The organism is Nonomuraea sp. NPDC050643 (genome assembly GCF_040654715.1).
In the GTDB taxonomy this organism is placed as follows: domain Bacteria; phylum Actinomycetota; class Actinomycetes; order Streptosporangiales; family Streptosporangiaceae; genus Nonomuraea.
Genome location: NZ_JBFAIM010000016.1, coordinates 107420 through 160711 on the forward strand (window position 1 = coordinate 107420; position 53292 = coordinate 160711).

A 53292-nucleotide genomic window follows, 5' to 3' on the forward strand; every position below is an offset into this window, starting at 1 on the left:
TACATCCGCCGCCTGGCCGGCCGCCGCTTCGTCGAGGAGCGCACTGCGGAAGGGCTGACCGCGTTCACGTTCGAGCCGGGTCAGCGGTGCTTCCAGCAGCATCAGCAGCCGCTCGAACGGGAGCCGTTCTACTTCGTGCGCGGTGGCGACTGGCGAGGCAACCCCACCCGGGTCGCGCCGTTCAAGCATCGCCGCGGCGATGACTGGGTGGAGGACTTCGCCGGCCATCAGGACCGCCTCGCGCGGCAGATCGAGAGGGGATAAGCCATGGCCAAGGAGAGCGGCCTCGGGTGGGCGACGCTGAGCGTGGATGACAGCAGCGGCACCCCGCGAGCCATCAAGAACGACATCACCAACTTCGAGATGGCGACGCCCAGGGCGGTCCAGGACGTGACGGGCGTCGACAAGAGCGCGATGGAGCGGCTGCTGCTGCTCGCAGACATGAGCGTCACGTTGAACGGCGTCTTCAACGACGCCAGCAACATGAGCCACGACGCCCTCAAGACCGTCCCGTCCACGTCGGTGGCTCGGACGACCACGCTCACCCACTCCGGGCAGACGCTCGCCGGCGAACTGCTCTACACCGACTACGCCCTCACCCGAGCAGCCGATGGATCACTGACGTTCCAGGCGCCCGGCGTCCTCGCCGACGGCACCGTCCCCACCTGGGCCTGAAAGGCGGCTGGCATGGGCTACAAGCGGAAGACCACTGTCAAGCTCACCTGGGCGGACGACACCGAACTCGCCGGATTCGAGGTCCGCGCCAAGCGCATCTCCGTGCGCAAGTTCCTCGCCCTCGCCCCCCTGCTCGAAGCCGACCTCGCCTCCTACTCGAAGGAGGAGGTCGACCAGATGCAGAACCTGTTCCTCAAGTTCGGCCGGGAGCTCGTCTCCTGGAACTTGGAAGACGACGACACGGGCGAGGCGATCCCGTGCACGCCGGACACCTTCCTGGATACAGACCTCCAGCTCGCCATCGAGATCATCACGGCGTATGGCCAGAACATCGTTGGAGTGTCGCCCCCTTTGGACAGTCCGTCGCCCTCTGGCGCGCCGTCCCTGGAGGCGTCACTGCCGATGGAGACATTGTCACCGAGCCCGACGAGCTGACCGAAGCCCGCTGGATCCTCGCGCAGTGCACCCGCTTCGGGTGCCTGCCCAGCCAGCTCATGAAAGAGGACGCCGAGCTCATCAGGCTGCTCAAGCTCGAAGCGCTTGCCGGGCCGGCCGATCAGGGAGAGGGGGTGTAGGGCATGGCCAACGAGGTCGAGATCGTCATCACTGGCCGCAACAAGGCGAAACCCGCCGTGCAGGACGCCAAGAAGGACGCCGACGGGCTCGCCAAGAAATATGAGGAGACGTCGAAGCGGTCGACCTCCGCCCTGTCCCACATCCGTGACGCTCTCCGGTTCGGCCTGCACGACGCCATCGCCGACGTGCACGGCGAAACCAACCGCATCTCGAGAGGCTTCCGGGCTGCGCAGGAGTCGGCCACCGCCTCGTTCGACAAGATCAAGGCGGACGCCCGGGCCAAGCTGCGCAACCTGTTCCAGGCGGAGGACGGCAAGAGCATCGGCCGGAAGATCGCGGGCGGGATCGGCGGCGGCATGCTGGCCGCGCTCAAGGGCGTGCTGAGCACGCCGGTGGTCGGCACGGTCGTCGTCGCCGCGCTCGCGGCGGGCCTGGCCGGTGGCGGCATGACGCTGGGCGCGATCCTGTCCGGCGGCATCGTCGCCGGGTTCGGCGCGGGGCTGGTCGGCCTGGGCGCGGCTGCGCTGCTGCACGTGGAGGAGATCGACGACGAGTGGTCGCAGGCTGAGCAGAAGCGGGCGGCCCGCTTCAACAAGAGCGCGGAGAAGCTGCGGGTCGGCTGGCGTGATCTCAACCGCGACATCATCAGCGGGATCCGGCGGGCGGCTCAGCCGCTGCTGCCGGTGCTGGACGCCGTCCAGTCGACGTTGCGCCGGGTGGGCCGCGAGTTCGAGCCGGTTTTGGCGCAAGGATTCAAGATCGCCAAGGGTCCGCTGAAGCGCTTCATAAAAGATCTAGGTGACGCGTTTCTGCAGCTCAAACCCGCAGTCGCCCCTGTCATGGCCTCCTTCGGCGAACTGCTCGACACGCTCGGCCCCAGCCTGCCCGGCCTATTCGAGAGCATGGCCGAATCGATCATCGAGCTAGCCGGGATCGTCTCCGAAAACCGCGACCTGATCTCCAGCCTCTTCCTCGGCCTGCTCATGTCCATCCCCTTCGTGATCAACCTGGTAGGCGACATGGCCGCCGCCTTCCGCGGCTCCCTGGTGTTCGTCATGGGGCTGATGGACGGCCTGCTCGGCATCATGCAGGGCGTCATGGAGGCCATCGCCAAGATCCCAGGCCCATGGCAGGAGAGCGCCGCGGCGATGGCCGCATCGCTGGCCGTCACCCGCGGCGAGCTCGGCGCGCTCCGCTCCGACGTCGAATCCTTCCCCGAGCAGGTGCGCCTTGAGGGCGAGATCTCCGACCTTGAAGGAAAGATCGCGACGGCGAAGGCGAAGCTGAAGGACCCGAAGCTGACCCGTCCCGAGCGGGCGAAGATCCGCGCGGAGATTTCCGACCTACAGGCGAAGGTGGCCCAGGCCAGAGCAGCGCTGGCCAGCCTCCAAAACAGGACGGTGTTCGTCGACACCATCTACCGGCGCAGCGGCATCGGCGTCGGCACCGTCCTGGCGCCGGGCCACGCCCACGGCGGTGTCATCGGCGGACTGGGCGGCATCCGCAGGTTCGCGCAGGGCGGCGTGTCCGGCAGTGGCTCATCGCTGGCCATGGTGGGCGAGCAGGGGCCCGAACTGGTGCGGCTCCCGGTCGGGTCCAGCATTACCGGCGCCGGCCAGACGCGGGCGATGCAGCAGTCCGGGTTCGGGTCGATCAGCATGGCGTTCCGGTCGGCCGGCCAGCAGGGCGGCTCAGCGCTGGGAGGGCTCGGCGACTCGCTCCGCGAGGTCCTGTCGTTCCGTGAGGCGCTCGACAAACTGACGTCCAGCATCTTCGGCCAGGAGCGTGCCCTCAGCTCCTACGAGGCCGCGTGGGACTCCGCGAAGAAGAGCCTCAAGGACAACAAGAAGACGCTCAACATCAGCACCTCAGCGGGGCGGGAGAACCGCGGCGCGCTGCTGGCCTTGGCGGAGGCGGCGCAGGAGGTGGTGGTCGCGATGCGCGAGCAGGGCCGCTCCTCCACCACCGTCATCGCCAAGATGCGCGAGCAGCGCGCCGAGTTCATCAAGATGGCCCGCTCCATGGGCCTGTCCAAGAGCAAGGCGTCCGCGTTGGCGGACCGGTACGGGCTCACCACCACGGCGGTGAAGACCGCCCTGTCGGGCAAGGCGTCGGGCGGCGTGGCCGGCGGCATGACGCTCGTGGGCGAGCGCGGCCCGGAGCTCGTGAGGCTGCCCTTCGGCAGTCAGGTCACATCCGCCAACCAGACCGCCGCGGCGCTGGCGGCCGGCGGCGGGAGCGGAACGTTGACCGTCGTGCTTGAAGTGCGGGGCGGCCAGTCGGAGTTCGACCGGTTCATGGCCGCATGGATCCGCAGGTTCGTCCGCGTCAAGGGCGGCGGCAGCGTCCAAACAGCGTTCGGGAGAGGATGACATGGCGTTCCCCGAAGACGTGCTCCCCCTCGCCGTCGAACTCTGGCTGGGCGGCTCCTGGGTGGATGTCCCGAGCCACGTCTACCGCCGCGACATGATCAACATCGAGCGGGGCCGTGCGGACGAGGCCGGCCAGGTGGGCGAATCCACCTGCACCCTCACCCTCAACAACCAGTCCGGCGACTACAGCCCGCGCAACCCCCTCGGCCAGTACTACGGGACGCTCGGCAGGAACACGCCGATCAGGGTGGCCGTCGAACGCGGCCCCACCTATCTGGCGCTGCCCGGCACCGCCGGCGACAAGATGACCTGCCCCGACGCCGCCGCGCTGGGCATCACCGGCGACCTCGACGTACGCATCGACTGCACGCTCGACGACTGGCACGCCGGCTCCGACCTGGCCGCGAAGTGGGTGGCCACCGGCAACCAACGCTCGTGGGCGCTGTACATCAACGCCGACGTGCTCGTCCTGGAATGGTCGCCGACCGGCAGCGCCACCACCCTGTCGTCTTGGACCACCGTGGACGTGCCGTTCCCCGCGTCTGGCCGGCAGGCCCTGCGCGCGACCTTGAACGTCAACAACGGCTCATCGGGCCACACCGTGACCTTCTACCGGGCCGACACGATCGACGGCGCGTGGGAGCAGCTCGGCGACCCCGTCGTCACGGCAGGAACCACGTCAGTGTTCGACTCGACGGCCGGCATCGAGGTGGGCGACATCGCCGTCTACGCAGACGCTGCCACGGCGGGCCGCCTGCACGCGTTCGAGCTGCGCAGCGGGATCGGCGGGACGGTGGTCGCGAACCCTGACCTGCGTATCCAGGACCCCGGCGACACGTCGTTCGCGGACACCGCCAGCTCGCCGAACACCTGGACCATCGCGGGCGGAGCGTTCATCAGCAACCGCCGCTACCGCTTCCACGGCGAGGTCAGCTCGTGGCCGCCCCGCTGGGACATCACCGGCGAGGACGCGCACGTCCCGATCGTGGCCTCCGGCGTCCTGCGCCGGATCGGGCGAGACGACACGGTCCTCGGCTCCGCCCTCTACCGCGGCCGCATCTACGACACCGCAGGGCTGGTCGCCTACTGGCCGATGGAAGACCAGCAGGGCGCCACGTCGCTCGCCCCGGCCCTTGACCACGAGCCGCTCGCCATCATCGGCAGCCCGGAGCTCGCGTCCTACGACGGGTTCGTCGCCTCGAACCCCATCCCCGTCCTGGCCGGTGCCGAGCTGCGCGGCTCAGCCCCCGCCTACACGGACAGCGGCAGCACGCAGGTCCGGTTCATCGTCGCCATCCCCGACGCCGGCGCCGAGAACGACCAGGCGCTGCTCACCGTGTACACGACCGGCTCGGTGCGCAGATGGGAAGTGCATTACGGGACGGGCTCCAACGGGACGCTCGGGCTGCGCGGCGCGGACGCCAGCGGCACCACCCTGTTCGACACCGGCGACGTGAATTTCGGCGGACTCAACGGCAAGCAGCTGATGATCGGCATCGAGATGGTGCAGGACGGCGCCGACATCGACTACAACCTGCTCGTGCTGGAGCCGGGCGCGACGACCGGCGATCAGGTACCCGGCACGCTCGCCTCCAACACCGTCGGCCGGGTGGGCGCGATGGTGGTATCGCCGGCGGGCGGCCTGACGGCGGTCGCCATCGGGCACCTGTCCGTGCAGAACGTGATCACCTCCCTGTTCGACCTCGGGGCGCAGTTGGAGGGATGGAAGGGCGAAGTAGCGGGTCGCCGCATCGAACGGCTCTGCGCAGAGGCGGGGCTCGCGTTCCGCGGGATCGGCGACTTGGACGCCACTGCGAGGCTGGGCGTTCAGCAGCCGGCCACGCTGATCGCGCTGTTGCGGGCGGCAGCCGACACCGACGGCGGGATGTTGTTCGAGCCGCGCGACGTGCTCGGCCTCGGGTATCGCACCCGCGAGAGCCTCTACAACCAGACGGCGCGGCTCGGCCTCGACTACGAGCAGCATGAGCTAGCGCAGGCTCTCGCACCGGTGGATGACGATCAGGCAATCGTCAACGACATCACCGCCACGAGGGAGGGCGGCTCCAGCGCGCGGGCGGTGCAGGAGACCGGCGCCTTGTCCGTGCTGCCGCCGCCGGCCGGGGTGGGGCGGTACCCGCAAGAGGTCGCCGTGGCGGTGGAGTACGACCTCGACCTGTTCGAGCAGGCCGGATGGCGGCTGCATTTGGGCACCGTCGATGAGGCGCGTTATCCGCAGCTCGCGCTCAACCTCGCCCATGAGAGCTTCGCTGGCGACGCCGATTTGACGGACGCGGCGCTGCTGCTGGAGGTGGGCGACCGGGTCACCGTTGCGAACCCTCCAGCCCAGATGCCGCCGGAGACGATCGCGCAACTGGTGCAGGGCTACAGCGAGGAGCTCGGCAATTTCGAGCACTCCATCGACCTGAACTGCTCGCCGGCCAGCCCGTACGAGGTGGCCATCTACGACGTGCAGGGCCGGTACGAGTCGTACGGAACCACCACCAACGAGCCGCTCGATACGACGGAGACCGGGGTCGATGTCACCACGCCCGTGGGCCCGCTCTGGTCGACGGCCGCATCCGGGTTCGACATCCTCGTCGGCGGCGAGCGGATGACCGTGACCGCCGTCGGCTCGGCGACCGGCACCGTGCAAACCCTCACCGTGACCCGCAGCGTCAACGGCGTCGTCAAGTCGCACGCCTCTGGCGTGGAGGTCCGCATGTTCGTCCCCGCCATCTACGCCCTATAGGAAGGAAGGCAGCAACCATGGCCTACGTTTGGACACCCAACACGCCGGAGTACCACGACCAGATCGGCCAGTTCACGATCAGCAACGGGAGCATGACCCTCGACGTTGATATCCAGAACGCAGGCGAGGGATGGTCAGAGGCCGGCTACGCCACCATCATGGGCCAGATCGTGGACGCCCTGGAAGGAGCGGGCCTCACTCTCGGTGCCATCCGCCTGATGGGAAGCGCCTCAAAGACGCTGACCGAGGTCTAGTCTCATGCCGAACATCCTGGTCGGTGCGCCCATCGCGGCAGCGGACCGTCCGGCATCGGCCTGGGCGTCCGACACCACGGCCAACACCGACATCAGCTCGACGTCGTTCATCGCGGGCACGCCCACTGTGTCCGTCACCTTCACCGCGCCCACCAGCGGCGCCGTACTGCTCAGCGTGGGCGTCGCAGGAGCCGATAACGGCGGCACCAACCGCATCCACCTCGCCCCTGAGGTGCGCGTCGGCACCGTGGCCGGCGCGGTGGTGCTGGCGGCCGACGTGACCAGCCGGGGTGTGGGTCTGCCTGGCGAGTCGTCCGCCAACGTGCACCGCAGCAGGACGACCCTGCTCACGGGGCTGACCCCGGGCACCACCTACTTCGCGCGGACGATGCACAAGGTGTCCGGCGGCTCAACGGCTGACATCGCGGTCCGGGAGATCACCGTCATCCCCACACCGCTCGGCTCGTCGTTCGCGGGCCGGCCAGTGCGCGCGCTCGACTATCCGCCCGCGGCGTGGGCGCAGGACACGACGCAGATCAACAACCCCAGCAATAGCGGCTACATCACCGGCACACCCGAGGTCAGCTTCACCTTCATCGCGCCCACGAGCGGCCGTGTGCTGATCGTCGTCGGCGGCGGGCTCGGCAACGGCGCGGGCGGCGACCGCGTCTTCCTGTCGCCGGAGGTGCGGCTGACCAACTCCTCCGGCGCGCTGGTGCTCTCCCCGAGCGTCACCAACCGGGGCTTCGGCAGCGACATCGCGGCCGGGGCCTTCCATTACGGGTCGCGCGAGAGCGTGCTCGAAGGGCTCACACCGGGCCAGCCCTACTACGCGGTCGTCAAGTACGCCGTGCAGACCGGCGACGCCGGATCGAGCACGCAGGACATCGCGGCGCGCGACATCACGGTGGTGCCGCTGCCATGACGATCCAAGCAGGCGACTTGACGCGCACCCTCGCGCCCACGGCCTTTTTCCACGACGACACGATCCTTACGGAGATCGCCAACACCAGCTACGCCACCGGGACCCCGGAGATCGGTGTCTACTTCGTCGCCCCACCCTCCGGCAAGATCAGGTTGACGATCGGCGGCGGTTTCAGAGACAACGGTGCTTCCTTGGACAGGATCTTCCTGTCGCCGCAGCTGTTCCGTGACAACGCCGACGGGGCCGAAGTCCTCGCTCCCAGCGTTACCCTGCGCGGCTACCTGTCTCTCAGCAACAACACGGCCTTCCAATACGGCTGCAGGGTCTCTCTCATCGAGAACCTGACGCCGGGCCAGATCTACTACATCCGCACGATGCACCTGGCCACGCCGGGCACCGACCCCGACACCTCCGACATCGCCGCCCGCGACCTCATCGTCATCCCACTGCCATGACCAGCGCCCACGAGCGAGACCGCGATCCCCTCGGCCGGCGCATCCGGGCGCGCATCGGCCGGCGCGGCGCCTCGTTGGCGTTCTTCGCGCTCGTGGATCTCGCCTACGCCTCGGTGATGGCCTGGGCGCCGCCCGAGGTCACGCCGGGCAGCTCGGCCGCCGTCCTGGCCAGACTGATGCCCCTGGCCGCCTGGGCGATCCCGTGGGCCGCCGTGGGCCTGCTGTGTGCTGCCCATGTCTGCGCCGCGCGGGATCTGGTGGCGTTCGGGGCTGCCTCGGCGTTGTGCGCGGGCTGGTCGGTGATCCACCTCGCCGGGTGGGCGTTCGGCGTGATCGACCGAGGGTTCGTCACCGCAGTGGTCTGGGGCGGGTTCGGCGCCTTCATTCAGGTGATCGCCGGGTGGGGTGAGCCCGCTCGCCCAGATCGGGGGGCGTGATGGATACGACCGCGGTCTTGGTGGCCGTCATCGGATCGGTGGCCAGCATCGCGGCCGCCATCATCACCGCCCGTACGGCCAGCCGCGGCGCGCGGTCGACCGAGAGCGTGGCCATGCGGCAGATCGAAGCCGACGCGTTCAAGCGCGCCCGGGAGACCTATGACGATGCCTTGGACCGCCAGGCGTCGCAGATCAAGGAGCTACGGACCCAGATGGCCGCGCTTCAACGCCAGGTGATCGCCCTCACCCGGCAAGTCAGGGGCGCGGGCCTGGTGCCCGTCATCGGCAGTGAGGAGGACGCCCCATGAACATCACGACCAGGGACGAGATCGGGTGGGGTCCGACCGCCGCGGCGTCGGCGCATCCCACGAAGGGGATCGTGATCCACTACGACGGCTCCAATCAGGGGCTCGCCGGCAAGCCGCACGCCGCATGCCTGGCCTACTGGCGCCGCACCCGCACCTTCCATATGACCAGCCCTGACCGCAAGTGGCGGGACATCGGCTACAGCTACGCCTGCTGCCCTCACGGCGAGGTCCTGGAGGGCCGCGGCTTGGGGCGGGAGCAGGCCGCGCAGCCCGGCGGCAACACGACCTGGTACTCGGTGACGCTCATGTCTGGGCCGGCCGAGCTGCCGACCGACGTCCAGATCGAGGCGGTGCGCGAGCTGCGCGCCTACCTCATGTCGAAGGGCGTCGGCGGCGGGGTGAAGGGTCACCGCGACTTCATCTCTACGACGTGCCCGGGAGGCCGGCTCTACGGGCTGATCAAGGACGGCACCTTCAGCAAAGCACCGAACGAGGAGGACGACATGCCCGCAGACGAGATCTACCGGGCCGCATGGGAGCAGGACCGCATGCCGGTCCCGTACGGCAGCGCCACGAACGGCAAGTGGAAGCCGGCCAGCGTGCTGGTCGACCACGGGGTGAAGCTGCGCCAGATCCTGGCGGCCGTCGAGGCGCAGGGCGCCACCATCCGGGAGCTGGTGGCCGCGCTCGCCCAGCGCGACCAGGAGATCGACGTGGATGCCCTGGTGGGGCGGATCGAGACGGCGATCGAGGGCATCACGGTCCGCCTCGACGTCCCTGACTCCGCCTGACCGGGCATACCGCCCGGCAGGTCCAAAAATCCGACCTCCAACGAGGGAGATCATCATGGGAAACCGAAGGCTTCTGACCGGCGCTTTCTGGGGCGACGCGGCAGAGCGAATGATCCGCGCCGCCGCGGCCTCCGCGCTCGGCATGCTCGGCGCCGACCAGGTCGGCATCCTCGATGTCGCCTGGAGCGGCATCGGCTCGGTCGCGGCCATGGCGGCCGTGGCGAGCCTGCTGGCCTCCATCGTGGCCGGCACGACGACCGACCCGGAGACTGCGGGATTCTCCACCACGCGATAGCCGAGTGGGACATGCGGACGCCCCCGCCCATTAGGGTCGGGGGCGTCTCTGCGGTCGTGGTCAGGCGACCGCGACGGCGACGGCCATGACCATGCTGCACATCACCAGGGTCGGCACCGCGGTCGGGTGCAGGTCTCCGAATCGCCTCATATGCGCGAAGGACATGACAGCGGACACGGCGGCCAGGGCGACGATGAGCCACGACGGCCATTCGCCCACCAGGGCTGCAATCCACGGGCGCCTCCATGCCACGACGGCCGCCGCGCTGATCACGCCCAGCAGGTAGAGAAGACACATGCGGCGCAACCTGGCCAGGTCTTGTTCGGATGTGGCACCTGCGTCCACCTCAACAACCTCCGATCGTCGGACTCTGTACTGGTATGTGGTCCCGCCCGTCCGCCTCCAGACGAGCGGGACCGCAGCCGGCCGCCACGGGGTGCGGGCTGCCGGATTCCGCCCTGGCCCCGCCTGATAGCGCAGGCGGGGCCAGGAGCTATCGAGGCACCCAGAACTCAGACGCCCTGGCGTTGTGCACGAGGGACGTCTGCCACGCCAGTGTCGCCGCGAGCGCGATCGCGTCAGGCTGCCGAACCCATTCCGCCACCCCTGACGCGCGCATCCGCTCAGTGACCGGCCGCCGCAAGGTGGCCCACCACAGCAGGCCGGACTCATCGTGGGCGATCCCGATATCCCACCCCGGATACGTGACGGACAGGACGGACAGTTGCTGGGCGGTCCGCATCTCGGCATCGAAAGCGCTGTCATCCATCGGTCATCCCTCGGGACGCGACCCCATCAGGTGCGCGCCGTAAACGTAGATCGGCTGGCGTTCATGGCTGGGCCAGCAGGAAGTTCAAGGCGCGCTCCAAGAGCCTGCGCGTCTCGTCCGTCGGGAGGTCCTCGCCGGCCAGGAGCCGCTTGTGCGCTTTCCGCAGGTCGAAGTCGAGCGTGTGGGGGTCCTCCCGCCGGACGAGCAGGCGCGGGATGTGACCCAGCCAGCGGCGTTCCTCGTCGTCCTCGGCTTCCCACCGCAGGGAGACCGCGCCGTCGGAGTGCGCGGTGACGGTCTCGATCATGTGTCAGTCCCCACTGAACGTCCCCCGCCGGAAGAGCATCAGGTTCGGGGCGTAGCGGTAGGACGGCGGCCAAACGTGGCGATCGAGGCGCACCACATCGAGGCTCCCGACCGCGTCCGGCGCCAGCTCTTTGAGTGCCGCGAACAGCAGTGTGACTGCCCGTTCGGGGTGGCCGGTGATACCGCATTGCCCTCGGCCGCGGCGGTTGTAGGCGCGCCACGAGTAGAAGGCGTTCGTGTCACGTTGTTGCACGGATCCATCAGAGCCATAACCCGCAGGTCTCAGGAAGAGGACAATGGAGGCGCACCCCGTATCCGCCGTATCCCGGAGGTTCCTGAGATGGGTGACGCCTCGGCCTGGGCCGCCCTGCTGCGCACCGAGCGGACCCGGCGCGGCTGGTCGCAACGCGACCTCGCACGCGAGCTATCGGCGCTCGCGGACAGGCCCCTCCCGAAACTTGAGAGCGTCATCCGCCGGATCAGAGACCACGAAGGCGGCAAGCACCAGCCGGACGACGAGTACACGGAGCTGTATTGCCGCGTGTACGGGTTGAGCGAGCACATCCTGTTCAGCAACGCCGGCGAGCCGGAGTCAGATGACGAGATCGCCGCGATGGAGCTCGCTCGCCGAGCAGCCGCCAGCGACGTCGGGGGCGAGACCCTGCAACGGCTGGAACTCGCGGCAGACGACCTGGCGTCGGCCTACCCCAGCACGCCGCCCGCGCAGTTGCTTGGACGTGTCCGGCGGCATCTGGAGTATGTGACCCGGCTCATGGACGGGCGGAAGACGATCGCCGAACACCGTCGCCTGCTGGTCGTCGGCGGCTGGCTGTCTCTGCTCGGCGCCACCTGCCACATCGACCTCCGCCAGCACGTGCTGGCCGCAGCACGTCTACGGACGGCCGCAGATCTGGCCAGGCATGCGGAACACGCCGAGCTGGCCGCTTGGTGTGTGGAGACGCGGGCCTGGCAAGCCCTCATCCTGGGCGGCTATCGAGAGGCGCTGACCTTGTCGCAGGGGGCGCAGGCGCTCGCCCCTCGCGACAGCTCAGCGTTCATCCAGGCGACTGCGCAGGAGGGGCGGGCATGGGCGCGGCTGGGGGATGGTGCCGCGACTCGTGCCACGTTGACGAGGGTGCATCGGCTGGTTTCCCCGCTACCGGTGCCGGAGCGCCCTGAGCACCATTACCAGTACGACCCCGCCAAGAGCGAGGCGTACACGGCGACCACGCTTTCGTGGGTGGGGGATCCTGCGGCGGTGGGGTATGCCCGCCAGGTGGTGGCGCGTTTGGAGTCTCCGGGTGAGGGGTTGCCGCGGCCTCGCCGGGCTGCTCTCGCGCGTTTGGATTTGGCGTTGGCGCTGCTCGCCACTGACCAGCCGGAGGAGGCGGCGCACATCACCATGGCGGCGGTGGGGAGTGGTGAGATCGTGCCGTCGAGCTGGTGGCGTGTGGCGGAGTTGGTGGCTGCAGTGGAGCGGCGCGGTCTGCCGGAGGCGGTGGAGCTCGGCGAGGTGTTCCGGGCGGAGATCGAAGATTGACGGTGGGGCGAGCCGCGTGGCTACGCTGGCATGAGAGAGCCCCGGCCTGCGGGGAAGCGGACCGGGGCTCTCTCATGGGTTAGATCAGAGAGCGTTGTACCGGGCGCCGTACCCCTCAGCGATGGCGCGCGCGGCCTTCTCCATGCTGAGGCCAGGCTGGATTTCGTCGCGGACCTCGACGACCTTTACGAACCGGCCGTCGTGGTACCTGACGACGATGCCCTCCGTTCCTGCGACATCCAGGCGGCCGTAGTCGCGTGCCTGCTCCTCGGTCAGCGTCTCGACCGTGACGGTCCAGTTGCTCATGTCCAGCACGGGGCGTCCTTTCGTGTGGGATCTGGCCAGGGTGGCGGAGGTCGTACGTCGAGTATGTGGGGCCCCCGGTCCGCAAGCAGCGGGACCGGAGCTCTCGCGTTTGGGCTAGGTCCACATCAGGTCATGGACCTTGGCCGGGTTCTTCTGTGCCAGAAGGGCTAGCTCCAGGTGGGTCATCCCGGCCTTCTGAGCGCCCTCCCAAACGAGTTTCGGGGACGCGGCTCCCACCACGAGTTGGAGGATGTCGGCGCAGTACAGCGCCATCGCGCCTGCGTCGTCGCCGTTCGCGTTGCCGACCTTCCGGGCCGCCGCTAGGGCTTTCTCGTACGTGAGCGACATGAACATCTCTCCTGTGGTCAGAGGTGAGTTGGCCGGAGCCCGTGGTGGCCTTTCAGCTCCGCCGACAGCCTCGACTGCTCGTCGGAGTTCTTCGCGCCCCGCGCTGTTGCGAGCTGCCGGAACAGGCCCCGGGCAGTCGAGCACTCGCGGCTGTAGCCGACCACGTACTTGCCGACCGCGACTACGCACCCGCAAGGCAGGTGGTGGTCGGTCACTGTCGAGGGCACTAGCTGCTCTCTCTTTGCTCGGGGTCCGAGTCGTCGTCAAACTTGCTGTCCACCCAGTCCGCGACCTTGGCCGCCGCCTTGGAGTCGGTCGTCTCCGCCGCGATGTGCGCGGCCACACCCGTCATGGCCAGGACAGCGCCGCGCAGGCCGTTGGTGTCCACGTCACGCCCCCGTCCTGCGCAGCGCGTCGGCGGGTCTGATGCAGTAGACCCATCTCTCAGGGCTGCAACGCCTCCCACGCGGTAGCGGCCAGGGCCTCAGCTCCCGACCGCACCGGTCACAGGTCCTCACGCGCCCGCTCCTCTCCGACGCAGGGCGTCCGCAGCTTGAGCTCGCACGCTCGTCGGGTCGTCCGGTCGGCCGTCCTGGTCGAGAGGGCCGTCGTAGCCCTGCTCCTCGCGGATGCGCTTCAGTTCCTGGTATCTCGGGTCGTCGTTGAACATCACAGGTCCTCCCAGAGGACGAACGTGCATCCGTCGCAGACCTGGATGGTGCTGTTCTTGTACATGGTGCTGCTGGTCGAGCCGCACTCGGGGCAGGCCATGGTGCGTCCTTTCGTGATGGGTGTGAGGGGGTGGTGACCCGGTCGCGCCAGGCCGGGGCCACCACGGGGAGGGGGTCAGTAGGAACGGAGTTGACTGGCCAGCCACGCGGCTGGGGCTTCAGCGTCGTCGACCAGCCAGTCCGCGGTGCGGTCGTTGACGATGGCCGCTATGGCTTTGACCGCTGCGTCGAGGTCCTCAGGAGTGTCGGCGGCGTAGCTCGCGCAGCGGGCGGCGGCTGCTCGGGCGTCCTCGTGGTCGCCGATGATCGCCTCGGCGACGTCGCCCGGGAAGTGCTTGCGCACGGCCGACCAGAGACGGTCGGGGATGTCTTTCGCTCGCATGGGCTACCTCGTGGTGTGTGGCGGCCCGGACCGTCCGATCCGGGCCGCGGCCCTCGTTAGGCGGCGCTGACGGCCTGCTTGAAGCCGGAGCCGGCCTTGAACGCGGGCACGTGCCGGTCGGGGACGTTGACGGTTCCGCCCTGCGGGTTGCGCATCTCGCCGCCTGCGCGGAACCGGCGCTCGAACGAGCCGAAGCCGGGGACGGTCACCTTGTCGCCGGCCGCCACGGCGGCCTGAACGACGTCGAGGGTGGCGTTGATGATGGCCGCCACGTCCGCCTTGCTGCGGTCTGTCGAGGTAGCGACGGTCTCGATGAGCTGGGTCTTGTTCATGTGGTGCTCGCTTTCTGAATCGTGGAGCGCTCTGCTCCGGGCACCCCGCCCGACCTGGCCGGGCGGGGACCCGCAACCTCAGCGGTGACGGGCGATGATCTCGGCCTCGCGCTTCAGGTAGGTGGCGTTGGTCATCGACGGGTCGGTGTCGGCCTGCTCGTTGAGCGCGTCGAGCTCCGCCCGCGCGGCCGGGTTGGATGTGTGCAGCCGACGGGCAGCGATGAGCTGTCCCGGCTTGACGAGGTTTAGCGGAATGTCGCGAAGTCTCACGGGGTCTCCTTGTGTTCTGTGGGTGCGGGGCCGGTCGCCCCGGGCCACCCCGGACGGCTGGTCAGACCTCCGGCGCCGGGCGGACGACGAGCGTGACGCCTGCTTCCTTCGCAGCCTTCTTGCGCCGCTCCAGGTCCTCGTCGCCGTACACGTAGCAAGGGCTGTTGACGATGTGTTCGGTAGGCGTCCATTTCCTGTCGCGCGGCGGGACGACGCTCACGAGATAGCGGGGGGCGGTGGCGGTCATAGCGCTGTGCAGTCCTTGGCGTGCTGGTTGGCTTCGGAGACGTGCCCGGTGTCCTTCAAGCCGCAGCCGCCGCACCCGTAGCTGCCCTGCGGGTCGCGGAGGTTCTCGTCGCCGGGCCTGACCTTCCAGATGACGAGGTTGTCGGTAGCGGTCTTGAATCTGTTCTCGCTCTTCACGGTGATCCCCTTCTTGATCTGCTGGTTGATGGGCCGGTCAGGTGACGCCGGTGCCGTTGCAGGTCTGGCCGGTCGTGGTGGAGCCGCTTCCGCCGCAGGAGTTGCACACGGCCCGCGTCGTCTTGAGGGGCTTCACCCGAACCACCGGCGCAGCCCCTTGCCCTTGGCGCCAGCAGCACGGAGCGCCTCCTCCTTCAGCTGGCCCGCCTTCTTGTCGCCGACCGCGCGCACGAGGTCCTTCTGCGCCCGCTCCTTCTGCTGGCGGGTGACGCCCATGTTGTTGCGGCCGTGGCCGTTGGCGGCGTTGGCCAGGTCGCGCAGGTGGTCGTTCTGCCTTCCTGCGTTCTTGGTGGCGGCGTACTTCTCGGGGTTCATGCGGTCGAACATGTTGTCTCCTGTACCGGTCGGATGTGTGGGGAATCTGTGGGAGCGGCTGCTCCGGGCATCCCTCCCGAGGGGTTGGGAGAGCACCCGCAACCACCCGCTCGCGGGCGTGATCGTGGAGTTAGGTCGCCGAAATCGAGTTAGGTTTCTAACTCCGGCCCCTCGCGGGGCTAATCAGGCGCTGACCTGCGGAAAGTTAGGTCAGTTAGATCGTCGGAGCGAGTTAGACCAGGGCCTCTGAGAGCCCCTCAGGGGCCGCTTCGAGGGGCGGAGGCGGGCTAACTTAACCCGCCTCCCCGTCGCCGCCCTGGCGCAGCGCGAGAGCCGCACGGACGTCCTCCGGATCGACCGGCCACTTGTTGCCGGTGGACGGCACCTTGACGCCGAGCTCGGCGAGCCATTCGACCAGGGCGCTGCCGGTCAGCCCCTTGTACGGCTGCCAACGCGGCGCCAAGTTCTGGAGCAGAGCGGGCAGCTTGGCCACACCGAGGGTCTCGCTACCCATGACCTCGGCCAGGTCTTTCAGGAGGTCGCGGGGAGTCTCGACGACCACCCGGGCCGGGCCGATCCCGGCGTCCTGGCGAATCTTCATGGCTCGCTCGGTGACAGCGGCGACTTGCGCGCCGGTCAGGTAGAAGGACCGCAGCAGGCCTGGCTTGGCCTGGAAGCCGCGAGCCATGCACGTGCCGACGTCGCCGGGGCTTTCCTCGGTCTTGGGTTCCAGGCCCACGGCGGAGATGCCGGCCTTGTAGCTGCCGGTGCCCAGCGCCGCGTCGTTGCTGGTGTGGTCTCCGATGGAGAAGCACGTCTTGTTGCTGATCACGGCCATGAGCTGACGGGGCAGGCTGGCCGTAGAAGGCGCCGGGGTGGCGAAGAGCACGGTGACGCCGTACTTGCGCGCCGCGAACACGAGATTGACCGCCAGGTCCTCGGCCTCCTCACCGAGCTCCGGGTGCATGAACAACGCCTGGCACTCGTCGACGACGAAGATCCGGGGCCGGAGCCGCTCGTCCTTCTCGGCCAGCTCGCGGGTCACCGCACGCACGTCGTCGCCGTACTCCTGGAGGGCGCGCCCGCGGACGGTCAGATCCTCGTACAGGTCGCGCATCGAGGCCAGGCACGCCTGGACCACCTCGGTGCCGGGCCCCGTAACCAGCTTCCGCAGTCGACGCTTCATCGGCTTGTAGTCCGCGTTCTCGGCGAGAACGAACACCTCGATCTCGGTCAGAGGGTCGAGCATCGCGCCGCACAACAGCGTGATGATCATCGTGGATTTACCGGAGCCCATCTGCCCGGCAAAGCTGTAGTTCTTCTCCGAAAGCAGGCCCTTGATGACCTTGCCGCGGATGTCGACCGCGCACGGCACGCCAGCGAAGTAGTCGGCGGTGCCGCTGGTGAGCAGCGGCCAGTCCGGGACCTTGCCTGTCAGGCTGCCCTGGTCGGCCACCCATAGATCGAGCACGCCGGGCTGCGTGCGAGGCTCAGTCGGCCAGACCTCCACCGGGAACCTGACAAGGTTGTGGGCCAGCACCTTCTTCTTGTCGTTGATCTTTTCTACGGTGACGCCCTGAGGCAGCTCAAGCTGCGTGCGCCAGCCGTTCCCGTCGCGTGTGGTCGGCATGACAAACCGCGGCTGCCAACCGGCCTTGATCGCCTTATCCAGCTTGGGCTCACCGAGGTTCTGAAGAGCCTTGAAGATGGCCCCCTCGTTCGGGAGGACCCCCCGTGCACCGCCGTCGGCAGCGCCGGGCGCCGTCGACCAGCTCACACCGCTGCTTCGCCGGTTGCCCTCCCGCCAGCCTGCGACTACGAGCAGCACCGGTAGCGCGACCAAGAACAGGCTCCAAGCCACCACCACGGCGCTGATCAGCCAGCGGATGACCCCACCCAGCCACACCCACACGTCTGTCCAGGCACCGGCCCCGGTCATCCACACGACGGTGGCCACGATGACGAGCAGGACCAGCACGCCGAGCAGGCAGCCGCCGGACAACATAGCCATGCGGAGGGCGAGCATCGGGAGCTTCATGAGCCGGTCGTGGCGGCGGTCGATCGCCTGCTGCCGCAGGCCGATCCACGCGGAGAGCGCCTCCGTGTTGCCCGTGGCGTCCGCGATGCGGATCTGCTTGCGGATCGCCCCCATGGTGAGGCCGTCGTACATGCGGACCAGCCATGAGTGCCAGCCGGCCAGGACGAGTCCACCGTGCCGGACGGTGGTTCTGACCGCCTTCTGGGCGCCCGGCGATGGGCGGACGACCATGACCCGGTCGACGACCACCGACGGCAGCAGGCGTGCACGAGCGGGCTGATCGGGCTCGTCGGAGACGATTTCGGCCTCGCACACCACCTCCTCGATCTCCTGGTCGGGGAGCGGCACCAGCTCATCGTGCCGCTCCTCGTCGAGCGGCAGGTCGGGCGCGTCGGCTGCGTCGCGAGACTGCACAAGCTCCAGGCGTCGCGGCTTGTCCGGCGCACTCACGCGGCACCTCCCACAGCGGGCCGCCCTGCCTCCATCAGCGCGCTGGCCAGCGCCTCGATGACGAGGACGACGCCACGGAACAGAGCTGGTACGGCGCGCCCAACCAGCTCGGCGGCAGGCACGCACAGCCGAGCCGCGTCGACGAGCACGAGCAGCGTGGCGATCGAGACGATGCGAAGGACGCTGAGCAGGCAGCGGAGCCAGCCGGCACGGCGGACCCGGGCGCGGATGTCGGCCCAGGTGCGGGTGTCGGTGGTGAGCGGCCGCAGGGACAGCAGGGCGAGCGTGAGGAGGACGATGGCGCCGATCAGGTAGTCGGACATCAGGAACCTCCGGTCATGATGAGGGCGGCAATGAAGAGCCACAGGATGTGGAAGGACTGGTCGAGGGTGTAGGCCCCGGTTCCCAGGTGGGGCTGGTCGTCGTGGCCCGGCCGTGGGGCGCCGAGCTGGTAGAAGTCGGCCTTGCCGAGCCGCGTGGCCAGCCCTGCGAGGGTGAAGCGTCGGTCGGCCCAGTAGTGCGACACGGCGTCCACGGCGAGGGCGGCGGCGAGGTAGCCGATGTGGATGTCGAGGCCCGTCACGAGGTTGAGCGCCAGCAGGGCGACCAGCTTGGTGATGGTGAGCGTGAGGACGTGGCGGGTGCACCAGATCCGGCCGGTCCAGCCGGGTGCGCCCTTGCCGCACGCCTGCCGGTGGGTCTGCACCCAGTGGTCGCCGAAGTGGTGGCCGACGTACAGGGCGCAGAAGGTGGCGGCGAACACGGTCAGCTTGGCGATGGTGTCGGCGGTCATGAGGACTGCCCTCCATCGGTGCCGGGCTGACCCAGCACTCGCTTCACGTCGCGGGCCGTGTCGGTCGCGCACCGCAGCGCCTCGCGGATCTTGTGGATGCCGGGGTTCGGGGGAGCTCGCCCGCCTGAATCAGTTCCCTGATCTTGACGGCGAGGACCGCCGGGTCAGGCTGTACCGAGGAGGTACCGGGGGGGTACTGGATCTTGGCGTTTCCCCTGTACTTTCCGCCAGTACCCCCCGTACTGGAGGGCCGGACGATCACCGGCACCGGAAGATCAGCCAGCACCTTCCACAAGGTCGGCAGCACCCACACCGCGATCACTGCGGCGACCGGTCCGAGCGAGTGCACGATGAGGTCCAGGAGGCTGAACGGCCACACGAACGCCGGCCAGCAGTTGAGGACGAGCGTCAGCGCGAGCAGCGCCAGCTCCGTCCAGAACAGCCGTTTCCCCTCCGCGCTCTTGCGGTCCACCACGCGGCCCCGGATGGCGCTGTACGCCTGCACGCCAACGGCGGCAAGTAGCGGCAGCGAAAGGACGGCCTCGACGCCGTACGACGCCCACCAGCCCAGATCATCCCGGGTGAGGTCAAGCGCTTTTACGACGCTGGCCTGCACGCCGATCGACGACACTCCCAATGCGATGCCGACGGCGACCATCGTCATGCTGGTTGTGATCCGCCGAACCTTGGCATCGCGGTAGGCGATGGCGGCCGGGTGCTGCGCAAGCTCGTGGAGCCGCGCGGCTTCCCAGGTGCGGCGCCGCAGCTTGTCGACCTTCTTGGTGTCGAGGGTGAACGGGATCTCGTCTTCTTGGAGCTCGGCGAGCAGGTGGGCTTCGGCGACGTCGGCGCGGAGCTTCTGGACGCGCTTGGTTTCGCCGCCGGGGAGGGGGACGAGCGGCGCGTACTCCTCGTCTTCGTCGTCGTAGGGCTCGTCTTCCTCCGGGAGGGCGGGCAGCGCGGCGGGCGGTTCGGGCTGGGCGAGGGCTTCGAGCCGGGCGAGGCCGCGGGCGACCTCTTCTGGGGTGGGCTCGTTGGGCTCATTGGGCGGGCTGGTGGTGTTCATGGTCTTGGCTTTCTGTGGCTGTGTGGGTGGCGGCGGTTGGTGCCCGCCCGGGGCTTGCTCCCCGGGACGCCGGCTCCCTCGCGGGTCCGGTCGGGCTGGGGGCTTATCTGCTGGCGCGTCGGTGTGATGCGGGGGTGCGGGCGTTGCGCTCCTCCGCCTCACGGCGGCGCTCGGCGCGGACGGTTTGCATGGCACCCTTGTGGTGGGGGCCGTTCCAGCGGCTCATGTGGATCTCCTCGGGTCGTTGTGGTCTGCCTGGGATGGGTGAGAGCTACTTCTTGCTGCCGAAGAGGCCTTCCTTGATCTCGCGCAATCCGGCCTTGACCTTCTGTACGCCGTCGTCGATGCGCTTGGAGTCGGCCTCCAACTCCGCGATCTCGGCGTCGGTGAGGTCGTGCTGCTTGGCCATGTGATCTCTCCTTCTGCTAGTGGGGGTGGTCGGGCTGAGCGGGAGCTACTTGAGCAGGACGTGGCCGACGCCCTTGCAGGTCGTGCACGGCTCGAAGGCGCAGCCCGGCTCGATTCCGGGCTTCTTGCTGCAGCGGGCGCACTTCACGAGGTGGCCCTCGCAGGGCTGCGGCTGCTGGTTGTCGCACATCTGGATCTCCTTCGGTCGATGGATGGTGCTGCGTGCCCGCCCAGGGTTCGCGCCTGGCTCCCGGCTGCCGTACGGCCCGGTCGGGCTGGCGAGGGGTTACATGCGGTTGACGGCGGCCTGCATCGCGGCGAGCTCCACGTCCACCAGGGCGAGCAGCTCGTCGGCGGCGGCGAGCCGGATCCGCCAGTCCTGCGTGATCTCGTGGATGGCGACCTCGAGGCCGGTCACGACTCGCTCCTGGCGGTCTCCGGGTCGTCGTCGGCGGGCTCGTCTTGCATGGCGGCGTGCATGGCGGCGTCCGCCCGGTTGAGGGCTGCGATCCGCTTCGCGAGCCGCTCCAGGCGCTCTTCCTCAGGGGTCACCGTCTGCCGCCCTTCTTGCAGCCGGTGCAGTTCGGGTCGGTGCACGAGCTGGTGGCAACGGTGGGCCGGTCGGCGCAGGCCGCCTGGCGGAGCGTGGTGAGCGTGGCCTCGATCTCCGCGATCTCCTCGGAGGTCATCGCGAGCCGCCCTGACGCAGCACCTGCGGCCGGCAAAGACAGCACTGGGCGTCGGAGCACGAGCTCGGGTGGGGCGGCTGCGACCGGTATTCGGCGAGCGCTCGGTCAATCTCAGCGGCGTTTTGGCCGGTGTCGCGCGGCCCTTTAGGCGTTGTGGAATGCTGGGACATCGATCCCTCTTCTGGTCAAGTCAGGTGCGGGGTCGAGGTCCCCGGCGGGCGGTCGAGTCGCTTCGCCGGGGACCGGCTTACCTAGTCGGAGATCCGCAGCGCCTTGCCCATGTCCTTGATGGCCTGGCGCCCCTTGGCGGCAGCCTCAGCCCCCTTCGCGGCGGCGTCCTTGATCTCGGCCTGGGCCTTGGTGGTCTTGCTGGCGGCCTTGGCCTTGTCGTCCTTCACAAAGTCCTCCTTCTGGATACGAGGTTTGGGGGGCTGGAGCTGGCTGCTCCGGGCACCCGCCCACCCCGTGGATGGGGTCAAGCGAGCACCCGCAACGAGCCAGGTCAGGCGAGGACCCGGGAGAAGAACGTGGCGAGCTGGTTGGCGCCCTGCAGCACGCCGTCGAACACGCCGTTGACGGCGTCGGCAGCCTGGGCGGGGCGGGTAAACAGGTAGAACACCACGAACGCGACAGCCACGTAGGTGATCACCTTCTTGACCTGCATGATGTTTCCTTTCTCGATGGATGTCCCGGACATGCCGCCCGGGGGGCGAGTTGCTGGTTGGGGCAGCCCCGGTGACGCCGGGGCTGTGGGGAGTGGCGTCAGGCGGCGCGGCGGGTGAGCGCGGCGGAGGCGGCCGTGACGATGGCGACGGCGGCCCGGTGGTAGCAGCGGTGCTTGCCGCGCTGCCCGGCCGGGCAGGTGCAGCCGGAGGCGTGCACGAGGTAGGTGGTGACGTTGTCGCTGGCGACGACCGTGTAGAGGCCAGGCCGCGAGGTGGGGAGGATGAGCCCCTGCTCGATGAGGTCGCGAGCCTTCTCAACCTGCTCCGGCTTGAAGCCGTCCAGGGAGGGAGCGTCGAGAGTGATCACCCATCGGCCAGAGATCTTGGCGGCGTCGATGCGGCCGTTCTGCGCCCAGCGGCGGATGGTTCGGGGCGAGACGTTGTAGGCGTTCGCTGCTTCGCGGGCGGTGATGCCGATAGGGTGACCCACTGGGTTCTCCTCCTGTTAGCGCAGGTGGTGAATCAAGGGCCTGTCAGGTGTTAGCGCACCTGGCGGGCCCGTTTGTTGTTGCATTCCTTGCGTGCAACAACACGCTACAACATGCAACATCAGGGCGCAACCCTCCCCGCCACAATGTCGCGGCAACCTGCAGAAACGGCGAAGGCCCCCAGCTCAACGCTAGGGGCCCACCATCAACGCCGACGCCTACCCGCCGACCGTCCACTCCAGCGCCATCCCCGACCCTGGCGTGTACGTCACCCGATCCGGCTGGCCGAACTGCACCTCGAACGGGATCCAGCCGCGCACACACCGGCCCACACGGACAACGTGGTCATGCGGCGGATAGAGCGGCTCGTCCCACCACTCCGCCGAATACGAGCTCGCCGCTGGGACGACGACCCCGGACTCGTATTCGAGCGACCATGGCGCCCATGACACCGCGATCGGCTGACCCGTGTTGCGAGCGACGCACACCTTCACCTCAAGGCCGGCGTAGACGAAGCCCTTCCGATCTGGCTTGAACCGGCCCTCGAAGGGCGTCCGCAACTTCAGGGCGGTCACAGAGATCGTGGAGTCCGCGTCAACGCTGTCTTGTGCCCGCCCGACGCGCTGCGGCGAGGAAGCTGAAGGAGTGGGAGTGGGCGTCGTGGTGGAGCGTTCCACGGGAACCGCGGCAGGGGACGCGGCGGCACATCCGGCTAGCAGGAGGGTGGCGAGGGCGAGGCCGGCGGCGTGACGCATGGGGAGCTCCCGGGGGCGAGGCTGATCACGATAAGTCGTCTATCGGACACGCTAGGTGGCGTCGACATGCCCGTCCACCGGATCGGGACAAAGGGGTGGACGCTCCTCGCCATGGGCCGCGTGGGCCGTCTGTGGGCCGCCAGACAACCGAATGAGCCCCAACGCGACCCAACACAACACACACCTATTTGGCCAGCTCAGAGCTATGCTGATCACTGCGCTGCTGGTCGGAAACCCCCAGCAAGGACTTCCAGCATTTCTCGAAGGGCGGAGGCTGAGAGAATCACGTCATGGCGGCTAAGGACGGCGATGGCTGGGCCGAGTGCGGGCAGGGTCATCGGCATTGGGGCATCCACGGCGCTTCCGGGCTCCTCGTCGTCCACCATGACGACCTCGGCGTCCCCTACGTGCTCATGCAGAAACGCTCCTGGTGGAGCCACCACGGCGGCACGTGGGGGCTGCCCGGCGGGGCGCGCGACAGCCACGAGGACGCCGTGGCCAGCGCCCTGCGCGAGGCCCGCGAGGAGGCGGCGCTCGGCGGCGAGGAGCTGCGGGTGCAGGGCGTCTACCTCGACGACCACGGCGGCTGGACGTTCGAGACGGTGATCGCCTCGTCGCCGGAGCTGCTGCCCGCGGTGCCGGCCAACCGCGAGAGCACCGAGCTGCGCTGGGTGGCGCTGCCCGAGGTGCCCGCGCGGAAGCTGCACCCCGGCTTCGCCGCGACGTGGGATCGGGTCCAGGGCGAGATCAGGCCGGATCTCCTCGTGCTCGACGTGGCCAACATCGTCGGCGCCCAGGCCGAGCACGGCTGGTGGCGCGACCGGCTGGGGGCGGCCACCCGGCTGCTGCGGACCGTGTCGGGGGTCGCGCTGGCGCATCCGGTGCTGTCGCTGTGGTTCCCGAGGGTGGTGGCGATCGTGGAGGGCGCCGCCAAGAGTGCGCCCGACGTACCCGGGATTCAGGTGGTGGCGGCGACGGGCAGCGGCGACGACGCGATCGTCGACGTGGTGCGCCGCGCCAAGCCGTGGGAGCGCGTGCTCGTCGTCACCGCGGACCGCGGGCTGAAGGCGCGGGTGAGCGAGCTGGGCGCCGAGACCGTCGGCCCGAAGTGGCTGCTGTCGCAGCTCAAGGACTAGTCACAGCTCAAGGACTGGTCACAGCTCAAGGACTGGTCGCGGGGCAGCGGGCTGGTCGCGGTCAGCGGTCCGCGGTGACCACGCGGTCGAAGGCGGCCTTGAGGCCGGTCACGTCGAGCACGCGTTGTAAGACGCCGTGCACGCCCACCAGCCCCAACGAGCCTCCGCGCCCGGAGAGCTTGCGCTGGTGCTCCACCAGCACCCACAACCCGCTGGAGTCGCAGAACTCCAGCTCGGCGGTGTCGATCACGACCTGCACGCGATCCTCGGCCAGCAAGGTGACCAGGGGCTCTTTCAGGAGTGGCGCCGTGAGCTTGTCAAGATCGCCGATGAGGCGCACGCGCGCGCCGGAGTGGCCGCGCTCCACCTCGACGCTGAGATCCGCCACCTCCTGAACGTACACCCCTGTCACCACAGCCGCTATCGTGGTTTCCGCACGGGAGGGTTCGCATAGTGGACGAGTGCAGCCGCCTTGAAAGCGGCCAGGTCAGCGATGGCCTCGTGGGTTCGAATCCCACACCCTCCGCTCACTCTCGCACCCCCGCGAAGGCGTCGCCCACGTAGGCGGCGAGCTGGAGATAGGCGTCCCTCGTCGGCTCCTGGAGCCGGTCGAGGTCGATCTCCGCACCCTCCTCCAGATGCGGGTCGTACGGCACCCTGACCACCGCACGGCACCTGGCGGCGAAGTGGGCCTCCAGCTTCTTGATGTCCACCGCCGACTTCGACCGCGGCCGGACGCTGCACAGCACCACGGTCGCGTTCTTCACCAGATCGGCGTAGTGGTGCGCCTCCAGCCAGTCGAGCGTCGCGGAGGCCGCCCTGGCCCCGTCGACCGACGGCGAGCTGACCAGCACGATCTGGTCGGCCAGCCCGAGCACGCCGCCCATGGCCGAGTGGAGCAGGCCGGTGCCGCAGTCGGTGATGCAGATGGAGTAGAAGTTCTCCAGCACCTGGGAGACGTCCTGGTAGTCGGAGCCGCTGAACGCCTCGGAGACCGAGGGGTCGCGGTCGGAGGCGAGGACCTCCAGGCGCGAGGGCGCCTGCGAGGTGAACGCCCTGATGTCCACGTAGCGCTTGACCTGGTCGCGCTCGTTGAGCAGGTCGCGCACGGTGGCCGAGGTCTCCAGGACGAGCTTGTCGGACAGCGTGCCCCTGTCGGGGTTGGCGTCCACGGCGATGACGCGGTCGCCGCGCACCTGGGCCAGGGTGGCGCCGAGGCCGACGGTGGTCGTGGTCTTGCCCACGCCGCCCTTCAGGCTCAGCACGGCCACGCGGTGGTGCCCGGCGGTGACCGGGGTGCGGGCCCTGGTGACGAGTTCGCGGCGGCGGCGCACCTCCGGCGGCTCGCCCGGCTTGATCCAGCCGCCGGACGCCTTGTAGATCAGGCGGCGCCAGCCCTTGCTGGGAGCGTTCCGCCGTCCGCGAAGCAGCGACTCCGGGTCGAGGCTGTCGGCGGTCGGCCGGCCGGTGATCGGCGGCCTGGACGGGGCGGTGAAGACGGGAACGGGGGCGGGACGGCGGCGCGGCTGCGGCGTCGGCGGGATCTCGCGCTCGGCGGGACGCCACTCCGGCTGCTCGGTACGCTCCGAGCGCTCGGCGGGCTCGGACCACTGCGGCCGCTCAGGTTGCTCGTTCCACTGCGGGCGATCCGGCTGCTCCGCCCACGCGGGGCGATCCGGTTTCTCGGCCCATGCGGGGCGGTCTGTCTTCTCGGCCCACGGCAGGCGCTCGGGCTGCTCCGGCTGCTCGGCCCAGTGCGGGCGCTCCTGCTGGGGGTCGGTCCACTGGGAACGTTCCTGCTGCTGGGCCGGCTCCTGAGGGCCGGACTCGGGCTCGTTCCACTGGGGCCGGTCGGTCCTCGGCATGGTCTCGGACGACTCGACCCACTGGGGGCGCTCGTCGCGGGGCTCCGGCGATTCGGCCGCCCACGGGGGCAGCTCGTCCTTCGGCGGGCTCTCCGGCTGCTCGGCCCACGACAGACGCTCGTTGCGCGGCTGGGTGTCGGCCCATGCGGACCGTTCCTCGCGCTCGGGCGGCTGCTCCTGCTCGGCCTCGGCGGCGGGCGCCTTCTCGCTGGCCGGCTCGGCGACGCTGGACCAGTCGGACGGCGGCCACGGCGTGTCGGTCGTCTGCTCCGGCTGAGCGGTCTTGTCCCGCTGGGCGGCCTTGTCGGGCGACGAGGTCGTGTCCGGCGGGGGGTCGAGCGGCGCGGCCGTGTCGGGCGGAGGCGTCTTGTCGAGCGGCGAGACCCTGTCCGGCGGCGTGAACGACAGCGCGTAGGTGTCGGTGTCGTCGGGGCGCGGCAACGGCTTCAGCGGCGCGAGGAAGGGGTCGTCGGCCCTCGGCGCGGGCGCCGGGGACTCCTCCTTGACGCCGGTCTTGCCCAGCCACTCGCCGGCCTCGCTCTCCCCGGTGGGGAGGTCTTCGGCGGCGCCGGCGCCGTAGACGGAGTCGACCGCGGCCCGGAACAGCGGCGGCGTCGGCGTCTCCTGCTGCTGTGGCACCAGTGACCAGGGGTCCTTGGGGTACGGCGAAGCGAGCGGCTCGTCGACCGGAGAGGTCGAGGCGCTGACAGGGACGGGCGCCTCCTCCGTCTCCTTGATCGCGTCAAGCCAGGCCAGCTGTTCCTCGAGAGATTCCTCTCGATCGTGTCTTGCCACCGTGTTCCCCCTCGGGTGGGTCTAAAGGGGCAGCAAATACCTTGCAGATTATCGCCACACGCTCACTGGAAGCCCGGCAACCCACAACTTCTTTGCCCGGCTACCGTGGTTCGCATGCGAGCCATTGAGATCGCCGGAGCCGGCGGACCAGAGGTGCTGGAGTGGCGCGAGGTGCCCGAGCCACGGGTGGAGCCGGGTGACGTGCTCATCGACGTCGCCGCCGCGGGCGTCAATCGCGCCGATGTCCAGCAACGACGAGGATTCTACGACCCTCCCCCCGGCGCGTCCCCGTATCCGGGGCTGGAGGTCTCCGGCACCGTCGCGGAGGTCGGCGCCGACGTCGAGCGGTTCAAGGTCGGCGACGAGGTGTGCGCGCTGCTGTCCGGCGGCGGTTACGCCGAACGCGTAGCCGCGCCCTGGCAGCAGGTCATGCCGGTGCCCCGCGGGGTGTCGCCGCGCGAGGCCGCCGCGCTGCCCGAGGTGGCGTGCACGGTCTGGTCCAACGTGTTCATGGTCGGGCGGCTGCGCAGGGGCGAGACGCTGCTCGTCCACGGCGGCGCGAGCGGGATCGGCACGTTCGCGGTGCAGCTCGCCAAGGTGCTCGGCTCCCACGTCGTCACGACCGTCGGCTCCGCGGCCAAGGCCGAGCGCGTCAAGGAGCTCGGCGCCGACGAGGTCGTGAACTACCGCGAGGAGGATTTCGCGGAGAAGGTCCAGGCCGACGTGATCCTCGACATCATGGGCGCGAAATACCTGGAGGGCAACGTCCGGGCGCTGCGTGCCGGCGGCCGGCTGGTGATCATCGGGCTGCAGGGCGGGCGCAAGGCCGAGATCGACCTGGGCGTCCTGCTCGTCAAGCGCGCCTCGGTGCACGGCACGACACTGCGCGCCCGTCCCGTGGACGAGAAGGGCGCGATCGTACGCAGCGTCGTGGACAACGTCTGGCCCCTGGTCGAGGCCGGTGCCGTGCGCCCTGTCATCTACGCGGAGGTTCCCATGGCGGACGCCGCGCAGGCTCACCGGATGTTGGATTCCGGAGAGCACGTCGGCAAGATCCTGCTAGTACGGTGAGTGTTATGAATGCTGAGGACAACAACACCCCCCACATCGTGGTGGTGGGCCCTGACTTCCAAGGTCAGGGCGATAGCGGCGAGGATGATCGCTCGGTCGCCAACCTGGTCGAGCAGCCCGCCAAGGTGATGCGCATCGGCAGCATGATCCGGCAGCTTCTCGAGGAGGTCCGCGCGGCTCCCCTCGACGAGGCCAGCCGCAAGCGGTTGAAGGAGATCCACGAGTCCTCCATCAAGGAGCTCGAGGACGGCCTGGCGCCCGAGCTGGTCGACGAGCTGGAGCGGCTGTCGCTCCCGTTCACCGACGAGAACGGCACGCCGCCGAGCGAGGCCGAGCTGCGCATCGCGCACGCCCAGTTGGTCGGCTGGCTCGAAGGGCTGTTCCACGGCATCCAGACCACGCTGTTCGCGCAGCAGATGGCGGCCCGTGCCCAGCTCGAGCAGATGCGCAGGGCGCTGCCGGGCGTGCCGCAGGGCGACGACCCGCAGCACCGCCCGCACGGCGGCACCGGGCCTTACCTGTAGCGGGTGGCCGCCGGACGCGGCTACCCGTAGAGGTCCTCGATCACCCGCGCGACACCGTCGTCGTCGTTGGTCGCGGTCACGTGGTCGACCGCCGCCAGCACGTCCGGATGCGCGTTGGCGACCGCGTACGACGTGCCTGCCCAGCTCAGCATGGGCAGGTCGTTCGGCATGTCACCGAAGGCGACCGCCTGGGACGACTTGATCTCGTGCTCTCCGGCGAGCGCGGCCAGCGCCGTCGCCTTCGTCACCCCCTGGGCGCTCATCTCGATCAGGCCCCTGCGACTGGAGTGCGTGGGGTTCACCAGATGGCCCACCAACTCGTGCACCGTGGCCTGAAGTTCGTCGACGTCCATCGCGGGATGCAGAGCCAGGAGCTTGGCGCATGGACGCGCCGTCACGGAGTCGACGCGGGCCGTGGCCGCCGCTCTGTCCAAGCCGCCGAGCCGGAAATCCGACTCATGCGCAAAACCGGCTTCATACTCGACCGAAAATACGAGATCCGACACGTTCGCTCTTAGCTGAGCGACGACTTCCTCGAGTACGTCGACGTCGATGAGGTGAGATTCCACTATCCGTTCGGTATGGAGATCGTAGATCAGCGCCCCGTTCGCACAGATTGCGAGCCCATGGTGACGTACGGCACCCGCGACCCCACCCATCCACCGGGGTGGACGGCCCGTAACGAACACGAGGACAGCTCCGGATTCCTCGACTTTGCCGAAGGCGGCGACCGTGCGCGGAGACACGGTTCCGTCGGTGCGCAGCGCGGTGCCGTCGAGGTCAGTGGCCACAAGGCGCGGTGCGGGAAGGGTCTGCATAACAGGTTCCAGTTTGCCCGGTGATGCCGCCCGACAGAAATCTTCCTAGGGACGGGAACACCAACGCTCCAGAATGGTGTTAGATGTGATGGCGTTGTATTAGCTGATCCCGTAGTGAAAACCAGCATGACTTTGTCTGAGCCACCCCGGGTGCTTGCTGTACGACACACCGGGACCCACGAGGTGTGGGTCCCATAGATTCACATCCTGAGGGAGAGCTTTTATGGCTCAGGGAACCGTCAAGTGGTTCAACGCCGAGAAGGGCTTCGGCTTCATCGCCCCGGACGGCGGTGCGCCGGACGTGTTCGTGCACTTCTCCGAGATCGTCGGCAACGGCTACCGCAGCCTTGAAGACGGCCAGCGGGTCGAGTTCGAGATCACGCAGGGCCAGAAGGGGCCGCAGGCCTCTCAGGTCCGAGCCATCTGACCTGTAGCAGCGAGACAGACCGGAGTTCGCTTCCAGCGGGCTCCGGTCTTTTGCTTGTGTCGGGTTGGTCACGGCTGTGACTCGACTCACACAACCCCCGAACCGCCGACCTCTCCCGGCCATCGATCTCTGTATGAGGTACGCGTGGTTGTGCCACCCCGTGACCGTCGCCGGGGTGCTGGTGCTCTTGGTCAACGACCACCTGCTCAAGCAGGCGTGGCCGGGGTTCGTCACGGGCAAGCTCAGCGACGTCGCCGGGCTCGTCGTGGCGCCCGCGCTGCTGGCGCTGCTGTTCTGGCGGCGGGCCGATCTCGCGGCGACCTTGCTCACCGGAGTGCTCTTCGCGGTCGTGAAGAGCACGGAGACGGGCGCTGAGGCCGCCTCTCAGGTCTGGACATGGGTGGCGGGTCCATCGCGGGTCCTGGCCGATCCCACGGACCTCCTGGCGCTGCCTGCGCTCGCCCTGGCCTGGTGGATACGCCACCGCAGCCTCCGCGGCCCCGGCTCGGCCCGCCGGCGCCTCATCGTGACGATGCCGCTGGCGGTCCTGGCCGTCACCGCCACCGCCGCCGCGCCGCCCCCGCTGTCGGCCGACTCCGTGGAGATCGACTCGCTCGACCGGATCGTGGTCCACAACGGGCCCGGCTGGGCGTGGATCTCCGAGGACGGCGGGCGTACCTGGGCGGAGGGATCCGCCAAGCGGGTCAAGCCGCCGCAGAGCGCGCAATGCGTACCCGGACAGGCCACACGGTGCTATCGCGTGGCCAAGGACCGGATGGCCGTGGAGCAGTCGGACGACGGCGGCCGCACCTGGCAGCCGTCGTGGCGCCCGTCCGAGGACGATCTCGAGCGGATGGCCAGGCAGTACGACCGCCCGGCGCCCGCCCTTCGCGCCATGGCCCTGACCGTGCAGGCCCGTTCCGGCGGGCACACCGTGGTCGTCGCGAACGGGCTGGACGGCATCGTCGTACGCGATCCGTCGGGGACGTGGCAGCGTCTGGGCCGGCCCGGCACCGAGCCCGCGGAAACGGATCTGGACCCCGAGCTCACCATGGCGCTGTTCCTGGCGGTCTGCATGCTGTTCGGCGGCGTAGGGGCGGGGCTGCGGCAGTACGGCGGGGTCTACCTGGGTTTCGCGGCGGCGTCCTGCATCGCCTGGCTGTCGGCGCTGGCCGGCTGGTTCCAGCCGGGGAGCGGCATCCTGCCGGACGGGCCGGCGCCACTGCTGACCTTGACCGGCGTGGTCGTGACCATGGGGGGCGCGGTGGTGTGCCTGGCGCTGGCGATCGCCGGCAGGGCACGTCCCGCGCCTGTGGCGGTCGGCGTGCTGGGCGCACCGCTGATCTTCGTCACCGTCTTCGCCCCCTTCTACGGGTGGTCCCAGGGCACCCCTGGCCCCTACTGGGTCGCCGTCGGGCTCGCCGTGGTGCTGACCGCGGCCGTACTGGTGGCGGGCGCCGCCTTCCTCAGGCACGACGCCCGCTCTCACCTCGACGGGTAGATCACCACACGACCGGCCGGAGCACGCCGAACCACTGCACCAGCCTGAGCACATCGACCGACTGAGCCGGCCCGAACGCATCGACCGACTGAGCCGGCCCGAACAGGCCCGAGCACATCGACCGACTGGGCCGGCCTGAGCGCGTCGAGCTGCTGGACCGGCCTCAGTACGTCGACCTACTTGGCCGGCTCCAGCACGTCGAGCCCCACGAAGGGCCGCAGTGCGGCGGGGACCACCACCGAGCCGTCGGCCTGCTGGTGGTTCTCCAGGATGGCCACGATCCAGCGGGTCGTGGCCAGCGTGCCGTTGAGCGTGGCCAGGTGCTGCGGCTTGCCGTCCTTGTCGCGGTAGCGGATGGCGAGCCTGCGGGCCTGGAACTCGGTGCAGTTGGAGGTCGAGGTCAGCTCGCGGTAGCGGCCCTGGGTGGGGATCCACGCCTCGCAGTCGAACTTGCGGGCGGCCGACATGCCGAGGTCGCCCGCGGCCGTGTCGATGATCCGGTAGGGCACCTCGATCTTCTCCAGCATCTCCTTCTCCCAGGCGAGCAGGCGCTGGTGCTCCTCGTGCGCGTCTTCGGGCCGCACGTAGGAGAACATCTCGACCTTGTCGAACTGGTGGACCCGGATGATGCCCCTGGTGTCCTTGCCGTAGGAGCCCGCCTCGCGCCGGAAGCACGACGACCAGCCCGCGTAACGCAACGGCAGGTCACCGCCGCCGAGGATCTCCTGGGCGTGGTAGCCGGCCAGCGAGACCTCCGAGGTGCCGACCAGGTAGAGGTCGTCGTCGGGGAGCCGGTAGATCTCCTTGTCGTGGGCCACGTGGAAGCCGGTGCCCTGCATGGTCTCCGGCTTGACGAGCACCGGCGTGATCATCGGCGTGAACCCGGCCTCGATGGCGTGCTGCATGGCCATGTTGAGCAGGCCGAGCTGCAGCCGCGCGCCGACGCCCCTGAGGAAGAAGAAGCGCGAGCCGGACACCTTGGCGCCCCGCTCCATGTCGATCGCGTTGAGCGCCTCGCCCAGCTCCAGGTGGTCTTTGGGCTCGAAGTCGAACACGCGCGGCTCGCCATGGGTCTCGAGCACCACGTAGTCGTCCTCGCCGCCGGGCGGCGCGCCCTCCTCGACGATGTTGGGCACCGACTGGAGGACCTCGTCCAGCTCGCCCCCCAGCCTCTCCGCCTCGGACTCGGCGGCCTTGACCTGGCCCGCGAGGTCCTTGGCCCGCTGGAGCAGCGCGGCCTTCTCCTCGCCCTGCGCCTTGGAGACCGACTTGCCCATGCTCTTCTGCTCGGCGCGCAGAGACTCGAACGAGGTCAGCGCGGATCGGCGGCGCTCGTCGAGGTCGAGCAGCGTGTCGACGACGGAGTCGTCCTCACCGCGGGCACGCTGCGACGCCCGTAGCCGGTCGGGATCCTCACGAAGGGTACGCAGGTCAATCACAAGGAAAGGCTACCGGCGCGGGGAGGCGCCCCGCCCCCGGATTTGCCGGGACTCCCGCCTGCACCGGGAACGGCGCCCGCGTTCGGACATCCGGCGGGCGGGGTCTCGTCAGACCCGCCCGGCGCGGATCCTCGCCAGCCAGTCGCCCGCCTCCGCGAACTCCGGATCGGACGTGCCCCGCTTGATCTGCGGCGCCAGCCCGTCGGCCCGCGGATAGCTGCCCAGGAACCGCACTTCACCACAGATCCGGTGCAGCCCCGCGATCGCCTCCCCGACCCGGGCGTCGGCCACGTGCCCCTCGAAGTCGAAGTGGAAGAAATAGCGGCCGATCCCGTCGCCCGTCGGCCGCGACTCGATGCGCGTCAGGTTGACCCCGCGCACGGAGAACTCGGTCAGCATCTCCAGCAGCGCGCCCGGGTGGTCGTCGGCCAGGAAGACCACCAGCGTGGTGCGGTCGGAGCCGGTCGCCTCCGGCAGCGGCCCCGGACGGCTCACCTTGACGAACCTGGTGACGGTGTCGGATCTGTCGCCGATGTCGGTGGCCAGCTCGACCAGCCCGTAGTGCTCGCCGGCGATGCGGGCGGCGATGGCGGCGTCGTAGGGCGAGCCGGGCAGCGACACCTCCTGCGCCGCGGCGGCCGTCGAGGGCGCGGCCACCACGACGGCGTCGGGCAGCTCACGCGCGATGAAGGCGCGGCACTGGGTGATGGCCGCGGGATGCGTGTAGACCCGCTTGATGTGGGGGATCTCGGTGCCCGGCCGGGCCAGCAGCGAGAACTGCACGGGCAGCAGCAGCTCGGCGTTGATCAGCAACGGCTCGCCCCAGGCGAACTCGTCGAGGGTCGTGGTGATCGCGCCCTCGATGGAATTCTCCAGGGGCACCACGGCGCCGTCGGCGCCACCGTCGCGGGCCGCGTTGAGCGCCGCGCTCACGGTGGCGCAGGGCAGCCGCTCGGCGGTGGGGTCGAGGAGCCGCAGGGCCTCCTCGGTGAAAGTCCCTTCCGGTCCGAGATAGGCGAGTCTGGGCATGCGTCCAGAGTATCCGCAGCTCGACAGCTCACGCCGCCGTTACTCGGACGGCGTACCCGAGTTCACAGCGGCCCGCAGGCCCGGGACTGGATCAGCGGCCCGAGCCCGAGCCTGGCCGCCCGCACCGCCTCCTCCTCCTCGGGCGACAGCGGCTGTTGTCCCTTCCCGCCCACCACCGGCCGCACGTACGTACGCGTCTCGCTGCGGCCGTTGATGGAGGTCAGCACGATCCCGTCGCCCAGCCCGTTGATCATCGCCACCGAGAACGACAACCGCCCGGTCATCTCCGCGAGCGCGTCGTAGCGGCACACGGCCACGTCTCTGATGGCCTTGAGGTCGTTCCTGCCCTCGCTGGTCTGCCGGGCGAGCGTGCGCTGACAGTCTTCCACGGTGGCTTTGGCCTGCTTAAGCGCCAGATATCCGATCATTACGCCACTGACCCCGGCGACGACGCCCACGATGACCCATGTGGTAACGAGCACGGCACAGAGGGTAACGGTTCAGTCAGGTGATCCCCCGGCGTTTCGGCAACCAGGACACCAACAACCACACCAGAGCCAACGCCCCAAGCCCGAACCCGTTCTGGACGATCTTCCCCAGCACCAGGCTCACGCCGGGAATGTCGGCCGCGATCAACGACACCCCCCACCACGGGACCGGCACCACGTAGTACAGCCACACCCCCGCGGCCACCCTCAGCCTGACCGGGTCACGCCCGTCGCCCACGATCGCGCCGAGCACCACGACCACCCAGGCCAGGTGATGGATCCAGGCCACCGGCGAGAGCAGCACGGCCATCAGGCCGACGAGCGCGACCGCGGTCATCGACTCGCCCGCCCGGTAGGCGTCCCGGGCGCCGCGGAAGCCGTACCAGCCGACCGCGGCCACGACCACCAGCCAGATCGCGGACGTGAGCAGGTCGGGCAGGTACAGCCGGATCAGCATCCCGCGGATCGACTGGTTGGTGGTGGCGGCGTTCGAGCCGAGGCGGTCGGGGTCGAGCAGCGCCGAGAACCAGAAGTCGGCCGCGTCCCGCGGAATCACCGCGAACGGCAGCAGCGTGAGTACCGCCGCCGCGAACACCGCCATGTAAAAGGTCCGCCACTGCTTGGTGACCAGCAGATGGATCAGGAAGACCCCCGGTGTCAGCTTCACCGCCGTGGCCAGCCCGATCAGGAACCCGCGAGGCCACCAGGGCCGCTTGGCCACACAGTCCGCCAGGCACAGGGCGACCAGCAGGATGTCCACCTGCCCGAACCGCACCTGGTCCCTGATCGGCATCAGGTACGCGCACGCCACCATGAGCAGCCCGAACAGCCACGGCACGTACTTCCGCAGCGCCTCCCGCGCCAGCACCTGCCGGAACGAGAACCCCACGGTCACGGCCAGCGCCACGTAGATGCCGACCGTCCACACCCACTGCGCCGTCTCCCACGACATCCCCGCCAGCCCCACGGCCAGCATCGCCGCGATGGGCGGATACGTGAACGGCAGCAACTGAGGCGCGGGCGTGAAGTAGTCGTACACCGGCCGTCCCTCAAGGAGCATCTGCCCCCCGGTACGGTAAACGTCCAGGTCGACCAGCCGTTGGTCGTCGGGATTGGTGAGCCACGTGTGCACCAGGGGCGCCACGGCCGCCACGACGACGAGCGCCACGACGGCCCACGCCCACCACTGCCGCCGCATCGCCCGTACCTCGCCACTTGTCACGGTGTGGCACGTTACCGTGGCTGGTGTTGATCGAGGGGCAGACACTGGGGGTCCGTAGATGCCGAACGCCACTCCGTACGCGCCTCAGGGCCGGTACGGGAAGCGCCGCCACCTCGGCCACGGAACCACCCTGCTCACCGTCCTCCTCCTGACCCTCTTCGCCCCCTTGCCCCCGGCCTGGGCCGGCACCCTCCACCCACCCCAGACCGCATCCCCAACCCACACCCTCCACCCACCCCAGACTTCGGCCTCAACCGACGCCCTCTTCTCATCTCAGGCTCCGGCCTGGGTCGGCGGGGTCCAAGGGCGGGTGGCCCTCATCGGCGTCCCCGGGTTGGAGTGGAGCGACCTCAGCCAGTCGACGACCCCGAACCTGTGGCGCCTCGTGGGCGAAGGGGCCTCGGCCTCCCTCTCCACCAGGGCGGTGCCACCGCCGGACCGAGGCATCACCTGCCCCACGGCCGGCTGGCTGACCATCTCGGCGGGCCAGCGCTCAGGCACACCGGGCAAGGGCTGCCCTCCGCCCCCCACCCCCCAGCAAGCCGGAGAAGGCGCCACGATCCCCACCTGGCGCACCCTGACCGCGTACCAGTCGGAGACCGGCTACAACGCCCAACTGGGCACCCTGGGCCAACTGGTCACGGACAACGGAGGCAAGGTGGCCGCAGTCGGCCCGGGCGCCGCCCTGGCCGCAGCCAACAAGTCCGGAAATATCGCCAGATACACCCCCACCCTGGACGGCCTGGGCGACACCACCCCCTACAGCCTCATCGTCCTCGAAGCCGCCGCCCTGGCCGACGCCTGGACCCGGCAGCCCCTGGACGAGTACGGCGTCCCCACCCCCCTGCCCGCGTCCGCCCGCCGAGCCGCCGTGGCACAGGCGGACCAGCAGATCGGCGCCTTGATCGCCGAACTCCAGCCCGGCACCACCGTCCTCGTGGCCGGCATTTCAGACGTAACGCCCAACGCCCACCTCCACGTGGCCATCGCCACCGGCCCGTCGCCCACCGGCCGGCCGTACCCCCGGGGCCACCTGACGGCCACCTCCACCCGCCAGGACGCCCTGGTCACGATCACCGACCTGACCGCCACGACCATCCAGCTCCTGGGCGTACCCACCCCCAGAGACGTGGTGGGCCGCGCCTGGCAACCCGGCGCCCCCGCCCCCTCCACGCCGTCCGAGACGATGACGGAACTGGCGGACGCGGACCTGGCCAGCCAGGTCCTGCGCGAGGTGCGCGGCCCCTTCTTCACGGTCCTGGTGACGGTCCAGCTCCTCTTCTACGCCTTCGCCGCCCTCGCCCTCCGCCGCCGCCGCACCACCCGCCCGAACACCGAACGCCCGAACACCGAACGCCCGAACACCGAACGCAGGAGCACCGGACACCCGAACGCCACACCCGCCGACGACCACTCCGCACAACCCGGCCCCCGCCTCCCCAACACCGACTCCCACCCCAACAACAAGTCGCTCTCCAACCCCGATCCCGACCCCAAGCCCTTGGCCGACCCCGGGTCCCCGTCCAACACCGAGCCCCTCTCCGACCCCGGACTCCTGCCCACGACCGGGTCCCTGCCCAAGCCCAAGCCCCTGCCCGACACCGAATCCCTGCCTGACCCCGGGGCGCGCCCCGACACCAAGTCGCCTACCTACTCCGAGCCGCGTAACAGCACCGAGTCGTTTGCCGGCGCCGAGTCGGCGAGCACCTCCAAGCTCCTCGTGGCCGTCCAGATCGTCGCGGTGGTCAGTGGTGCCATCGCCGTCTCCACCTTCCTGGCCCAGTTGGTGCCCTGGTGGACCCTGCCCGTGCCCATGCTGTCGGTGATCATCACGATCCTCGCCATCGCCGGTCTGATCACCGGTGCCGCCTTCGCCGGGCCGTGGCGTGCACATGTGCTCGGCCCTCTCACCGTCGTCACCGCCCTCACCTCGCTCGCCCTGCTCCTCGATGTCATGACCGGCTCGAAACTCCAGGTGAACGCCGTGACCGGCTACGAGCCCGTCACCGGAGGACGCTTCTATGGCTTCAGCAACATCGCCTTCGCCGTCTACGCGACCGGCACCATCCTCGGCCTCGCCGGGCTGGCCCAGTGGCTGCTCGGCAGGGGCGTGTCCAAGGTCGTGGTCGTCTCGGCGTGCGCGCTCTACGGAGGGTTCGCGGTCTTCGCGGACGGGTGGCCTTCCTGGGGTGCGGACTTCGGTGGGGTCCCGGCCTTCGTGATCGGTCTGGCCGTCTTCCTGATCCTGCTGTCGGGCAGGCGGGTGTCCTTGCTGAGGCTCCTGCTCGTCGGACTGGCCGGAGCCGTGCTCGTGGGCGGCCTTTCCGTGTTCGACTGGCTGCGTCCCGATGATCAGCGGACCCACTTGGGCAACTTCGTCCAGCAGATCATCGACGGCCAGGCGTGGACCGTCGTCAGCCGCAAGTTCGGCGCCATGATCGGCGTAACCGTCGGCAACTGGTCACTGACCCTCCTCTCGCTGGTCGCGCTGGCTTTCCTGTTCCTCGTGCTGGCCCGCCCCTCCCGCTGGGGCGCCCCCGCCCTCGGCCTGGCCTACAAGTCGGCCCCGACGCTCAGGGCCGGCCTGTTCGGTGCGCTCACGTGCGCCTTCGTCGGTTTCCTCATGAACGACTCCGGCATCGCCATCCCGGCTATGGCGCTGACGGTCGCCGTGCCGCTGACCCTCGCGGCCTGCGTTCGCGCCCTCCAGCTCGCCACGCCCACGCCACCAGCCCCACCGTCAGAGCAAGCAACACCCAGGCAAGCTGAGGCCTGAGCTCGCTCCTGAGCCACATGAGGTCCGGGGGCTGCCCGTCCACCCGGGCAGGCAGGTACGCGAGCGACAGCACCATCAGGTGCGCCACCACGAACCCATCCACCGCAGAGGCTCCCACCAGCACGAGCATCCCGAACGCCAGCCCGTCGTACCAGGGCAGGATGTACGGCGTCGCGAACAGGTACGCCACCACCAAGGCCGCCGCCACAACAGGAGCCTCCAGCCCCCTCGACCTCGACCCCGACCCCGACCCCGGCCCCGGCCCTGGCCCTCTGCGCCCCTCCGGCTTCTTCAAGCCCTCCAGCCTTCCGGTCTTGCCCAAGCCCTCCGGCCCTCTAGGCCGGCCCAACCCCTTCGACTCTTCCGACCCTTGCACCCCGCTCGGCCCACCCGACCCCTCTGACGACCGTGACCGGATGGTCGCCAGGCGCAGCAGTGCCCACGCCACCAGCCCGAGCACCACGAGGGACCCGATCTGGATCTCACCCCGGTAAGCGCTGCCGGTGCCCACGATCGACTGCAGCCAGCCCTGCACCAGCTTCCAGAACGAGGCATGCGAGATCGACTTACTCGTACGGGTCATCGGCTCGATCGCCGCCGTCCCCACGATCGCGTACCCGGCCACCACCACCGCGACCGCGCACCCCGCCATGAGGGCCAGGCGGGCCGGGCGGCGGCGTAGCTCCCAGGCGGGCCCCAGCGCCATGAGGCCGGCGTTTACCTTGATCGCCACCCCCAGCCCCAGCAGCACACCGGAACCGGCCGGGCGGCCCCTGGCCAGCAGCGCGGCGACCATGCAGGCGACGGCCAGCGTGTCCACATGCATGCCCGCGACGAGGTGGTAGAGAAGCAGCGGGTTGGCCGTCCACAGCAGCGCGGCCCGCAGCCGCCTGGCCGGATCGTCTCTGGTGAACCGATCGATGAGAAACCCGGTCGCGATGAACGCGGCGGCGTTGAACAGGGCCAGCACGAATATCGTCAGCCGCAGCGAGTCGCCGCCGACCCAGCTCGCCACCGCCTGCAGCGCCGTGGCGACCGGGCCGTAGACGCTGGCCTCCTCACGCCAGGGCTGCTCCACCGCGTCGGCGATGGGGTCGCCCGCCAGGTCGGTCGCGCCGTGCGTGTAAGGGCTGAGGCCGAGCGTCACCATGCGGCCGTACGCGGCGTAGTTGAGGTGGTCGGCGGAGCCCGACGGGGGCAGGAACGCGAGCGCGCCGGCCGCGGCACAACCGGCGAGCATCAGCGACCGCGCGCTCGGAAAGCGGTGAAGTTGGGCGAACGGGCTGTGGATGGCCATCAGAGCGGCCAGGAGGCCGAGGCCACCGAGGACGATGGCCGCCGTGGCGAGGATGATCACCAGGTAGGGGTTGGGGGCGGCCTCGAGAGAATAGGGCGGCTGCCAGCCCGGCCCGGTGAGGGCGGGGACCATCGATGAGGGCCCCAGGAAGCCGATGGTGATCGTCAGCAGGATTGAGGCGCTGATCGCCGCCGTGGCCGGCCCGGCGAGCCGACCTCGTGCCTTGTCGTGCCACGTCTGCGAAGTCACCGGGAAATTCCAGCACACTCGCGAGACGGCCTCGCCAGAACCACCCCCACCTGTGGACGACGAACCCCTAACACCGCCGCCTGTGGACAACCATGCTCAGACCACCGGCACGACCAGGTTCGCCCATCAGCACAGATCACCGACCCACAAGGCGCGGGTTGCACAGCCCGGCAGGACACCGACCCACAAAACGTCAACCGCACATCACGGAAACGCGCCGACCCACAAGACATGGACCGGGCAGAACGACCGAGCCTGGACCCACAAGACGTGAACGGCGCGACACGGCACGGCACCGACCCACGCGGCGTGGACGGCACATCACGACGGCCTTCCGACCGACAAGACGAATCCCGCACCCCACGACAACGCACCCACCCACAAGACTCACGACAGCGCACCCGTCCACAAGACATGGACGGCCCAGCACGGCAGGCCGCCGACCGGCAAGACGTGGGTCGCACGTCAGGGCAGATCGCCGGTCCACAAGACGTAAATCGCGCCTCACGACAGGCCGCCGGCCCACCAGCGCCACCCTGCAGCCCAGTGCAAGGGCCAGAGGAGATCGAGGCCGGGTTTCGGCTCAGGATTCCGCCCCGAAAACCGGCAGCCGGCCACTCACCGTTTCGGCCGGAGCTTGCCCAGGTTCTCGGCCACCACAGGCTCCCGTACGGCCAGCGCCCGCGCCACGTCCCGCAACTGCCTGGCCCGGTGAAGCTGCGCCCGCCAGTCGGTCCCCGTGGCCCGGTGTGCCATGTCGACCTCGACCTCGGCCACCCGAAACCCCTTGCGCAGCAGGTCGATGGTCAGAGCCGTCTCGACCCCGAACCCGTGCGCCAACGGCCTGGCCGCCTCGAACGCGGCCCGGGTGAGGCATCGCTGCCCGTTGAGCGGCTGCGCGGAGGTGAAGCCGGTGGCCCGGCGGATGCCCTCCTTGGACAGCCGGACCACTAACCCATGCCCCCCGAGCCGCACCCGCGTGGTGAAGACGGCGATCGTCATGTCGGCCGTCCCCGCGCGTACGGGCTCGATGAGGGGCGCGGCGGCCTGGGCGGTCTCGCCCAGGTCGGCGTCGAGGAACAGCAGGTGGCGAGAGATGGTGTCGTCGTCGAGGAGACGGACCGCCTCGGCGCCCGTCTCCATCGCCGCGGCCTTGCCCCGGTTACGGCTGTGCCGCACCACCCGGGCCCCCGCCGCGCGCGCCACCCTGCCCGTCTGGTCCGCCGAGCCGTCGTCGACGACCACGACGAGGTCAACGCCGGGCAGCGCCGCGGCCGCCTTGACGGTGGCGGCGATGCGGTCGGCCTCGTTGGCGGCCGGGATGATGACAGCGGTGTCGCCGCTCACCGGCCGTCACCTCCGGCAGAGACCTCGGATCCCGTCATGACTGCTCGGTGATCAGGAATTCCTGCGGCACCTCGTCATGCACGGTGAACACCGAATCCAGCCCTGTGACCTGCAGAATCTTGCGTACGGCCGGCCGCGGGGCGGCCACGTCGAGCGCCCCGCCCTGCTCTTTCATGCGTTTGAGCGCCGACAGCAGCACGTTCATCCCCGTGGAGTCACAGAAATCCACGGCGGACATGTCGATGACCACCCGGCTAGGCCCGTCCTGCAGCAGCCGAGTGAACTCGGACTGCAGGTGGGGCGCCGTGTAGAGGTCGATTTCTCCGGTGATGGCAACGAGTGCGCACCCCGCGTGTGATCGAGTCGAGACCTTGAGCTCCACATGGGCAGGCTAGCGGCGCGAGCGCTTCCGGTCACGTTGTCACGCCGATAGGGGAACCACAGGTTTTTGTCCTCCGTTTGGGCTCCATGAAAACGGAGAGTACGCGAAGCTTGACAGCGTGACACCGGAACCGGCACCGCTTCATGGAGAAGGAGGGGCTGGGGCACGACTGACGGGCCCCGCGTCGATGAAAGCAGACAAACCCGAAGACCCGCAGCGCCAAGGACTCCGCGAACGCCTGGAATCCATCCTCATCAGCACAGAGAAGGCGACGTCATGGCATGACCAAGCGGGACGCCTGCGCGGCCTGGTCAACCACGAAGGCTACGTCCCCATCCGCACCCGGCTCGCCGTCGAGGACCTCGACTTCCTCGCCGCCGCGCGCACCGAACTGCTCAGATTCTCGGAGCTCGGGCTCAGGTTGCTCGATCTCCACCAGCCGCGAGACGCGGGGGGCATCACCAGTGACACCGCCCACCCGATATTGCGGTGCCGGAGCTGCATGTGGCGCTGGCCCTGCCCGACATTTCGGGCGATGTCGGAGTCGTTCGGCGCTCCTCGGGACCTGCCGGACACGGCCCTCCCCGAGAGCGCCTAGGGGGTCGCGCGCACCGGGGAACGACCGCGAGCGCGGGAGACCGAGCGTCAGCCTCTGACCAGCGGGAGCCGGATCTCGAACCGGCACCCGGGCCCGTCGTTGACCACTCCGATCATCCCGTCGTGCGCCTCGACGATGCCCTGGGCGATGGCCAGCCCGAGCCCGGCCCCACCGTCGGCGACAGGAGTACGAGCAGCCTCCCCCCGGAAAGCCACGTCGAACACCCGAGGCAGATCCTCCTCGGGAATCCCCCCACAACAATCAGAAACCGACAAGCAGGCCATCCCCTCCTCATCCACCCCGGCCCGCAGCACCACGGTCTGATCGGACGGCGTGTGCCGGATCGCGTTGACCACCAGGTTTCCCAGCGCCCGGCCCAGAGCCCCCGCGTCGGCCTCCACCGGCACGGTCGCCGCCTCCTCGGCCGTGAGCACCACGCCCTTGGCCCGGGCGAGCGGCTCCACCCCGGCCAATGTGTCGGCCACGAGGTCGGCCAGCCCGATCCTGGCCCGTGACAGCCGCAGGGCCCCGGCGTGGATCCGCGACAGCTCGAATAGGTCGTCCACCATCGCGGACAGCCGCTCCACCTCGAGCTTGATCTGCCCGTGGTAGCGCGCGACCGTCTCGGGGTCGGACACCACCCCGTCCTCCAGGGCCTCGGCCATGGCCCGCATCCCGGCCAGCGGCGTACGCAGGTCGTGGCTCACCCACGCCACCAGCTCACGCCGGGCGCCTTCCAGGGCCCGCTCCCTCGCGTACGCCTCCTCAAGGGTGCTGGCGATCGTCCGCAGCTCGGCGGGCAGCCCCTGGGGCGTGACGAACGGCACCTCGCGTACGGCCGCCACCAGCCGCCTGCTCTCGCCCACCACCCGCCGGGCCAGCACGAACGCCACTCCCAGCCCGACCAGCCCGCCCACGGCCACCACGCTGAGCACGAAGTCCCTGATCGCCCCTTCGAGCAGCATCTTCATGATGATCGCCACGACCCCGGCCAGCGTGGCCGCCACGGCGACCACCACGACCACGGCCAGCATCACCCCGATCGACCTGGTACGCAGCCGCCACATCACCCAGATGCCCGCCAGCGCCACCAGCAGCCCGAGCCCGGCCGTGACGGCCACGACCATCGCCAGGTCCCCGGCCGCCGGGCGCATCAGGACGCCCCCTCCAGTGGCTCGTACCGGTAGCCGACCCCCCACACCGTGACGATCCTGCGCGGCTCGGTCGGATCCGGCTCGATCTTCTCCCGCAGCCGCCGCACGTGGACGGTCACGGTGGAGGAGTCGCCGAACGACCACCCCCACACCTGGTCGAGCAGCGCCGACCGGCTGAACGCCTGGCGCGGGTTGCGCATGAGGTAGGCCAGCAGGTCGAACTCCCTGGCCGTCAGCAGCACCTCGTCCCCTCGCAGGCGTACCTCGTGGGCGCCCACGTCCACCACCAGGTCCCCGTCGCGCAGCACCCCGGTGCCGGCCGTGACGGAGGCCCCTCGGGCCCGCCGCAGCACGGACTGCACCCGCAGCGCCAGCTCGCGCGGGCTGAACGGCTTGGTGACGTAGTCGTCGGCCCCCGTCTCGAGCCCCACCACGCGATCGATCTCCTCACCGAGCGCGGTCAGCATGATCACCGGGACCGGCCAGCGCTCCCTGAGCTTCTTGCAGACCTGCAGCCCGTCGAGCTTGGGCAGCATCAGGTCGAGCACCATCAGGTCGGGCGGATGCGCCAGCGCCCTGCGCAGCGCCTCCACGCCGTCGCCCACGCACTCGACCTCGTGCCCGTCGCGCTCCAGATACCGGGCGACGACCTCGGCCACGGTCGGATCGTCATCGACCACCAGGATGCGCGTGTTCACCACTTCACGGTACGGCCGAGGTGCCCGGAAGTGACATGTACGTCATTGCTTCGTAAGCATCGCGGATCATGTCGGGAAGACGTACGGTTGCCTCATGAGTAGAGTCGTGATGCTCGTCATAGGGACCTTGCTGGGTCTCTTCGTGCTGTTCAACTTCCTCCTGCCCATGCTGGTGGGCCTGGTCAAGATCGCCTTGATCGTCGGCGTGATCGCTCTGCTCGTGTTCGTCGCGGTCGCCGTGATGAGCAAGTCCTCGCGCTCACATTGACGCAGTTCCTGTTCGATCCGTGGCTGGTCGGGATCACCATGGTGGCGATCCTGCTGCTGGCCACGTGGGCGGCGACGCTGCTGCCCATCGTCAGTGGGGAGCCCCCGAGCTTTCCGCTGACTTACGCGCGCCGTATGGCCTTCCAGCGGCAGCGCGATCCGGACGCGGCCGGTCGTTCGCGTCCACGAGCTCCTTAGGCGTGCCCCGCTTCGAGTGAACAACCAAGCGGGGCTCCCTCTCGACGAGTGAGCCCTTCGTCACCCAACGAGGAAAACAGGGCTCATGATCGATTCTCTTGTCACGTTCGTCATCAGCATGTCCGGCGGCAGTGCCGCCCTCGGCATCGTGCTGTTCACCCTGGCCGTGCGGTTGCTGCTGCTGCCGCTCAACGTCCGCCAGGCACGCACCGCGAAGGTCCGGGAGAAGCTCGCGCCCAAGCTGCGCGAGTTGCAGAAGCGCTACGGGCGCAATCCCGAACGGCTGTCCAAGGAGTTGTCCGCGCTCTACGCCAAGGAGGGCAGCTCGCCGTTCGCGGGTTTCATGCCGATGCTGGCGCAACTGCCGTTCATGTGGCTGATGTACCGGGTGGCCACACACCCAACCGCACTGGTCGGTCACGATCTGTTCGGGGCTCCGCTGGGTCAGCAGGTGGCGGGCGTGGTGGCCAATTACGGTCTGGCCAGCATGCCGGTTTTGGTCTTTGTACTGGTCATCGCGCTGGTCGCAGCGGTGGCGTGGTTCTCCGCCAGGCAGATCAAGGTTTCGGAGGAGCAGCCGGCGCTGATGAAGAAGATCATGCCGCTGCTGCCGTACGGCTCCGTACTGGCCGCGCTGGTGCTCCCGCTGGCGGGCGGGCTCTATCTGCTCGTCTCCACGGCGTGGGCCGTCAGCGAGCGGGCCGTGCTCGCTAGCCGGCCTCTCTGAGTGCCGCCACCTGCCCGTTCACCGATTTGTTGGGTGCGGGCAAAATGGCCCAGACGGTCGTCGTGTCACCGTCGTGCCTGACCCCCCAGCTCTCCGCCACGTATTCCACGATGCCGAGCCCCCGGCCCCCGAGCGAGGACAGGGTCGGGCGGCCCGCCCGCGGCTCGGTGGCCGCACCCCCGTCGCTCACCGCCACCTCGATGTGATCGTCACTCCGTAGCCAGGCGACCCTCACCATGCCCGACGGAAGTGGATGCGCGTGCCTCAGCGCGTTGCTCAGCAACTCGCTCACCACGAGCACGGCATCGTCGATCGCGGCGGAAAAGACCCCACTGTCCTGCAGGTCAGTGCTCAGACGCTGGCGGGCGACGGCGACGCTGGACGGCGCGTACGGCAGCAGCACCACGCTTGACACACCCACCTCCCCGTTCCCTGTGCCCCCCGCGGGAACACTCCCCGGTACGACCGAAATGCCCCGTTACTCAATCCCAGAAACCGCATCTCGATCACAGCTTGTACACATTGGACGATAGATCAGCTCAACCGTGACCACCTCGTTACCGCATCGGTGTGTCGGATCCGATAGTGGAAGCACACCTGAGCACGAGTCGCATTCTGGTGCCGCCTCCAGGCCTCGGATGAGCGCTCACATCTCCTCCCTGTGCCCTGGCGAGACTGCGGACGATGTAGAGACCGAGCCCCACTCCACCAAACCGTCTCCGGTCGCCGCTGTCCACCTGGACGAAGCGCTCAAAGATCCGCTCGCGGTCAGGCGGGGCGATACCGACCCCCTCGTCGTCGACGACCACGACCACGTCATCGTCCTCCGGCCACGCCTCGACGCTGATCAGGCCGCCTTTGGGGGAGTATTTGAAGGCGTTCTCCAGCAGTTGCCCCAGCACGATGTCGGTGGCCAGGGCGTCGCCGAGCACCTCCGGCAGCCCTTCGGAGATCATCACCTCCACCCGGTGCCGGTCTGACAACGCGGGCAGCCCGAGCGTGGCCGCGTGGATCCGCTCGGCCAGGTCGAACACCTCGATGCGCACCTTGAGCTCGTCGGCCCCCGCCCTGGCGCCCAGCAACAGGTGGTCCATGAGCTCGCCCAGCGACTTGGCCCGCTCGGCGATCGTGTGGACGGCGGAGCGGCGCTCGGGGTCGCCCATCTTGTCCCAGCGCGAGTCCAGTGTGCTGGCGAACCCCCGCACGATCGTGATCGGCGTACGGAGCTCGTGACTGGTCGTGGCCAGGAACAGGTCCTTGGCCTCCTCCAGCTCCTTGGCGGAGGTCACGTCGCGGAAGTCGACGACCACCTCGCCCGTCTCCTCGATCTGCGCGCTCACCACGTCGAGCCAGCGCCCGTTGTCCATCTGGTACGTGACCTTCTCGCCCGACGTCGGCAGCGGGAACGGCGGCGGCCCGCCGATGACCGTGTCGGACGGCAACGCGGTCAGCCCGGCGGCGGCCGGGTTCCAGCGCACCACGCGGCCGGCGTGGTCGAGCACGGCGATGCCGTCGGCGCTGGCGTCGAACACGGCCCGCTCATGCGCCCGCTGCCGCACCGCCTCCTGGTAGGCCACCGCGTTGCCCACGGCGATGCCCGCGTGCCCGGCCAGCAGCTCCAGCAGCTCCAGCTCCAGGTGGCCGGGCGTGCGCCGGGCGAACAGCGCGTAGAGGGCGCCGTAAGGGCGCCCGCCGACGGCGGCCAGGCCCAGCGCGATCGTGTGCAGGCCACGCAGCCGCGCCCACACCAGGTCCTCCAGCCCGTTCGACTCGAGCATGACGGTCTTGCCGGTCCGTAAAAGCTTGTCCACCAGGCTCGTCCGCAGCTCGGTGGTGGTGCCCCTGATCGTCTCCGGCAACTGGTACGTGCTGACCAGCCGCAGCCGATCCCCTTCGATCAGGACGAACCCGCCCGCGTCCGCCCCCGTGAGCTCCGTGAGGCTGGCCGAGATCCGGTCGAGCACGGCCGACAGCTCCAGCTCGGAGTTGATGTCGCCGACGACGTCGGTGAGCCGGCGCACCAGCCGGGCACGGCGCGCCATGCGGTTCCTGGCCATCTCGTCGGCCTGGGCGGGGTGGTGCACGCAGACGTAGCCGGCCACGGCGCTGCCCAGGCGCAGGGCGCTGATGTCCACCCGCAGGTCGAGCACGGCCCCGTCGCGGCGCAGGCGCTTGGTGCGCAGCGACACGGGGGCGCCGGTGCGTACGCGCTCCAGCACGGCGTTGTGCTCGGCGCTCAGCTCGCCGGGCACGATCGGCGCGCGGCGCCCGAGCATCTCCTCCGCCGTCCACCCGAACATCCGCTCGGCCGCGTCGTTCCAGACCAGCACGCTCTGGTCCCGGTCGAGCGCCACGATGGCGTTGGGCGCGCCCGCGAGCACCGCACGAGCGATCTCATCGTCACTGTCGGCCCATTCGTCCCCCACACCTCCATAGTGCACGTGGCGCGGTGGGTGCGTCGGGAGATCCGTCCGATACGCTGCGGGCACGGTGATTCTCGTCGGTTAGGAGGGAGAGGGGATGTCGAGCAACGATCTCGATGCCCTGCTGCGGGTGACCTCCAGCACATACCGGGGGGACACCTCGCCGGACATCGCCTTCGGCACCTATGACGGCGCCGTCGGCAGGCTGGTGCTCGCGGTGACCGGCAAGGGCATCGCGGCCTGCAGCTTCGAGGCGGAAAACGACGTGTTCGAGCTGCTCACGCGGCACGTGGGCAGGTACATCGGGCCCGACACGCGCCGGCTCGACCCGGTGCGCAGAGAGCTCGACGCCTACTTCTCCGGGCGGCTGCGGGCGTTCGCCACACCGGTGGACCTGACGCTGGCCACGACCTTCGCGCGCACGGTGCTGCAGAAGACGATGGCGGTCCCCTACGGCACCACCACGACCCTGGAGACGATCGGCGAGAGCATCGGCAGGCCGCGCGCGCTGCGGGCGATCGGCAACGCGCTGGCCTCCAACCCCGTGTGCGTGGTCGTGCCCTGCCACCGGGTGGTGCGCGAGGACGGCGCGCTCGGCGGCTACGCGGGCGGCGCCGCCGCCAAGCAGCACCTGCTCAACGTCGAACGACGCGCCTCAGCGGCTCGCTGAGGCGCGCCCGCGCCGCAGCACGCCCACGAGCGCGGTCACCAGGCCCGCCACGACGGCCGCGCCGAGCGCGCCGTTCATCCACGGCTCGCGGGTGAAGCCGATCGCCTCGCGCGCCGACACCCAGACCGCGTCCCAGGCGGGGACGGTGGGGGTGGAGGTCGTCAGCCAGTACGCCACGAAGCCGAGCGCCCACGGCACCAGCATCGACCAGCGCGAGGGGGCGTTCTCGGCGGTGTTCCAGCCGCGTGAGCCGCCGAACACGAAGTAGTCCACGGCCAGCACCGCGAACATCGGCACGAACACGGCCCCGATCACGCCGAGGAAGGCGCCGTACGAGTGGACGTCCACGACCAGGGCGATCGCGACCGTGAACACGCCGATGGCGGCGGAGAAGATGCGCCGGTCCACGCGCGGCATCAGGTTCTGCAGCGACACCGTGGTGGAGTAGACGTTGGCGAAGGACTGGTCGGTCTCGCGCAGCGCCAGGATGCCGAAGAACAGCGCGCCCAGCGGCACCGCCACGAACGGCTCGAACACCGCCGTGGGGTCGCTCTGCACGGCCGCCGCGCCGGCGATCCCCACCGCGTACACGCCCAGCCCCAGGCAGGCCACCTGTGCCAGCGTGTAGCCGCCGACCACGCCGGTGAACGCCGCCCTGCTGGACTTGGAGTGCCTGGCGAAGTCGGCGGCCAGCGGCACCCACGACACCGACAGCGCGATCACGTAGTCCACGGCCGGGGCGAACGCGGTCCACGACCCGCCGGTGTAGGCGGGGGCCTCGGACAGGAAGAACCAGGCGAACCAGACCATCGACACGATCACGCCGGCGGTGACGTAGCGGCGCAGGATCCGGATCGAGCCCAGCGGCCAGATCGTGAGCGCGGTGGTGAGCACCCCCGCCACCAGCACCCACACCTGGTACGGCACGCCGCCGAAGATCGCGGTCGCCGCCTTGGCGATCACCCAGAGCTCGAAGGCGCCCCAGCCGATCATCTGCACGATGTTCAGCACCGTGGGCACGGCGGACATCCTGGCCCCGAACAACCCGCGCAGCAGGACCATGGCGGGCTGCCCGGTCTGTGTGCCGGGAATGGCCGACAGGCCCACCATGGCCGTGCCGATCAGGCTGCCCACCACGGTCGCCAGCAGCGCGGCGGCCAGGCTGAGCGGGGCGTTGCCGAGCGGGTTGAGCAGGACCAGGGCCCCTGAGAAGCCCAGGAGGCTGACGCCGAGGTTCGCCCAGAGCGCACCCTGGTCGAGCACACCCAGGGTCTTCGGCGGCCTGCCTTCGAGGGTCAGCGGAACTTCGTCGACGGCGCGCGACATCGCACACTCCCTACGCCGGCATTACCCGGACAGGTTCAGGCGGTCGGCAGCGGATCAGTAGCTGCCCTCTCAGCCCGGCACCCCGAGCTCCCGCGACGATCTGTAGTTTGCGCCCTCATCATGCCCCAATGGCGGCGAAACCGCCACAGTGGGCAACTCACGAGCGGCTACGCCACGAAGGGCGGCTGCCCGGTCTCGCTGACCATCGGCCGGCGCGCGAACTCCCACGACTGCATGCCGCCGCCCACGTTGACCGCGTCGCGCCCGAGCTGGTTGAGCCAGGCCGCGACCTGCAAGGACCGGCCGCCCACCCGGCAGACGACATAGACCTTCTTGTCGCCGGGCACCTCGTCGACCCGGCCCTGGATCTGCGTCATGGGGATGTGCACGGCGTCAGGGGCGTGGCCGGCCAGCCATTCGTCCTGCTCGCGGACGTCGAGCAGGTAGGCGTCGGCGGGAACGGCACTGGCCTCGATCTCAGGAACGGTCATGACTCCATCATCTCGCGGGGAGCGAGTGCCGTCGTCCGAAGGCGAGGCGGTGGCGCCCGGCCTCACGGGGTGGGGCCGTTGACCCGCGCGTCGTAGGCGGCACGTGCCGCCGCGATCTCCTGCTGGTGCTGCTCCGTCCACGTGACCAGGGCCTTGATGGTCTCGTGGAGCGTACGGCCGAGCGGCGTCAGCGCGTAGTCCACCCGCGGCGGCACGACCGGGTGCACCTTGCGGCTGACCAGGCCGTCGCGTTCGAGCTGGCGCAGGGTCACGCTGAGCATGCGCTGGCTGACGCCGTCGATCTCGCGGCGGAGCTGGGTGAAGCGCAGGCTCTGGCAGTCGAGCAGGGCGATGACCAGCAGCGACCACTTGTCGGCGACGCGGTCGAGTATCTGGCGGACCTCGCAGTCTTCACGGGTGTCCCACTGGCGTACGTCGTAGTCGTCGTCCACGGTGCCTTCGCAGTAACCGAGTGCCTTCAAAGTGCCTTCTTCCATGACATTTCATGTTGGCCCATGATGTGGACGGTTACAAGAGATAACCGATATGCCAAGAAGTAACCGGGGGTTTGTTGTGTCTGTCCCCGCCCGTTCCTGGGGCGTACTGATCGTCTTGTGTGGGGCCATCTTCCTCGAGGGCATCGACGTGGCCATGCTGAACGTCGCCCTCCCGTCGATCCGGGCCGACCTGGGCCTGTCCACGGGCATGCTGAGCGGGGTCGTGAGCGCGTACGTGCTCGGCTACGGCGGTTTCATGCTGCTCGGCGGCCGGGCGGCCGATCTGCTGGGCAGGCGGCGGATGTTCCTGTTCTGGCTGGTGGTGTTCCTGGCCTTCTCCGGGCTCGGCGGCTTCGCCGACGAGGGCTGGGTGCTGCTGCTGGCCAGGTTCGCCACCGGCGTGGCCGCCGCGTTCATGACGCCGGCCGGGCTGTCCTTGATCACCACGACGTTTCCCGAGGGCAGGGAGCGCAACCGCGCCCTGCTCATCTACGCCGGCACCGCTGCGGGCGGCTTCGCGCTGGGGCTGGTGATCGGCGGTCTGCTGACCGCGTTCGGCTGGCGCTGGGTCTTCTTCGCCCCGGTCCTGCTGTCGCTGGTCATCCTGATCGCCGCGATCCCCCTGCTCAAGGAGCCGACCGCCGAGCGTCCTCCCGTGCGGGGCTTCGACGTGACGGGCGCGCTGAGCGTCACGGGCGCGATGATGCTGCTGGCCTACGGCGTCGTACGGCTGGAGCACCCGGCCGACGGCTGGCCGCTGACCGTCGCGGCCTTCGCCGGTGGCCTGGCGCTGCTGGCGGCCTTCGTGGCCGTCGAGCGCCGCTCCCCCCACCCCCTGGTCCGCCTGGGCCTGCTCAGGTCGGGCCCGCTGGTCCGGGCGAACCTGATGGCCGCGCTGCTCACGGCCTCGTTCTTCGGCTTCCAGTTCCTGGTCACGCTCTATCTGCAGGAGCTGCGCGGCTGGTCCACGATCCAGACGGGCCTGGCGCTGCTGGCGGCCGCGGCCGACGTGGTGCTCGCCCCCACGCTCACCCCGTGGCTGGTCAACCGGTTCGGCAACGCCAAGGTGGTGCTGGGCGGGCTGCTGTCGGGGCTGCTGGCATACGCGCTGTTCCTGGGGGTGGGCCTGGACTGGGCGTACGCGGCCATGCTGCCCTCGATGCTGCTCATCGGCCTGATGTTCGCCTTCGTCTACGGCCCGCTCACGATCGTGGCCACGGACGGCATCGCCGAGCACGAGCAGGGCCTGGCCGGCGGCCTCATCAACTCCTCGTTCCAGTTCGGCGCGGCTCTGGGCCTGTCGATGGTGACCGCGGTCAACGTGGCCGCCCTGGGCGGGGCGACGGGCGCCGAGGCGGGGCTCGCCGCGATGCGCACGGCCCTGGTGGTGCCGGTGACGGCCACGCTGCTGGCCGCGCTCATCGCCACCGCCGGGCTGCTGCGCACGAGGGCCCGGGAGCGGGTGCCGGTCGGCGTGTGAGCCCGACCGGCCCGGTGTGGGCTACTTGAGCAGCTTGGACAGGCGGCGGTCGGCCAGCGGCTTGCCGCCTGTCTGGCAGGTGGGGCAGTACTGCAGGGACGAGTCGGCGAACGAGACCTCCTTGATCGTGTCGCCGCACACGTCGCAGGGCTGCCCCGCCCGGTTGTGCACCCGCAGCCCCGACTTCTTCTCCGCCTTGAGATCCTTGGCCGCCAGCCCCTGGGCGCGCTCGACGGCCTCGGCCAGCGTCGTGACGATGGCCTCGTGCAGGTCGGCCACCTGCGCGTCGGTCAGGGTGGCCGCGATCTTGAACGGGGACATCTTGGCCGCGTGCAGCACCTCGTCGGAGTAGGCGTTCCCGATGCCCGCGATGACCTTCTGGTCGCGCAGCAGCCCCTTGATCTGGGTGCGGTTGCCGCCCAGGATGCGCTTGAGCGCGGCCACGGTGAAGGACTCGTCGAGCGGGTCGGGGCCGAGGGCGGCGATGCCGGGCACCTCGTCCGGATTTTTCGTGACATAGACGGCCAGCCGCTTCTGCGTCCCCGCCTCGGTCAGCTCGAACCCCGGCGCCAGGCCCTCGTCGTCGGGCGCCAGCCGTACGCGCACCGCGAGCGGCCCCTTGCCCGGCCGCACCGGCTTGGCCGCCGACAGATCGTCGCGCCAGCGCAGCCACCCCGCCCTGGCCAGATGGATGACGAGGTGCAACCCATCACAGTCGAGGTCGAGGAACTTGCCGTGCCTCGACACACTGGTGATCGTCAGCCCGCCCAGCGCGGTGACCGGCGGATCGAACGTCTTGAGCGCCTGGATGGCGACCACGTCGACCCCCAGGACCGTACGGCCCACCGCCCGCTCGCGCAGGAAGTGGGTGAGCGACTCCACCTCGGGAAGTTCCGGCATGCCCTCAGGGTACGGCGCGCTCGCGGCCGTCCACAGCCTGGGGAAACTACGGAACGTCCCAGAACGCCAGCTCGTGCGCCATCCCCTCGGCGAACAGGGCCTCGGCCCGCGCGGGATCAGGCGCGGCCTCGTCGATCAACTGCCCGATCCGCACGGTCAGCGCCGCGAACCCCGGGTCGGCGTACGTGTCCACCCAGGCCCGGTACCGCGGCTCAGCGGGCGGGTTCTCCGCCAATATCCGCCCAAGGTTCGAATATCCCCACATGCACGGATAAAGCGCCGCCAGCCCCTCCCCGTACGACGCCGCCGCCCCCAGCAGGAACCCCGTGTACGCCACGCACGCCGGCCCCTTCACCGCCCCCTCCAGGTCCGCCCCGAACTTCGCCGACATCGTTCTGTGCAGGCTCAGCTCGTCGTGGAAGGTCGTGTGCGCCAGATCCACCAGGTCGCCCACGTGCGCGTCCGGCGCCTGCCAGGCCAGCCGGGCGAACACCCGCACGTAGTCCAGCAGGAACAGGTAGTCCTG

At 69.6% G+C, this 53292-nt stretch carries 69 protein-coding genes, 1 tRNA gene, 2 pseudogenes and 1 riboswitch (2 of these 73 only partly in view); of the genes and pseudogenes, 26 read left to right on the forward strand and 46 right to left on the reverse strand.

From position 1 onward, the window contains the following. From AB0I15_RS22920 to AB0I15_RS22975, 12 genes are all read left to right on the forward strand, one after another. Nucleotides 1-264: the 3' portion of a hypothetical protein gene (locus AB0I15_RS22920; protein ID WP_358098802.1), read on the forward strand. The gene continues 186 nt to the left of window position 1, outside the view; only the last 264 of its 450 coding nucleotides appear in the window; the start codon falls outside the window, past its left edge; the stop codon is at nt 262-264. A gap of 3 nt (nt 265-267) precedes the next feature. Then, on the forward strand, nt 268-675 hold the full coding sequence (locus tag AB0I15_RS22925) for a hypothetical protein (RefSeq protein ID WP_358098805.1): 408 nt from the start codon (nt 268-270) through the stop codon (nt 673-675). A 12-nt stretch (nt 676-687) separates the two neighbouring features. Continuing rightward, entirely contained in the window at nt 688-1110 is a 423-nt protein-coding gene (locus AB0I15_RS22930) for a hypothetical protein (RefSeq protein WP_358098808.1), read from the forward strand. A 143-nt stretch (nt 1111-1253) separates the two neighbouring features. Beyond that, entirely contained in the window at nt 1254-3623 is a 2370-nt protein-coding gene (locus tag AB0I15_RS22935) for a hypothetical protein (protein ID WP_358098811.1), read from the forward strand. Between the two features lies 1 nt (nt 3624). Beyond that, entirely contained in the window at nt 3625-6372 is a 2748-nt protein-coding gene (locus AB0I15_RS22940; protein WP_358098814.1) for a hypothetical protein, read from the forward strand. A 17-nt stretch (nt 6373-6389) separates the two neighbouring features. Next, the gene (locus AB0I15_RS22945; protein WP_358098817.1) at nt 6390-6626 is read left to right on the forward strand and encodes a hypothetical protein; all 237 of its coding nucleotides are present in this window, start codon (nt 6390-6392) and stop codon (nt 6624-6626) included. A gap of 4 nt (nt 6627-6630) precedes the next feature. Continuing rightward, nucleotides 6631-7551 (forward strand): hypothetical protein, encoded by a 921-nt coding sequence (locus AB0I15_RS22950; RefSeq protein WP_358098820.1) that lies wholly within the window; start codon nt 6631-6633, stop codon nt 7549-7551. After that, nucleotides 7548-8006: a hypothetical protein gene (locus AB0I15_RS22955; RefSeq protein ID WP_358098822.1), complete on the forward strand. Its 459-nt coding sequence runs from the start codon at nt 7548-7550 to the stop codon at nt 8004-8006. Before AB0I15_RS22950 ends, AB0I15_RS22955 begins: the two co-directional genes overlap by 4 nt. Further along, nucleotides 8003-8443: a hypothetical protein gene (locus tag AB0I15_RS22960; RefSeq protein ID WP_358098825.1), complete on the forward strand. Its 441-nt coding sequence runs from the start codon at nt 8003-8005 to the stop codon at nt 8441-8443. Before AB0I15_RS22955 ends, AB0I15_RS22960 begins: the two co-directional genes overlap by 4 nt. Next, the gene (locus tag AB0I15_RS22965; RefSeq protein ID WP_358098828.1) at nt 8443-8751 is read left to right on the forward strand and encodes a hypothetical protein; all 309 of its coding nucleotides are present in this window, start codon (nt 8443-8445) and stop codon (nt 8749-8751) included. The genes AB0I15_RS22960 and AB0I15_RS22965 overlap by 1 nt, the downstream gene beginning before the upstream one ends. After that, nucleotides 8748-9542: a peptidoglycan recognition family protein gene (locus AB0I15_RS22970; RefSeq protein ID WP_358098831.1), complete on the forward strand. Its 795-nt coding sequence runs from the start codon at nt 8748-8750 to the stop codon at nt 9540-9542. The genes AB0I15_RS22965 and AB0I15_RS22970 overlap by 4 nt, the downstream gene beginning before the upstream one ends. A gap of 55 nt (nt 9543-9597) precedes the next feature. Continuing rightward, entirely contained in the window at nt 9598-9837 is a 240-nt protein-coding gene (locus AB0I15_RS22975; RefSeq protein WP_358098834.1) for a holin, read from the forward strand. 60 nt (nt 9838-9897) lie between these two features. On the opposite strand, the gene AB0I15_RS22980 is transcribed toward AB0I15_RS22975, so the two are convergent. From AB0I15_RS22980 to AB0I15_RS22995, 4 genes are all read right to left on the reverse strand, one after another. Beyond that, nucleotides 9898-10182: a hypothetical protein gene (locus AB0I15_RS22980; protein WP_358098837.1), complete on the reverse strand. Its 285-nt coding sequence runs from the start codon at nt 10180-10182 to the stop codon at nt 9898-9900. 148 nt (nt 10183-10330) lie between these two features. Further along, a complete protein-coding gene (locus tag AB0I15_RS22985) occupies nt 10331-10606 on the reverse strand; it encodes a hypothetical protein (protein ID WP_358098840.1) in 276 nt (91 codons plus the stop codon). 61 nt (nt 10607-10667) lie between these two features. Continuing rightward, nucleotides 10668-10913, reverse strand: a complete 246-nt coding sequence (locus tag AB0I15_RS22990; RefSeq protein WP_358098842.1) for a hypothetical protein — start codon at nt 10911-10913, stop codon at nt 10668-10670. A 3-nt stretch (nt 10914-10916) separates the two neighbouring features. Continuing rightward, a complete protein-coding gene (locus tag AB0I15_RS22995) occupies nt 10917-11165 on the reverse strand; it encodes a hypothetical protein (RefSeq protein ID WP_358098845.1) in 249 nt (82 codons plus the stop codon). 87 nt (nt 11166-11252) lie between these two features. On the opposite strand from AB0I15_RS22995, the gene AB0I15_RS23000 reads away from it, so the two are divergent. Then, the gene (locus AB0I15_RS23000) at nt 11253-12452 is read left to right on the forward strand and encodes a helix-turn-helix transcriptional regulator (protein ID WP_358098848.1); all 1200 of its coding nucleotides are present in this window, start codon (nt 11253-11255) and stop codon (nt 12450-12452) included. Nucleotides 12453-12536: 84 nt separating this feature from the next. On the opposite strand, the gene AB0I15_RS23005 is transcribed toward AB0I15_RS23000, so the two are convergent. From AB0I15_RS23005 to AB0I15_RS23115, 23 genes and pseudogenes are all read right to left on the reverse strand, one after another. Continuing rightward, nucleotides 12537-12767: a hypothetical protein gene (locus AB0I15_RS23005; protein WP_358098851.1), complete on the reverse strand. Its 231-nt coding sequence runs from the start codon at nt 12765-12767 to the stop codon at nt 12537-12539. Nucleotides 12768-12872: 105 nt separating this feature from the next. Beyond that, complete coding sequence (locus AB0I15_RS23010) at nt 12873-13106, reverse strand: hypothetical protein (RefSeq protein WP_358098854.1); 234 nt, start codon at nt 13104-13106, stop codon at nt 12873-12875. Nucleotides 13107-13332: 226 nt separating this feature from the next. Next, nucleotides 13333-13494 (reverse strand): hypothetical protein, encoded by a 162-nt coding sequence (locus AB0I15_RS23015; protein WP_358098857.1) that lies wholly within the window; start codon nt 13492-13494, stop codon nt 13333-13335. 126 nt (nt 13495-13620) lie between these two features. Further along, the gene (locus AB0I15_RS23020) at nt 13621-13776 is read right to left on the reverse strand and encodes a hypothetical protein (protein WP_358098859.1); all 156 of its coding nucleotides are present in this window, start codon (nt 13774-13776) and stop codon (nt 13621-13623) included. A 176-nt stretch (nt 13777-13952) separates the two neighbouring features. Then, a complete protein-coding gene (locus AB0I15_RS23025) occupies nt 13953-14219 on the reverse strand; it encodes a hypothetical protein (RefSeq protein WP_358098862.1) in 267 nt (88 codons plus the stop codon). A 56-nt stretch (nt 14220-14275) separates the two neighbouring features. After that, nucleotides 14276-14560: pseudogene (locus tag AB0I15_RS23030) on the reverse strand (HU family DNA-binding protein); the annotation flags it as partial. 69 nt (nt 14561-14629) lie between these two features. Then, complete coding sequence (locus AB0I15_RS23035) at nt 14630-14821, reverse strand: hypothetical protein (protein ID WP_358098865.1); 192 nt, start codon at nt 14819-14821, stop codon at nt 14630-14632. A gap of 61 nt (nt 14822-14882) precedes the next feature. Further along, nucleotides 14883-15068, reverse strand: coding sequence for a hypothetical protein (locus AB0I15_RS23040; protein ID WP_358098868.1), 186 nt, complete (start codon nt 15066-15068; stop codon nt 14883-14885). Beyond that, complete coding sequence (locus AB0I15_RS23045) at nt 15065-15244, reverse strand: hypothetical protein (RefSeq protein ID WP_358098871.1); 180 nt, start codon at nt 15242-15244, stop codon at nt 15065-15067. Before AB0I15_RS23045 ends, AB0I15_RS23040 begins: the two co-directional genes overlap by 4 nt. Before the next feature lie 132 nt (nt 15245-15376). Beyond that, complete coding sequence (locus AB0I15_RS23050; RefSeq protein WP_358098874.1) at nt 15377-15631, reverse strand: hypothetical protein; 255 nt, start codon at nt 15629-15631, stop codon at nt 15377-15379. Nucleotides 15632-15911: 280 nt separating this feature from the next. Further along, the gene (locus AB0I15_RS23055) at nt 15912-18107 is read right to left on the reverse strand and encodes a hypothetical protein (protein ID WP_358098877.1); all 2196 of its coding nucleotides are present in this window, start codon (nt 18105-18107) and stop codon (nt 15912-15914) included. After that, nucleotides 18104-18430 (reverse strand): hypothetical protein, encoded by a 327-nt coding sequence (locus tag AB0I15_RS23060; RefSeq protein ID WP_358098880.1) that lies wholly within the window; start codon nt 18428-18430, stop codon nt 18104-18106. Before AB0I15_RS23060 ends, AB0I15_RS23055 begins: the two co-directional genes overlap by 4 nt. Next, the gene (locus AB0I15_RS23065; protein WP_358098883.1) at nt 18430-18900 is read right to left on the reverse strand and encodes a DUF3307 domain-containing protein; all 471 of its coding nucleotides are present in this window, start codon (nt 18898-18900) and stop codon (nt 18430-18432) included. The genes AB0I15_RS23060 and AB0I15_RS23065 overlap by 1 nt, the downstream gene beginning before the upstream one ends. Nucleotides 18901-18943: 43 nt before the next feature. Further along, nucleotides 18944-19966, reverse strand: a complete 1023-nt coding sequence (locus AB0I15_RS23070) for a hypothetical protein (RefSeq protein WP_358098886.1) — start codon at nt 19964-19966, stop codon at nt 18944-18946. Between the two features lie 271 nt (nt 19967-20237). Next, complete coding sequence (locus AB0I15_RS23075) at nt 20238-20375, reverse strand: hypothetical protein (protein WP_358098888.1); 138 nt, start codon at nt 20373-20375, stop codon at nt 20238-20240. A 45-nt stretch (nt 20376-20420) separates the two neighbouring features. Further along, a complete protein-coding gene (locus AB0I15_RS23080; protein ID WP_358098891.1) occupies nt 20421-20564 on the reverse strand; it encodes a hypothetical protein in 144 nt (47 codons plus the stop codon). A gap of 96 nt (nt 20565-20660) precedes the next feature. Continuing rightward, nucleotides 20661-20792, reverse strand: coding sequence for a hypothetical protein (locus tag AB0I15_RS23085; RefSeq protein WP_358098894.1), 132 nt, complete (start codon nt 20790-20792; stop codon nt 20661-20663). Next, nucleotides 20789-20926 (reverse strand): hypothetical protein, encoded by a 138-nt coding sequence (locus AB0I15_RS23090; RefSeq protein WP_358098896.1) that lies wholly within the window; start codon nt 20924-20926, stop codon nt 20789-20791. The genes AB0I15_RS23085 and AB0I15_RS23090 overlap by 4 nt, the downstream gene beginning before the upstream one ends. Beyond that, entirely contained in the window at nt 20923-21063 is a 141-nt protein-coding gene (locus AB0I15_RS23095) for a hypothetical protein (RefSeq protein WP_358098899.1), read from the reverse strand. Before AB0I15_RS23095 ends, AB0I15_RS23090 begins: the two co-directional genes overlap by 4 nt. 251 nt (nt 21064-21314) lie before the next feature. Continuing rightward, complete coding sequence (locus AB0I15_RS23100; protein WP_358098902.1) at nt 21315-21461, reverse strand: hypothetical protein; 147 nt, start codon at nt 21459-21461, stop codon at nt 21315-21317. A 104-nt stretch (nt 21462-21565) separates the two neighbouring features. After that, nucleotides 21566-21727: a hypothetical protein gene (locus tag AB0I15_RS23105; protein ID WP_358098905.1), complete on the reverse strand. Its 162-nt coding sequence runs from the start codon at nt 21725-21727 to the stop codon at nt 21566-21568. A gap of 98 nt (nt 21728-21825) precedes the next feature. Then, nucleotides 21826-22218 (reverse strand): helix-turn-helix domain-containing protein, encoded by a 393-nt coding sequence (locus tag AB0I15_RS23110; RefSeq protein WP_358098907.1) that lies wholly within the window; start codon nt 22216-22218, stop codon nt 21826-21828. Nucleotides 22219-22434: 216 nt separating this feature from the next. Beyond that, on the reverse strand, nt 22435-22791 hold the full coding sequence (locus AB0I15_RS23115) for a hypothetical protein (protein WP_358098909.1): 357 nt from the start codon (nt 22789-22791) through the stop codon (nt 22435-22437). Between the two features lie 470 nt (nt 22792-23261). On the opposite strand from AB0I15_RS23115, the gene AB0I15_RS23120 reads away from it, so the two are divergent. Beyond that, on the forward strand, nt 23262-24107 hold the full coding sequence (locus tag AB0I15_RS23120) for an NUDIX domain-containing protein (protein WP_358098912.1): 846 nt from the start codon (nt 23262-23264) through the stop codon (nt 24105-24107). A gap of 61 nt (nt 24108-24168) precedes the next feature. Here AB0I15_RS23120 and AB0I15_RS23125 read toward each other — a convergent pair whose 3' ends face one another. Then, nucleotides 24169-24495, reverse strand: coding sequence for an STAS domain-containing protein (locus AB0I15_RS23125; RefSeq protein WP_358098915.1), 327 nt, complete (start codon nt 24493-24495; stop codon nt 24169-24171). 51 nt (nt 24496-24546) lie between these two features. Here AB0I15_RS23125 and AB0I15_RS23130 point away from each other — a divergent pair. After that, nucleotides 24547-24633 (forward strand) — tRNA-Ser (locus tag AB0I15_RS23130). A 1-nt stretch (nt 24634) separates the two neighbouring features. Here AB0I15_RS23130 and AB0I15_RS23135 read toward each other — a convergent pair. Then, nucleotides 24635-26767 (reverse strand): AAA family ATPase, encoded by a 2133-nt coding sequence (locus tag AB0I15_RS23135; protein WP_358098918.1) that lies wholly within the window; start codon nt 26765-26767, stop codon nt 24635-24637. A 114-nt stretch (nt 26768-26881) separates the two neighbouring features. Between AB0I15_RS23135 and AB0I15_RS23140 the strand changes: the two genes are divergently transcribed. Together AB0I15_RS23140 and AB0I15_RS23145 are read left to right on the forward strand one after the other, a co-directional pair. Continuing rightward, nucleotides 26882-27838, forward strand: coding sequence for an NAD(P)H-quinone oxidoreductase (locus AB0I15_RS23140; RefSeq protein WP_358098921.1), 957 nt, complete (start codon nt 26882-26884; stop codon nt 27836-27838). Between the two features lie 5 nt (nt 27839-27843). Then, on the forward strand, nt 27844-28362 hold the full coding sequence (locus tag AB0I15_RS23145) for a bacterial proteasome activator family protein (protein ID WP_358098924.1): 519 nt from the start codon (nt 27844-27846) through the stop codon (nt 28360-28362). A 20-nt stretch (nt 28363-28382) separates the two neighbouring features. On the opposite strand, the gene AB0I15_RS23150 is transcribed toward AB0I15_RS23145, so the two are convergent. After that, the gene (locus AB0I15_RS23150; protein WP_358098927.1) at nt 28383-29180 is read right to left on the reverse strand and encodes an HAD family hydrolase; all 798 of its coding nucleotides are present in this window, start codon (nt 29178-29180) and stop codon (nt 28383-28385) included. A gap of 223 nt (nt 29181-29403) precedes the next feature. Here AB0I15_RS23150 and AB0I15_RS23155 point away from each other — a divergent pair, with 223 nt between their 5' ends. Both AB0I15_RS23155 and AB0I15_RS23160 read left to right on the forward strand, forming a co-directional pair. After that, nucleotides 29404-29607 (forward strand): cold-shock protein, encoded by a 204-nt coding sequence (locus AB0I15_RS23155; RefSeq protein ID WP_043619750.1) that lies wholly within the window; start codon nt 29404-29406, stop codon nt 29605-29607. A 133-nt stretch (nt 29608-29740) separates the two neighbouring features. After that, a complete protein-coding gene (locus AB0I15_RS23160) occupies nt 29741-31108 on the forward strand; it encodes a hypothetical protein (RefSeq protein ID WP_358098930.1) in 1368 nt (455 codons plus the stop codon). A 176-nt stretch (nt 31109-31284) separates the two neighbouring features. Here the strand turns inward: AB0I15_RS23160 and serS are convergent, their stop codons facing one another. From serS to AB0I15_RS23180, 4 genes are all read right to left on the reverse strand, one after another. Continuing rightward, nucleotides 31285-32547, reverse strand: a complete 1263-nt coding sequence (gene serS / locus AB0I15_RS23165) for a serine--tRNA ligase (protein ID WP_358098934.1) — start codon at nt 32545-32547, stop codon at nt 31285-31287. A 108-nt stretch (nt 32548-32655) separates the two neighbouring features. Further along, entirely contained in the window at nt 32656-33576 is a 921-nt protein-coding gene (gene pheA / locus AB0I15_RS23170; protein WP_358098937.1) for a prephenate dehydratase, read from the reverse strand. 62 nt (nt 33577-33638) lie between these two features. Next, nucleotides 33639-34058, reverse strand: coding sequence for a DUF4446 family protein (locus AB0I15_RS23175; RefSeq protein WP_358098940.1), 420 nt, complete (start codon nt 34056-34058; stop codon nt 33639-33641). 22 nt (nt 34059-34080) lie between these two features. After that, a complete protein-coding gene (locus AB0I15_RS23180) occupies nt 34081-35286 on the reverse strand; it encodes a glycosyltransferase 87 family protein (RefSeq protein ID WP_358098943.1) in 1206 nt (401 codons plus the stop codon). A 58-nt stretch (nt 35287-35344) separates the two neighbouring features. Between AB0I15_RS23180 and AB0I15_RS23185 the strand changes: the two genes are divergently transcribed. Further along, a complete protein-coding gene (locus tag AB0I15_RS23185) occupies nt 35345-38062 on the forward strand; it encodes a hypothetical protein (protein ID WP_358098945.1) in 2718 nt (905 codons plus the stop codon). A gap of 433 nt (nt 38063-38495) precedes the next feature. Here the strand turns inward: AB0I15_RS23185 and mptB are convergent. From mptB to AB0I15_RS23200, 3 genes and pseudogenes are all read right to left on the reverse strand, one after another. Then, nucleotides 38496-39491: pseudogene (mptB, locus tag AB0I15_RS23190) on the reverse strand (polyprenol phosphomannose-dependent alpha 1,6 mannosyltransferase MptB); the annotation flags it as partial. Nucleotides 39492-40226: 735 nt separating this feature from the next. After that, entirely contained in the window at nt 40227-40955 is a 729-nt protein-coding gene (locus AB0I15_RS23195; protein WP_358098948.1) for a glycosyltransferase, read from the reverse strand. 34 nt (nt 40956-40989) lie between these two features. Next, nucleotides 40990-41337, reverse strand: coding sequence for an STAS domain-containing protein (locus AB0I15_RS23200; RefSeq protein ID WP_358098951.1), 348 nt, complete (start codon nt 41335-41337; stop codon nt 40990-40992). 187 nt (nt 41338-41524) lie between these two features. Here AB0I15_RS23200 and AB0I15_RS23205 point away from each other — a divergent pair, with 187 nt between their 5' ends. Further along, complete coding sequence (locus AB0I15_RS23205; protein WP_358098954.1) at nt 41525-41935, forward strand: hypothetical protein; 411 nt, start codon at nt 41525-41527, stop codon at nt 41933-41935. A gap of 47 nt (nt 41936-41982) precedes the next feature. Here AB0I15_RS23205 and AB0I15_RS23210 read toward each other — a convergent pair whose 3' ends face one another. After that, on the reverse strand, nt 41983-43089 hold the full coding sequence (locus tag AB0I15_RS23210; RefSeq protein ID WP_358098957.1) for a HAMP domain-containing sensor histidine kinase: 1107 nt from the start codon (nt 43087-43089) through the stop codon (nt 41983-41985). Next, entirely contained in the window at nt 43089-43787 is a 699-nt protein-coding gene (locus tag AB0I15_RS23215) for a response regulator transcription factor (RefSeq protein ID WP_358098959.1), read from the reverse strand. The genes AB0I15_RS23210 and AB0I15_RS23215 overlap by 1 nt, the downstream gene beginning before the upstream one ends. A gap of 94 nt (nt 43788-43881) precedes the next feature. Here AB0I15_RS23215 and AB0I15_RS23220 point away from each other — a divergent pair, with 94 nt between their 5' ends. From AB0I15_RS23220 to AB0I15_RS23230, 3 genes are all read left to right on the forward strand, one after another. Then, nucleotides 43882-44055 carry a hypothetical protein gene (locus AB0I15_RS23220; protein WP_358098961.1) on the forward strand — a complete coding sequence of 58 codons (174 nt, stop codon included), beginning with the start codon at nt 43882-43884 and terminating at the stop codon, nt 44053-44055. Beyond that, entirely contained in the window at nt 44052-44252 is a 201-nt protein-coding gene (locus AB0I15_RS23225) for a DUF6412 domain-containing protein (RefSeq protein ID WP_358098964.1), read from the forward strand. The genes AB0I15_RS23220 and AB0I15_RS23225 overlap by 4 nt, the downstream gene beginning before the upstream one ends. Nucleotides 44253-44337: 85 nt before the next feature. Continuing rightward, complete coding sequence (locus AB0I15_RS23230) at nt 44338-44979, forward strand: membrane protein insertase YidC (RefSeq protein WP_358098967.1); 642 nt, start codon at nt 44338-44340, stop codon at nt 44977-44979. Here AB0I15_RS23230 and AB0I15_RS23235 read toward each other — a convergent pair. Continuing rightward, on the reverse strand, nt 44963-45394 hold the full coding sequence (locus AB0I15_RS23235) for an ATP-binding protein (RefSeq protein WP_358098970.1): 432 nt from the start codon (nt 45392-45394) through the stop codon (nt 44963-44965). The two genes, AB0I15_RS23230 and AB0I15_RS23235, sit on opposite strands and share 17 nt — an antisense overlap. A 142-nt stretch (nt 45395-45536) precedes the next feature. After that, on the reverse strand, nt 45537-47405 hold the full coding sequence (locus AB0I15_RS23240) for an ATP-binding protein (RefSeq protein ID WP_358098973.1): 1869 nt from the start codon (nt 47403-47405) through the stop codon (nt 45537-45539). A gap of 94 nt (nt 47406-47499) precedes the next feature. On the opposite strand from AB0I15_RS23240, the gene AB0I15_RS23245 reads away from it, so the two are divergent. Next, complete coding sequence (locus AB0I15_RS23245; protein WP_358098976.1) at nt 47500-48072, forward strand: methylated-DNA--[protein]-cysteine S-methyltransferase; 573 nt, start codon at nt 47500-47502, stop codon at nt 48070-48072. Here the strand turns inward: AB0I15_RS23245 and AB0I15_RS23250 are convergent. From AB0I15_RS23250 to AB0I15_RS23260, 3 genes are all read right to left on the reverse strand, one after another. After that, the gene (locus AB0I15_RS23250; RefSeq protein WP_358098979.1) at nt 48058-49398 is read right to left on the reverse strand and encodes a cytosine permease; all 1341 of its coding nucleotides are present in this window, start codon (nt 49396-49398) and stop codon (nt 48058-48060) included. The genes AB0I15_RS23245 and AB0I15_RS23250 overlap by 15 nt on opposite strands. Then, nucleotides 49389-49502, reverse strand: a riboswitch (TPP riboswitch). It overlaps the preceding gene by 10 nt. A gap of 63 nt (nt 49503-49565) precedes the next feature. Beyond that, entirely contained in the window at nt 49566-49889 is a 324-nt protein-coding gene (locus AB0I15_RS23255; RefSeq protein WP_358098982.1) for a rhodanese-like domain-containing protein, read from the reverse strand. Between the two features lie 62 nt (nt 49890-49951). Further along, complete coding sequence (locus AB0I15_RS23260) at nt 49952-50371, reverse strand: helix-turn-helix domain-containing protein (protein ID WP_358098984.1); 420 nt, start codon at nt 50369-50371, stop codon at nt 49952-49954. A 130-nt stretch (nt 50372-50501) separates the two neighbouring features. Here AB0I15_RS23260 and AB0I15_RS23265 point away from each other — a divergent pair, with 130 nt between their 5' ends. Then, complete coding sequence (locus AB0I15_RS23265) at nt 50502-51866, forward strand: MFS transporter (RefSeq protein WP_358098987.1); 1365 nt, start codon at nt 50502-50504, stop codon at nt 51864-51866. Between the two features lie 21 nt (nt 51867-51887). Here AB0I15_RS23265 and AB0I15_RS23270 read toward each other — a convergent pair whose 3' ends face one another. Next, complete coding sequence (locus AB0I15_RS23270) at nt 51888-52766, reverse strand: DNA-formamidopyrimidine glycosylase family protein (RefSeq protein WP_358098990.1); 879 nt, start codon at nt 52764-52766, stop codon at nt 51888-51890. A 46-nt stretch (nt 52767-52812) separates the two neighbouring features. Beyond that, nucleotides 52813-53292, reverse strand: partial view of a TenA family protein gene (locus AB0I15_RS23275; protein WP_358098993.1) — the 3' portion only. Its footprint extends 126 nt past the window's final position; only the last 480 of its 606 coding nucleotides appear in the window; its start codon lies off the right edge, out of view; its stop codon occupies nt 52813-52815.

Bases quoted from the DNA above. Each gene is read 5' to 3' on its own strand.
- AB0I15_RS23070 (WP_358098886.1), bottom strand. From the start codon at position 19,966: ATGAACACCACCAGCCCGCCCAATGAGCCCAACGAGCCCACCCCAGAA.
- AB0I15_RS23245 (WP_358098976.1), top strand. From the start codon at position 47,500: ATGTCGAGCAACGATCTCGATGCCCTGCTGCGGGTGACCTCCAGCACA.
- AB0I15_RS23250 (WP_358098979.1), bottom strand. From the start codon at position 49,398: ATGTCGCGCGCCGTCGACGAAGTTCCGCTGACCCTCGAAGGCAGGCCG.
- AB0I15_RS23205 (WP_358098954.1), top strand. From the start codon at position 41,525: ATGAAAGCAGACAAACCCGAAGACCCGCAGCGCCAAGGACTCCGCGAA.
- AB0I15_RS23020 (WP_358098859.1), bottom strand. From the start codon at position 13,776: ATGTTCAACGACGACCCGAGATACCAGGAACTGAAGCGCATCCGCGAG.
- AB0I15_RS23120 (WP_358098912.1), top strand. From the start codon at position 23,262: ATGGCGGCTAAGGACGGCGATGGCTGGGCCGAGTGCGGGCAGGGTCAT.
- AB0I15_RS22935 (WP_358098811.1), top strand. From the start codon at position 1,254: ATGGCCAACGAGGTCGAGATCGTCATCACTGGCCGCAACAAGGCGAAA.
- AB0I15_RS23025 (WP_358098862.1), bottom strand. From the start codon at position 14,219: ATGCGAGCGAAAGACATCCCCGACCGTCTCTGGTCGGCCGTGCGCAAG.
- AB0I15_RS23210 (WP_358098957.1), bottom strand. From the start codon at position 43,089: ATGCGCCCGGCGGCCGGGGACCTGGCGATGGTCGTGGCCGTCACGGCC.
- AB0I15_RS23010 (WP_358098854.1), bottom strand. From the start codon at position 13,106: ATGTCGCTCACGTACGAGAAAGCCCTAGCGGCGGCCCGGAAGGTCGGC.
- AB0I15_RS22950 (WP_358098820.1), top strand. From the start codon at position 6,631: ATGCCGAACATCCTGGTCGGTGCGCCCATCGCGGCAGCGGACCGTCCG.
- AB0I15_RS23080 (WP_358098891.1), bottom strand. From the start codon at position 20,564: ATGTGCGACAACCAGCAGCCGCAGCCCTGCGAGGGCCACCTCGTGAAG.
- AB0I15_RS23145 (WP_358098924.1), top strand. From the start codon at position 27,844: ATGAATGCTGAGGACAACAACACCCCCCACATCGTGGTGGTGGGCCCT.
- AB0I15_RS22925 (WP_358098805.1), top strand. From the start codon at position 268: ATGGCCAAGGAGAGCGGCCTCGGGTGGGCGACGCTGAGCGTGGATGAC.
- AB0I15_RS23060 (WP_358098880.1), bottom strand. From the start codon at position 18,430: ATGTCCGACTACCTGATCGGCGCCATCGTCCTCCTCACGCTCGCCCTG.
- AB0I15_RS23230 (WP_358098967.1), top strand. From the start codon at position 44,338: ATGATCGATTCTCTTGTCACGTTCGTCATCAGCATGTCCGGCGGCAGT.
- AB0I15_RS22965 (WP_358098828.1), top strand. From the start codon at position 8,443: ATGGATACGACCGCGGTCTTGGTGGCCGTCATCGGATCGGTGGCCAGC.
- AB0I15_RS23065 (WP_358098883.1), bottom strand. From the start codon at position 18,900: ATGACCGCCGACACCATCGCCAAGCTGACCGTGTTCGCCGCCACCTTC.
- AB0I15_RS23075 (WP_358098888.1), bottom strand. From the start codon at position 20,375: ATGGCCAAGCAGCACGACCTCACCGACGCCGAGATCGCGGAGTTGGAG.
- AB0I15_RS22975 (WP_358098834.1), top strand. From the start codon at position 9,598: ATGGGAAACCGAAGGCTTCTGACCGGCGCTTTCTGGGGCGACGCGGCA.
- AB0I15_RS22940 (WP_358098814.1), top strand. From the start codon at position 3,625: ATGGCGTTCCCCGAAGACGTGCTCCCCCTCGCCGTCGAACTCTGGCTG.
- AB0I15_RS23105 (WP_358098905.1), bottom strand. From the start codon at position 21,727: ATGCAGGTCAAGAAGGTGATCACCTACGTGGCTGTCGCGTTCGTGGTG.
- AB0I15_RS23220 (WP_358098961.1), top strand. From the start codon at position 43,882: ATGAGTAGAGTCGTGATGCTCGTCATAGGGACCTTGCTGGGTCTCTTC.
- AB0I15_RS22985 (WP_358098840.1), bottom strand. From the start codon at position 10,606: ATGGATGACAGCGCTTTCGATGCCGAGATGCGGACCGCCCAGCAACTG.
- AB0I15_RS23050 (WP_358098874.1), bottom strand. From the start codon at position 15,631: ATGTTCGACCGCATGAACCCCGAGAAGTACGCCGCCACCAAGAACGCA.
- AB0I15_RS22970 (WP_358098831.1), top strand. From the start codon at position 8,748: ATGAACATCACGACCAGGGACGAGATCGGGTGGGGTCCGACCGCCGCG.
- AB0I15_RS23150 (WP_358098927.1), bottom strand. From the start codon at position 29,180: ATGCAGACCCTTCCCGCACCGCGCCTTGTGGCCACTGACCTCGACGGC.
- AB0I15_RS23185 (WP_358098945.1), top strand. From the start codon at position 35,345: ATGCCGAACGCCACTCCGTACGCGCCTCAGGGCCGGTACGGGAAGCGC.
- AB0I15_RS23000 (WP_358098848.1), top strand. From the start codon at position 11,253: ATGGGTGACGCCTCGGCCTGGGCCGCCCTGCTGCGCACCGAGCGGACC.
- AB0I15_RS23040 (WP_358098868.1), bottom strand. From the start codon at position 15,068: ATGACCGCCACCGCCCCCCGCTATCTCGTGAGCGTCGTCCCGCCGCGC.
- pheA (WP_358098937.1), bottom strand. From the start codon at position 33,576: ATGCCCAGACTCGCCTATCTCGGACCGGAAGGGACTTTCACCGAGGAG.
- AB0I15_RS23270 (WP_358098990.1), bottom strand. From the start codon at position 52,766: ATGCCGGAACTTCCCGAGGTGGAGTCGCTCACCCACTTCCTGCGCGAG.
- AB0I15_RS23095 (WP_358098899.1), bottom strand. From the start codon at position 21,063: ATGACCTCCGAGGAGATCGCGGAGATCGAGGCCACGCTCACCACGCTC.
- AB0I15_RS23140 (WP_358098921.1), top strand. From the start codon at position 26,882: ATGCGAGCCATTGAGATCGCCGGAGCCGGCGGACCAGAGGTGCTGGAG.
- AB0I15_RS22990 (WP_358098842.1), bottom strand. From the start codon at position 10,913: ATGATCGAGACCGTCACCGCGCACTCCGACGGCGCGGTCTCCCTGCGG.
- AB0I15_RS22960 (WP_358098825.1), top strand. From the start codon at position 8,003: ATGACCAGCGCCCACGAGCGAGACCGCGATCCCCTCGGCCGGCGCATC.
- AB0I15_RS23155 (WP_043619750.1), top strand. From the start codon at position 29,404: ATGGCTCAGGGAACCGTCAAGTGGTTCAACGCCGAGAAGGGCTTCGGC.
- AB0I15_RS23255 (WP_358098982.1), bottom strand. From the start codon at position 49,889: ATGACCGTTCCTGAGATCGAGGCCAGTGCCGTTCCCGCCGACGCCTAC.
- AB0I15_RS22930 (WP_358098808.1), top strand. From the start codon at position 688: ATGGGCTACAAGCGGAAGACCACTGTCAAGCTCACCTGGGCGGACGAC.
- AB0I15_RS22945 (WP_358098817.1), top strand. From the start codon at position 6,390: ATGGCCTACGTTTGGACACCCAACACGCCGGAGTACCACGACCAGATC.
- AB0I15_RS22955 (WP_358098822.1), top strand. From the start codon at position 7,548: ATGACGATCCAAGCAGGCGACTTGACGCGCACCCTCGCGCCCACGGCC.
- AB0I15_RS23160 (WP_358098930.1), top strand. From the start codon at position 29,741: ATGAGGTACGCGTGGTTGTGCCACCCCGTGACCGTCGCCGGGGTGCTG.